Origin of the sequence: Arsukibacterium tuosuense, assembly GCF_900215315.1 — a bacterium.
GTDB classification, from domain to species: Bacteria; Pseudomonadota; Gammaproteobacteria; order Enterobacterales; family Alteromonadaceae; genus Alishewanella; species Alishewanella tuosuense.
This window is the reverse complement of record NZ_OBEB01000005.1, coordinates 115344-172866: the sequence shown is the minus strand read 5'-3', so window position 1 is coordinate 172866 and position 57523 is coordinate 115344. Positions and strand designations below refer to the sequence as shown.

At 49.6% G+C, this 57523-nt stretch carries 56 protein-coding genes and 2 tRNA genes (2 of these 58 only partly in view); 30 read left to right on the top strand and 28 right to left on the bottom strand.

Annotated elements, in window-relative coordinates; translation table 11 throughout:
* On the top strand, positions 1-1183 hold the 3' end of the coding sequence (locus CRO03_RS11685; protein WP_097111809.1) for a DUF2339 domain-containing protein. It extends 1544 nt beyond the left edge of the window; only the last 1183 of its 2727 coding nucleotides appear in the window; its start codon lies off the left edge, out of view; it ends in the stop codon at positions 1181-1183.
* Here the strand turns inward: CRO03_RS11685 and radD are convergent.
* Entirely contained in the window at positions 1172-2935 is a 1764-nt protein-coding gene (gene radD / locus CRO03_RS11680; protein ID WP_097111808.1) for a DNA repair helicase RadD, read from the bottom strand. The genes CRO03_RS11685 and radD overlap by 12 nt on opposite strands.
* A gap of 159 nt (positions 2936-3094) precedes the next feature.
* Between radD and CRO03_RS11675 the strand changes: the two genes are divergently transcribed.
* The gene (locus CRO03_RS11675) at positions 3095-3493 is read left to right on the top strand and encodes a hypothetical protein (protein WP_097111807.1); all 399 of its coding nucleotides are present in this window, start codon (positions 3095-3097) and stop codon (positions 3491-3493) included.
* Here the strand turns inward: CRO03_RS11675 and yhbY are convergent, their stop codons facing one another.
* Complete coding sequence (gene yhbY / locus CRO03_RS11670; RefSeq protein ID WP_019675844.1) at positions 3494-3790, bottom strand: ribosome assembly RNA-binding protein YhbY; 297 nt, start codon at positions 3788-3790, stop codon at positions 3494-3496.
* 82 nt (positions 3791-3872) lie between these two features.
* Between yhbY and rlmE the strand changes: the two genes are divergently transcribed.
* The 17 genes from rlmE to CRO03_RS11585 all read left to right on the top strand — a co-directional run bounded on the left by rlmE (position 3873) and on the right by CRO03_RS11585 (position 21385).
* On the top strand, positions 3873-4502 hold the full coding sequence (rlmE, locus tag CRO03_RS11665) for a 23S rRNA (uridine(2552)-2'-O)-methyltransferase RlmE (protein WP_097111806.1): 630 nt from the start codon (positions 3873-3875) through the stop codon (positions 4500-4502).
* 56 nt (positions 4503-4558) lie between these two features.
* Complete coding sequence (ftsH, locus tag CRO03_RS11660) at positions 4559-6481, top strand: ATP-dependent zinc metalloprotease FtsH (RefSeq protein ID WP_245861629.1); 1923 nt, start codon at positions 4559-4561, stop codon at positions 6479-6481.
* A gap of 131 nt (positions 6482-6612) precedes the next feature.
* Positions 6613-7452: a dihydropteroate synthase gene (gene folP / locus CRO03_RS11655; protein WP_097111804.1), complete on the top strand. Its 840-nt coding sequence runs from the start codon at positions 6613-6615 to the stop codon at positions 7450-7452.
* A complete protein-coding gene (gene glmM, locus CRO03_RS11650) occupies positions 7449-8783 on the top strand; it encodes a phosphoglucosamine mutase (protein WP_097111803.1) in 1335 nt (444 codons plus the stop codon). Before folP ends, glmM begins: the two co-directional genes overlap by 4 nt.
* 120 nt (positions 8784-8903) lie before the next feature.
* On the top strand, positions 8904-9641 hold the full coding sequence (gene tpiA, locus CRO03_RS11645; protein ID WP_097111802.1) for a triose-phosphate isomerase: 738 nt from the start codon (positions 8904-8906) through the stop codon (positions 9639-9641).
* A 2-nt stretch (positions 9642-9643) separates the two neighbouring features.
* Positions 9644-9967 (top strand): preprotein translocase subunit SecG, encoded by a 324-nt coding sequence (gene secG, locus CRO03_RS11640; RefSeq protein WP_097111801.1) that lies wholly within the window; start codon positions 9644-9646, stop codon positions 9965-9967.
* 12 nt (positions 9968-9979) lie between these two features.
* A tRNA-Leu gene (locus tag CRO03_RS11635) sits at positions 9980-10064 on the top strand.
* 75 nt (positions 10065-10139) lie between these two features.
* Positions 10140-10216 (top strand) — tRNA-Met (locus CRO03_RS11630).
* A gap of 237 nt (positions 10217-10453) precedes the next feature.
* Positions 10454-10909, top strand: coding sequence for a ribosome maturation factor RimP (gene rimP / locus CRO03_RS11625; RefSeq protein ID WP_097111979.1), 456 nt, complete (start codon positions 10454-10456; stop codon positions 10907-10909).
* Positions 10910-10943: 34 nt separating this feature from the next.
* A complete protein-coding gene (gene nusA, locus CRO03_RS11620; RefSeq protein WP_097111800.1) occupies positions 10944-12440 on the top strand; it encodes a transcription termination factor NusA in 1497 nt (498 codons plus the stop codon).
* Between the two features lie 25 nt (positions 12441-12465).
* Positions 12466-15150 (top strand): translation initiation factor IF-2, encoded by a 2685-nt coding sequence (gene infB, locus CRO03_RS11615; protein ID WP_097111799.1) that lies wholly within the window; start codon positions 12466-12468, stop codon positions 15148-15150.
* Between the two features lie 86 nt (positions 15151-15236).
* Positions 15237-15653: a 30S ribosome-binding factor RbfA gene (gene rbfA / locus CRO03_RS11610; protein WP_097111798.1), complete on the top strand. Its 417-nt coding sequence runs from the start codon at positions 15237-15239 to the stop codon at positions 15651-15653.
* Positions 15653-16606 (top strand): tRNA pseudouridine(55) synthase TruB, encoded by a 954-nt coding sequence (gene truB, locus CRO03_RS11605; protein WP_097111797.1) that lies wholly within the window; start codon positions 15653-15655, stop codon positions 16604-16606. The genes rbfA and truB overlap by 1 nt, the downstream gene beginning before the upstream one ends.
* 99 nt (positions 16607-16705) lie before the next feature.
* On the top strand, positions 16706-16975 hold the full coding sequence (gene rpsO, locus CRO03_RS11600) for a 30S ribosomal protein S15 (RefSeq protein ID WP_097111796.1): 270 nt from the start codon (positions 16706-16708) through the stop codon (positions 16973-16975).
* 187 nt (positions 16976-17162) lie between these two features.
* A complete protein-coding gene (gene pnp / locus CRO03_RS11595) occupies positions 17163-19292 on the top strand; it encodes a polyribonucleotide nucleotidyltransferase (RefSeq protein WP_097111795.1) in 2130 nt (709 codons plus the stop codon).
* Entirely contained in the window at positions 19273-20190 is a 918-nt protein-coding gene (nlpI, locus tag CRO03_RS11590) for a lipoprotein NlpI (RefSeq protein ID WP_245861627.1), read from the top strand. The genes pnp and nlpI overlap by 20 nt, the downstream gene beginning before the upstream one ends.
* Complete coding sequence (locus CRO03_RS11585) at positions 20177-21385, top strand: hypothetical protein (RefSeq protein WP_097111793.1); 1209 nt, start codon at positions 20177-20179, stop codon at positions 21383-21385. The genes nlpI and CRO03_RS11585 overlap by 14 nt, the downstream gene beginning before the upstream one ends.
* 16 nt (positions 21386-21401) lie before the next feature.
* Here the strand turns inward: CRO03_RS11585 and CRO03_RS11580 are convergent, their stop codons facing one another.
* From CRO03_RS11580 to leuS, 14 genes are all read right to left on the bottom strand, one after another.
* Positions 21402-21767 carry a PilZ domain-containing protein gene (locus CRO03_RS11580; RefSeq protein ID WP_097111792.1) on the bottom strand — a complete coding sequence of 122 codons (366 nt, stop codon included), beginning with the start codon at positions 21765-21767 and terminating at the stop codon, positions 21402-21404.
* A 126-nt stretch (positions 21768-21893) separates the two neighbouring features.
* Complete coding sequence (gene lipA / locus CRO03_RS11575) at positions 21894-22859, bottom strand: lipoyl synthase (protein ID WP_097111791.1); 966 nt, start codon at positions 22857-22859, stop codon at positions 21894-21896.
* Entirely contained in the window at positions 22852-23514 is a 663-nt protein-coding gene (lipB, locus tag CRO03_RS11570; protein ID WP_097111790.1) for a lipoyl(octanoyl) transferase LipB, read from the bottom strand. Before lipB ends, lipA begins: the two co-directional genes overlap by 8 nt.
* Positions 23515-23579: 65 nt before the next feature.
* A complete protein-coding gene (gene ybeD / locus CRO03_RS11565) occupies positions 23580-23861 on the bottom strand; it encodes a DUF493 family protein YbeD (RefSeq protein WP_097111789.1) in 282 nt (93 codons plus the stop codon).
* Between the two features lie 147 nt (positions 23862-24008).
* A complete protein-coding gene (locus CRO03_RS11560; RefSeq protein ID WP_097111978.1) occupies positions 24009-25172 on the bottom strand; it encodes a serine hydrolase in 1164 nt (387 codons plus the stop codon).
* Positions 25173-25248: 76 nt separating this feature from the next.
* Entirely contained in the window at positions 25249-26058 is an 810-nt protein-coding gene (locus tag CRO03_RS11555) for a septal ring lytic transglycosylase RlpA family protein (RefSeq protein WP_097111788.1), read from the bottom strand.
* Complete coding sequence (rodA, locus tag CRO03_RS11550) at positions 26051-27172, bottom strand: rod shape-determining protein RodA (RefSeq protein ID WP_097111787.1); 1122 nt, start codon at positions 27170-27172, stop codon at positions 26051-26053. Before rodA ends, CRO03_RS11555 begins: the two co-directional genes overlap by 8 nt.
* On the bottom strand, positions 27165-29033 hold the full coding sequence (gene mrdA / locus CRO03_RS11545; RefSeq protein WP_170949003.1) for a penicillin-binding protein 2: 1869 nt from the start codon (positions 29031-29033) through the stop codon (positions 27165-27167). Before mrdA ends, rodA begins: the two co-directional genes overlap by 8 nt.
* A gap of 2 nt (positions 29034-29035) precedes the next feature.
* Complete coding sequence (rlmH, locus tag CRO03_RS11540) at positions 29036-29506, bottom strand: 23S rRNA (pseudouridine(1915)-N(3))-methyltransferase RlmH (protein ID WP_097111786.1); 471 nt, start codon at positions 29504-29506, stop codon at positions 29036-29038.
* 6 nt (positions 29507-29512) lie between these two features.
* Positions 29513-29833, bottom strand: coding sequence for a ribosome silencing factor (gene rsfS, locus CRO03_RS11535; RefSeq protein ID WP_097111785.1), 321 nt, complete (start codon positions 29831-29833; stop codon positions 29513-29515).
* Between the two features lie 63 nt (positions 29834-29896).
* Positions 29897-30550: a nicotinate-nucleotide adenylyltransferase gene (gene nadD / locus CRO03_RS11530; RefSeq protein WP_245861625.1), complete on the bottom strand. Its 654-nt coding sequence runs from the start codon at positions 30548-30550 to the stop codon at positions 29897-29899.
* Entirely contained in the window at positions 30540-31583 is a 1044-nt protein-coding gene (gene holA / locus CRO03_RS11525; protein WP_097111784.1) for a DNA polymerase III subunit delta, read from the bottom strand. The genes nadD and holA overlap by 11 nt, the downstream gene beginning before the upstream one ends.
* Positions 31583-32056, bottom strand: a complete 474-nt coding sequence (locus CRO03_RS11520; protein ID WP_170949002.1) for an LPS-assembly lipoprotein LptE — start codon at positions 32054-32056, stop codon at positions 31583-31585. The genes holA and CRO03_RS11520 overlap by 1 nt, the downstream gene beginning before the upstream one ends.
* 1 nt (position 32057) lies before the next feature.
* Positions 32058-34643 carry a leucine--tRNA ligase gene (gene leuS, locus CRO03_RS11515; protein WP_097111782.1) on the bottom strand — a complete coding sequence of 862 codons (2586 nt, stop codon included), beginning with the start codon at positions 34641-34643 and terminating at the stop codon, positions 32058-32060.
* Between the two features lie 132 nt (positions 34644-34775).
* Between leuS and CRO03_RS11510 the strand changes: the two genes are divergently transcribed.
* The 9 genes from CRO03_RS11510 (at position 34776) to CRO03_RS11470 (ending at position 42973) form a co-directional block, all read left to right on the top strand.
* Positions 34776-35270 carry a zinc ribbon-containing protein gene (locus CRO03_RS11510; RefSeq protein ID WP_097111781.1) on the top strand — a complete coding sequence of 165 codons (495 nt, stop codon included), beginning with the start codon at positions 34776-34778 and terminating at the stop codon, positions 35268-35270.
* A 328-nt stretch (positions 35271-35598) separates the two neighbouring features.
* Positions 35599-37083, top strand: coding sequence for a SulP family inorganic anion transporter (locus CRO03_RS11505; protein ID WP_097111780.1), 1485 nt, complete (start codon positions 35599-35601; stop codon positions 37081-37083).
* Between the two features lie 62 nt (positions 37084-37145).
* Positions 37146-38000: a universal stress protein gene (locus CRO03_RS11500; protein WP_097111779.1), complete on the top strand. Its 855-nt coding sequence runs from the start codon at positions 37146-37148 to the stop codon at positions 37998-38000.
* A gap of 166 nt (positions 38001-38166) precedes the next feature.
* The gene (nhaD, locus tag CRO03_RS11495) at positions 38167-39588 is read left to right on the top strand and encodes a sodium:proton antiporter NhaD (protein ID WP_097111975.1); all 1422 of its coding nucleotides are present in this window, start codon (positions 38167-38169) and stop codon (positions 39586-39588) included.
* A gap of 177 nt (positions 39589-39765) precedes the next feature.
* On the top strand, positions 39766-41223 hold the full coding sequence (locus CRO03_RS11490; protein WP_097111778.1) for an NAD-dependent succinate-semialdehyde dehydrogenase: 1458 nt from the start codon (positions 39766-39768) through the stop codon (positions 41221-41223).
* 94 nt (positions 41224-41317) lie between these two features.
* A complete protein-coding gene (pnuC, locus tag CRO03_RS11485; RefSeq protein WP_097111777.1) occupies positions 41318-41926 on the top strand; it encodes a nicotinamide riboside transporter PnuC in 609 nt (202 codons plus the stop codon).
* Complete coding sequence (locus CRO03_RS11480; RefSeq protein WP_097111776.1) at positions 41923-42324, top strand: DCC1-like thiol-disulfide oxidoreductase family protein; 402 nt, start codon at positions 41923-41925, stop codon at positions 42322-42324. The genes pnuC and CRO03_RS11480 overlap by 4 nt, the downstream gene beginning before the upstream one ends.
* Positions 42325-42410: 86 nt before the next feature.
* Positions 42411-42656, top strand: coding sequence for a type II toxin-antitoxin system CcdA family antitoxin (locus CRO03_RS11475; RefSeq protein WP_097111775.1), 246 nt, complete (start codon positions 42411-42413; stop codon positions 42654-42656).
* Positions 42656-42973 carry a CcdB family protein gene (locus tag CRO03_RS11470; RefSeq protein ID WP_097111774.1) on the top strand — a complete coding sequence of 106 codons (318 nt, stop codon included), beginning with the start codon at positions 42656-42658 and terminating at the stop codon, positions 42971-42973. The genes CRO03_RS11475 and CRO03_RS11470 overlap by 1 nt, the downstream gene beginning before the upstream one ends.
* A gap of 117 nt (positions 42974-43090) precedes the next feature.
* Here the strand turns inward: CRO03_RS11470 and CRO03_RS18430 are convergent, their stop codons facing one another.
* The 9 genes from CRO03_RS18430 to CRO03_RS11425 all read right to left on the bottom strand — a co-directional run bounded on the left by CRO03_RS18430 (position 43091) and on the right by CRO03_RS11425 (position 48374).
* On the bottom strand, positions 43091-43249 hold the full coding sequence (locus tag CRO03_RS18430) for a hypothetical protein (RefSeq protein WP_170949001.1): 159 nt from the start codon (positions 43247-43249) through the stop codon (positions 43091-43093).
* A gap of 109 nt (positions 43250-43358) precedes the next feature.
* A complete protein-coding gene (locus CRO03_RS11460; RefSeq protein WP_097111772.1) occupies positions 43359-43760 on the bottom strand; it encodes a hypothetical protein in 402 nt (133 codons plus the stop codon).
* A gap of 27 nt (positions 43761-43787) precedes the next feature.
* Complete coding sequence (locus CRO03_RS11455; protein WP_097111771.1) at positions 43788-44495, bottom strand: DUF3379 family protein; 708 nt, start codon at positions 44493-44495, stop codon at positions 43788-43790.
* A complete protein-coding gene (locus CRO03_RS11450) occupies positions 44495-45127 on the bottom strand; it encodes a sigma-70 family RNA polymerase sigma factor (protein ID WP_212682408.1) in 633 nt (210 codons plus the stop codon). Before CRO03_RS11450 ends, CRO03_RS11455 begins: the two co-directional genes overlap by 1 nt.
* Positions 45128-45175: 48 nt before the next feature.
* A complete protein-coding gene (locus CRO03_RS11445) occupies positions 45176-45808 on the bottom strand; it encodes an HvfX family Cu-binding RiPP maturation protein (protein ID WP_097111770.1) in 633 nt (210 codons plus the stop codon).
* A gap of 140 nt (positions 45809-45948) precedes the next feature.
* Positions 45949-46728, bottom strand: coding sequence for an HvfC family RiPP maturation protein (locus CRO03_RS11440; RefSeq protein ID WP_097111769.1), 780 nt, complete (start codon positions 46726-46728; stop codon positions 45949-45951).
* Complete coding sequence (locus CRO03_RS11435) at positions 46725-47579, bottom strand: HvfB family MNIO-type RiPP peptide maturase (protein ID WP_097111768.1); 855 nt, start codon at positions 47577-47579, stop codon at positions 46725-46727. The genes CRO03_RS11440 and CRO03_RS11435 overlap by 4 nt, the downstream gene beginning before the upstream one ends.
* Before the next feature lie 3 nt (positions 47580-47582).
* Entirely contained in the window at positions 47583-48020 is a 438-nt protein-coding gene (locus tag CRO03_RS11430; RefSeq protein WP_097111767.1) for an HvfA family oxazolone/thioamide-modified RiPP metallophore, read from the bottom strand.
* 78 nt (positions 48021-48098) lie between these two features.
* Positions 48099-48374: a hypothetical protein gene (locus tag CRO03_RS11425; RefSeq protein ID WP_097111766.1), complete on the bottom strand. Its 276-nt coding sequence runs from the start codon at positions 48372-48374 to the stop codon at positions 48099-48101.
* A gap of 182 nt (positions 48375-48556) precedes the next feature.
* Between CRO03_RS11425 and CRO03_RS11415 the strand changes: the two genes are divergently transcribed.
* Both CRO03_RS11415 and CRO03_RS11410 read left to right on the top strand, forming a co-directional pair.
* Positions 48557-50947 carry a Lon protease family protein gene (locus CRO03_RS11415; RefSeq protein WP_097111764.1) on the top strand — a complete coding sequence of 797 codons (2391 nt, stop codon included), beginning with the start codon at positions 48557-48559 and terminating at the stop codon, positions 50945-50947.
* Entirely contained in the window at positions 50940-52853 is a 1914-nt protein-coding gene (locus tag CRO03_RS11410; RefSeq protein ID WP_097111763.1) for a TIGR00341 family protein, read from the top strand. The genes CRO03_RS11415 and CRO03_RS11410 overlap by 8 nt, the downstream gene beginning before the upstream one ends.
* A 7-nt stretch (positions 52854-52860) precedes the next feature.
* Here the strand turns inward: CRO03_RS11410 and CRO03_RS11405 are convergent, their stop codons facing one another.
* From CRO03_RS11405 to lnt, 3 genes are all read right to left on the bottom strand, one after another.
* Complete coding sequence (locus CRO03_RS11405; protein ID WP_097111762.1) at positions 52861-54477, bottom strand: GGDEF domain-containing protein; 1617 nt, start codon at positions 54475-54477, stop codon at positions 52861-52863.
* On the bottom strand, positions 54474-55964 hold the full coding sequence (locus CRO03_RS11400; protein WP_097111761.1) for a bifunctional metallophosphatase/5'-nucleotidase: 1491 nt from the start codon (positions 55962-55964) through the stop codon (positions 54474-54476). Before CRO03_RS11400 ends, CRO03_RS11405 begins: the two co-directional genes overlap by 4 nt.
* Before the next feature lie 77 nt (positions 55965-56041).
* Positions 56042-57523, bottom strand: partial view of an apolipoprotein N-acyltransferase gene (lnt, locus tag CRO03_RS11395; RefSeq protein ID WP_245861646.1) — the 3' portion only. The gene runs 24 nt beyond the window's last position; 1482 of the gene's 1506 nt are visible here — the last part of the coding sequence; the start codon falls outside the window, past its right edge; it ends in the stop codon at positions 56042-56044.

The window sequence follows — 57523 nt, the reverse complement described above, 5'->3', positions numbered from 1 at the left end:
GGCGTTACTGGCCAGGGCGCTGACTAGCAGCGGCCGGCTGCCTGCGCTGGCGTTTATTCATAGCGCCGGGGCGAACTTTGCGCTGACTTTTTGCTTTACCCTTTATTTACAGGCCGCCGCACTGACCGTGGCGATTGCCGCCCAGTTAGTGCTGATGTCGCTGCTCAGTTTTAAGGCGAAGTTGCCGCTACCTACCTGGCTGGTAAAAGGCTTAGTTGCCATTGTTTTACTGCGTTTGACGTTAGCACCGCTGCTTGGCAGCTATGAAGGCATTACTATGCTGGGCCTGCATTGGTCGTTGCTGGTGTACCCCATAACCCTGGGCTGTCTGGCAGCAGGCTGGTGGTTATGGCGCGGCAGTGCTTTGCAGGCAGTGTTGGAAGGCGCATGTTTACATGTGCTGGCTGTATTTATTACCGTGCAGACGCAGTACTGGCTTAATGCTGAGCAGCTTAATTTCAGCCAGCTTAATTTTACGACGATGGCAGTTCATAGCTTTAACTGGCTATTGCTGGCAGTGGTGTACCAGTGGCGTAGTTATCGGGCGGCTGGTTTGCAGCGCTTATACCGCCTGGCCTGTGGCGCATTGTTGTTATTAGCAGGGCTATTTCAGTTGCAATTGAATACCAGTCTGAACCCGTTTTTCAGTCAGCAGCCGCTTGGCAGCCTGCCAGTGTTTAATGTAATGCTGCTGCTTTGGGGCTTGCCGGCGTTGCTGTGTATGTTATTAGCCCGTCTGGGTGGGGCGCAGCAGCGCGCAAATATTTACCGGCCTGCCGGCTACTATCTGGCAACTGCACTGCTGCTGCTTTATCTGCTTGGCAGTGTCCGGCATTTCTGGCAGGGACAAAGCATCAACTTGTCGTTAGCGACCAGCAATGCCGAACATTACAGTTATTCCGTGATATTTCTGCTGCTGGCCCTACTGACCGTGGTTATTGCAGAATTAAAGCAGTGGCCGCTTCTTCGCAAAGCTGGTTTTGCATTGTTGCTGCTTGTCGTATGTAAAGTCTTTATTTTTGATTTAAATGAGCTGAGTGGCTTGTTGCGGGCTGCGTCTTTTATTGGTCTGGGCTTAAGCCTGGTGCTGTTAAGTGCCTTGTTTCAACGCTTGCAGCAACGGACAAAAGGTAACCCGCCCCCGGCAAAAGAACAAACCACCGATCCGGGGTTAGTCAGCTGAACCTGAAAAAGTGGCAGGATTGTGATAGCGGCCACTGTAATCAAAAAAGCTGTCCAGCTGCTGCCAGCCTTTGGCTTGCTTTTTTAGCAGAATAAGCTGTGGCATCCGGAATTTATCCTGATCGGCTACCAGCTCGCCGGCTGTTTGGTAGTTTTTAGGTTTAAGCCCCGGCGTGCGGTTGTGGGGGTGGACAAACAGCGCATATAGCGCCCGGCGCTGGGCGGCGGTATCCAGTTTAAAATGACGGTAAAACGGGTTGCCATCGATGTCCAGATACTGCACCTGCAGCACGCCTTGTTGATCACTGAGTAACATTTGCTGACAACGAAATAAATGATGATGTTGCTTGCTTAACACTTCTTTTAAGCGTTTATCCGGGTCGATAAGTTGCGACTGACAGTGCTGGCAAACCCGGGCAGCTATGTCATTTTCACCACCGCAGTCCGGACAAATCCGGGCTCTGAACCGGTAGTTGCATTGTTTGGGAATAGCGTTGACACTGTGTTCCACTAAGCCCTGACAACGCCGGCCATAATGCTCAATAATATCGCCATCGTTATCAACCAGCCCCCAGAAAACATTGGCAAACCGGCAATCCGGGCAGGGTACCTGTACCGGCACAGCTTTGCTGGCTGGCCGCGGGCTGCCCACTTCGGGGTAAAACAAATCATAGCCATTGGCAGCGTAATCAATAATCAGGCACTGCGTTTTATCCGGTGCGCTGCGCAAACCACGGCCGACCATTTGCTGAAATAAACTGACTGACGCCGTGGGTCGCAAAATGGCAATAAGATCAACATGCGGCGCATCAAAACCGGTCGTTAATACCGCGACATTCACCAGAAACTTTAGTTGTTTTGCTTTAAAAGCCGTAATCAGCTGGTCGCGCTCGGCATTGGCAGTTGTGGCGGTAAGCAGGCCAGCTTGCTGGCCGTTGTCCTGCAGCAGGCCCAGCACTTCGTTGGCATGACGTACCGTTGCGGCAAAGATAATCACACCTTGTTTGTTGACCGCCAGCTGGCATAACTGGCCGACAATAAGCCTGGTTGCCCGGCCCATTTTGCCAAGTACAGATTCAATTTGTTGGTCGCTGTAATCCATGCCGCTCAGTGGCTGCAAACTGCTAAAGTCGTATTGAGCTGACAATCCATCCAACAATACTGGCTTGGCTAAATAGCCTTTGTTAATTAAGGGCCGCAGCGGCAAGTCAAAAATACAGCGCTCGAAACTTGCTTGTTCAGTTGATCCTATGCGGCCATGATAATGGCTCTGATAAATCCAGCCCGTACCCAACCGGTAGGGGGTCGCTGTCAGGCCAAGCACTTTAAGAGCCGGGTTCTGCAGGCGCAAATGGCTGAACAGCAGCTGATACTGACTGTCTTCACTAAGGCTAACCCGATGACACTCATCAATAATCAGCAGTGAAAATGTCTGATTAAACTGATCCAGATTGCGTCCTGCTGATTGCACACTGGCAATAACCGTTTTAGCTGAGCTGTCTTTCTGATTGAGGCCGGCTGCAAAAATACTGCCCGTAGCAGTAAGTAAGCTTACTTTTTCGGCATTTTGCGCTACCAGTTCTTTAACATGGGTAAGGATCAGTACCCGGCCTTTTGCTACTCTGGCCAGCTCGGCTAATACCAGGCTCTTGCCGGCACCGGTAGGTAGCACCATCACCGCGGACTGATTACTTTGCTTAAAATGCGCGACGGCGGCGTCAACCGCTTGCTGCTGGTAGTCTCTTAGTTGCATGATATTTTCAAGGGCTTGTTAAGTATATTAATTTGACAAGTTACTAAGGGTTGATAACCAAGTGCTATCTATACATAAATTCTTACAATTTTAGAACAGGTCAGAGTTTTGATTTGTGCCGTTTAGGATAGAGTAACCGGTAGTTGACTGGAGTTACTAATGAAAAATAAAAAAGCATTCAGTCTGAGCCTGGAGCAGCGTGTGCTGTGGGTGAGGGCAGATGGCATCTGGAATGACCGTACGGCAAATGACTATGTGCAGGAATTTCGGCAATTGGTGCAGCCGATAGTGGCTGAGCCATGGGCTGTAGTGCTTGATATACGCCACTGGCAATTAAGCCCTGCCGGGGTATTTAGTGTGTTAAATGACAATACACGTTGGTGTTTCGAGCATAACTTACGCCACGTGGAAACGATCTATGCTGATAATGCAGTTGTAATGTGGCAGTTTGTTAAAGCAACAGATACCGCTAAACCCGACGACCTGGTAAGTCAGGTTGCGGCCGATGAAGAGGCTGCCCGCAAAGCATTACAGGCAGCAGGTTTTTTAACTGAATAATCAGCCGCGCGGTAACTGAATTTTCTTTGCTTCACTTTGCCGATATAACACCAGGGTTTTACCAATAACCTGTACCTTGTCGGCTTTGGTTTCACGGATGATTGCATCCATAATCAGCACTTTTTGCTCGCGATCTTCAGTTGGCACTTTTATTTTAATCAGTTCATGAAAGCTCAGCGCGACTTCAATTTCAGCAACAACGCCTTCAGTAAGGCCATTTCCACCCAATAAAATAACGGGTTTAAGCTCGTGAGCTTTGGCTTTTAAAAATTGTTTTTGTTTATTGGTTAAACTCATAAAGGTAGAATATCCGGATTCAAGCTTGATTTTCGTCTATTGTAGCGCCATCTCAGGCATAACACTATTTAAGAGTGGTAACATGACCAAGAAAAAGCGCTCCGCCAGCTCAACTCGCTGGTTGAAAGAGCATTTTGATGATCACTTTGTCCAAAAAGCACAGAAGTTAGGGCTACGTTCCCGCGCTTCGTTTAAATTGGAAGAAATTCAGCAGCAGGATAAGCTGATGAGACCGGGCATGACCGTTGTCGATTTGGGCTCGGCGCCTGGCAGTTGGTCGCAGTATGTGGTGGGAGTGGTAGGCGCATCGGGCACGGTGATTGCGTGCGATATTTTACCGATGGACCCGCTGGCTGGTGTGGCTTTTTTACAGGGTGACTTTCGGGAAGAGGCGGTATTGGATGCCTTACTGAGCCGGATCGGCGGCAAGACCGTAGATGTGGTATTATCTGACATGGCACCGAATATGAGCGGTAATGATACGACCGATCAGGCCCGCTCCATGTACCTGATCGAACTGGCACTGGATATGTGTCAAAAAGTTTTGAAGCAAAATGGCAGTTTTGTGGTCAAAGTGTTTCAGGGTGACGGTTTTGAAGCCTTTTTGAAGGATGTCAGAGCCATGTTCACCACCGTAAAAATACGTAAGCCCGATTCATCCCGTGCCCGGTCACGGGAGACATATATCGTGGCGACCGGCTTCAAAGTTTAGTACAGTAGCCGGTAACTTTTTATTAAGCGAAGAATGAGGTTATAACCTTGAGCGACATGGCAAAAAATCTGATTGTCTGGTTGGTTATCGCAGTAGTACTAATGTCGGTGTTTAATAGCTTCGGCCCCAGTGAAAATGCAGACAGGCAAACCAGTTATACTCAGTTTATCAAAGACATAAATCAGGGCCAGATCCGCGAGGTCAAGATTGAGCGCAGTGGTGTCATTACCGGTTTGCGCAGCAGTGGTGAGCGTTTTGAAACGGTGTTACCGGTAAACGATCCGCAACTTATGGCTGATTTACTTAATAATGACGTTCGGGTTATCGGTGCTAAACCAGAAGAGAGCAGCTGGTTGGCGACTATTTTTATCTCCTGGTTCCCGATGTTGTTGCTAATCGGCGTCTGGATTTTCTTTATGCGCCAGATGCAGGGCGGCGGTGGCAAAGGTGCCATGTCGTTTGGTAAAAGTAAAGCGCGACTGATGGGCGAAGACCAGATTAAAACTACCTTTGCTGACGTTGCCGGCTGTGACGAAGCGAAAGAAGAAGTGTCTGAGCTGGTTGATTACCTGCGTGAGCCGTCGCGGTTTCAGAAGCTAGGCGGCAAAATTCCCAAAGGCGTATTAATGGTAGGTCCGCCGGGTACCGGTAAAACCTTGCTGGCTAAAGCTATCGCCGGTGAAGCGAAAGTACCATTCTTTACTATTTCCGGTTCTGATTTCGTTGAAATGTTTGTTGGTGTTGGTGCTTCACGTGTTCGGGATATGTTTGAGCAAGCCAAGAAAGCTGCCCCATGTATTATCTTTATCGACGAGATTGACGCAGTGGGCCGTCAGCGCGGTGCCGGTTTAGGCGGCGGTCATGATGAGCGTGAGCAAACCTTAAACCAGATGTTGGTAGAGATGGATGGTTTTGACGGTAATGAAGGTATTATTGTTATCGCTGCCACCAACCGGCCAGACGTGCTTGACCCGGCGTTATTGCGCCCGGGCCGTTTTGACCGCCAGGTAGTGGTAGGTTTACCAGACGTCAAAGGTCGTGAGCAGATTTTAAAAGTGCACATGCGCAAAGTGCCATTGGCAGATGGCGTGGATCCTTCGGTTATTGCTCGTGGTACCCCTGGTTTTTCGGGCGCTGACCTGGCCAACCTGGTTAACGAAGCCGCCTTATTTGCTGCCCGCAGCAGTTGCCGGGTAGTGTCGATGGACGAGTTTGAAAAAGCCAAAGACAAGATCATGATGGGTGCTGAGCGCCGCTCTATGGTGATGACCGAAAAGGAAAAGGAGGCTACGGCCTACCACGAAGCCGGTCATGCCATTGTTGGCCGGTTAGTACCAGATCATGATCCGGTTTATAAAGTGAGTATTATTCCACGCGGCCGGGCATTGGGCGTTACCATGTATTTACCCGAGCGTGACCGGGTAAGCCATAGCAAGCGTCATTTAGAAAGTATGATTAGCTCGCTGTTTGGTGGCCGGATTGCCGAAGAAGTGATTTATGGCTTCGAATCTGTCACTACTGGTGCATCCAACGATATTGAACGTGCCACCGAGTTAGCCCGGAAAATGGTTACCCAATGGGGCTTCTCAGAAAAGCTGGGGCCGTTATTGTATGCGGATGAAGATGGCGAAGTATTTTTAGGCCGTTCGGTCAGCAAGAATAAACATATGTCAGAAGATACGGTGAAGGCAATTGACGCTGAAATTCGGGTCTTTATTGATCGCAATTACGTTCGGGCTAAAAAGTTGATTGAAGAGAATATGGATATTCTGCATTCGATGAAAGATGCGCTGATGAAATATGAAACTATTGATGCTAAACAAATAGACGATTTGATGGAGCGTCGTGAAGTGCGCCAGCCTGAAAACTGGGAGCCCCGTGACAGCGGAAACAGTGACGATGATAGCGCGGGTAAGGCTAAGACAGAGAGTGAAGGTCCGGTAGCTACCGATAAACCCTCTGAAGGTAACTTGCACTAATTGAGACATTAATTGCTGCATTAAGAGCATGCACAGAAAGCATACTCTGGTTATACTTTAAACCCCGGTCCTCCGGGGTTTGTTTTTTTCAGAAACGCATTTTTCCAAAGTAACTTTTTAAAGGTAATAATATGCTGCTGCAACTCCCCGGTCAGCGCCAGTTAGATTTATCCCAACCGGCTGTGATGGGAATTTTAAATATCACACCGGATTCTTTTTCTGACGGTGGCCAGCATTTATCGCCAGCGGCTGCATTGCGCCAGGCTGAGCAGATGCTGGCTGATGGTGCAATGATTCTGGATATTGGTGGAGAATCGACCCGACCCGGCGCGGCAGCGGTGTCGTTGCAACAGGAGTTGGACAGGGTAGTTCCCGTAATAGAAGCTATCAGGCAGCGCTTTGACTGTGTGATATCGGTAGATACCAGCAAAGCCGGGGTGATGTCAGCGGCCGTTAAGGCAGGCGCCGATATGATTAATGATGTCCAGGCGCTGCAGGGCGATGGGGCGCTGGCATGCGCCGCAGAATTAAATGTACCGGTTTGTCTGATGCATATGCAGGGACAGCCCCGCACTATGCAGCAACAGCCGCAGTATGACGATGTGGTTGTCGAGGTAATAAAGTTTTTACAACGACGAGCATTAGATTGCCAGTTTTCAGGTATAAGTAAAGACCAGCTGATACTCGACCCCGGATTTGGCTTTGGTAAAACACTGAGCCATAACTATCAGTTATTGGCAGGCTTGGAACAATTAGTAAAATTGGGTTATCCGGTATTGGCTGGTATGTCGCGTAAGTCGATGATTGGGCAATTACTGGATATACCGCTCGACCAGCGTTTGGCAGGTAGTCTGGCATGTGCCACAATTGCCGCACTACAGGGTGCCCGGATAATTCGGGTGCATGATGTAAAAGAAACGGTACAGGCAGTACAGGTAGCTACTGCAGTGCGCTACGGAGTGAAAGCATGAGCAGAAAATATTTTGGGACTGACGGTGTGCGGGGCCGGGTAGGTGAGTTTCCGATCACGCCGGAATTTGCGATGAAGCTGGGCTGGGCTGCTGGTCGGGTGTTGTCGGCCCGTGGTACCCGCAAAGTATTAATTGGCAAGGATACCCGGATTTCAGGCTACCTGCTGGAAACAGCGCTGGAGGCCGGCCTGGTCGCTGCAGGAGTAGATGTTCGCTTGTTAGGACCGATGCCAACGCCGGCGGTTGCCTATTTAACCCGAACGTTCAGGGCTGAGGCTGGCATTGTCATCAGTGCTTCACACAACCCATATTATGACAATGGTATTAAGTTTTTCTCGGCTGATGGTACCAAATTGCCCGATGACGTTGAGCTGGCAATTGAATACGAGCTGGAACAGCCGATGGTTTGTGAGCCGTCAGAGAAGCTTGGCCGGGCAATGCGGATAGATGATGCCGCAGGACGTTATATTGAGTTTTGTAAAAGTCATTTAAAAAACCACTTATCGCTCAAGGGCCTGAAAATTGTCGTCGATTGTGCTCATGGCGCGACGTATCATATTGCACCTGCTGTGTTTAAAGAGCTTGGCGCTGAAGTCATTGCTATTGGGTGTAAACCTGATGGTTTCAATATTAATGATAAGTGTGGTGCGACTCATACCGACTTATTGCAACAGACAGTTTTGGAGCAGCAGGCCGATCTGGGCATTGCCTATGATGGCGATGGTGACCGGGTAATGATGGTCAATCAGCAAGGACGAGTGCTGGACGGTGATGAGATTGTTTATATTATTGCCCGCTATGCCCAGCGTGAAAATATTCTGCAAGGCGGCGTTGTCGGTACGTTGATGAGTAACCTGGGTCTGGAGCTAGCCCTGCAGGCATTGGATATTCCTTTCGCCCGCAGCGCTGTAGGTGATCGTTATGTTATGGAGCTACTGCGTGAGAAAAACTGGCGAATTGGCGGTGAGAATTCGGGGCATGTTCTGAACTTAGATCACGCCTGCACCGGTGATGGCATTATAGCTTCGTTGCAGGTATTAAATGCTATGCTGGTTACAGGCGAGAATCTGACCCAGTTAACAGAAGGCATGCATAAACTGCCACAGGTACTGGTAAATGTTAAATTTGAAAAAGGTACTGCGCCGCTGGAGAAACAGCACGTAAAACAAAAAATAACTGAAGTGGAAACGTTACTGGCCGGCAAAGGCCGGGTACTAATTCGTAAATCAGGCACCGAACCGCTTATCCGGGTAATGGTTGAGGGTGAAGATGCCACTCTGGTTCGTGACTATGCCGAGCAAATTGCGGCGGCGGTTAAGCTGGCAAGTTAACCTGAAGCGACTGCGGTTGCACATTATAACCGCAGTTGGCCGCTGACAATGCTGGTAAAGCTTGTTCTCAGCGGATGGCTTGGTTAGTATTCCGATGATTTTAAATCAGGAAATAATGTTATGTCTGCAAAAAAACTGATCGCTGCCAACTGGAAGATGAATGGATCCAGGGCACTGGTAGAGGCTGTTGTGCAGCAGTTAACAAATTTGAATTCCGCGGTGGATGTGTTGATCTGTCCGCCTGCTACCTTACTGTCAGCATTTCCCGTCAGCAGGCATTATAAGTTGGGGGCTCAGAATGTAAGCGAACATGACGAGGGCGCTTACACTGGTGAGTTGAGTGGCAAACTCATTATTGAAGCGGGTGCAACTTATGTATTGGTTGGTCATTCTGAACGCCGGCAATATTATGCCGAATCAGATGTAATGGTATGCGCAAAAATTCAGCAGGCAGTGAGCGCCGGTTTAACGCCAGTACTTTGTATTGGCGAAACTTTAATCGAGCGACAGCAAGAAAATACCGAGCAGGTTATTGCGAAACAATTAGCGGCGGTGTATGCTTCGCACCCCGAATTACTGGTGAAATCAGTAATTGCTTATGAGCCTGTCTGGGCTATCGGCACGGGTGAATCGGCAACACCGGAGCAGGCGCAGGCAACCCATGCGTTTATCCGCGGGCAGCTTGCTCAATATGATGCCATAGCAGCAGCGAAAGTAAGAATTTTATATGGTGGCAGTGTTAACGCGGCAAATTGTCAGGCGTTATTCGCGCAAGCCGATATTGATGGTGCGTTAGTTGGCGGTGCCAGCTTAAAACCTTCAGAATTTATGCAAATTTGCCAAAGTGCAAAGGACTAAGCATGTACGAGATTATTATTGTAGTTTATTTATTGGTGGCTATGGCCTTAATTGGTCTGGTCTTGATTCAGCATGGTAAAGGTGCTGACATGGGTGCAGCCTTTGGTGCGGGTGCGTCTTCTACTGTATTTGGATCATCGGGTACCGGTAACTTTTTAACTAAAACCACCACTATTCTGGCAACATTATTTTTTGTGCTGAGTATCGTACTGGGTAATTACACAGCTAAGCAAAGTGTGCCGGTCGATGAATGGGATTTATCTGCTCCGGTTGTGGAAGAAGCGCCTGTTAAGAAAGATGATAACAGCGACATTCCGGTAAACTGACCTCTCTTTTCTGCCGAGGTGGTGAAATTGGTAGACACGCTATCTTGAGGGGGTAGTGTCTTCGGACGTGCGGGTTCAAGTCCCGCTCTCGGCACCAACTATATTCGTAGCTTTGCTATGCAAGGCTTGCGATAACAGGCAAGGCGCTATATAATACGCGCCATTACACGGACGCGGGATGGAGCAGTCTGGTAGCTCGTCGGGCTCATAACCCGAAGGTCGTCGGTTCAAATCCGGCTCCCGCAACCAAGTTTTAGGTTATACAGTTATAAAGACAGCGCCCTCTGGCTCCTCTTTATAACCGTAGGGCGAAGGTCTGAAATCAGGCTCCCGCAACCAAATTTTCAACAATATTCATTGGCGATATGAGTGTTGTTCGGATGTTATTTCGCCCCGCTTGTTCGGGGCGTTTTCGTATCTGGCGTGTCAGTTTTAAGCAGTAATGGGCGCTATGCCCATTTTTTATTGGTGTATTCGGAGGTCTTTTTGACTAAACAAGAACAACAACTGGTAGAGTTGTTGAGCCCGACAGTTACCGCTGCCGGTTTTGATTTATGGGGTATTGAGCTGCTCAGAGCTGGCAGGCATACCACGCTACGATTGTATATTGATCACAATGACGGTATTACCGTTGAAAATTGTGCTTTAGTAAGTCGTGAAGTCAGTGCTGTGCTGGATGTTGAAGATCCTATCCCAACCGAATATACCCTTGAGGTGTCATCACCGGGCTTAGCCCGGCCGCTGTTTACTGACGCACATTTTACTCAGGCAATAGGTCAGCAGATCGAAGTTAAGCTGACGATAGCACAAGAAAACAGAAGAAAATTCAAAGGCATGTTGCAGGCGATAGACGCTGACATGTTGGTTATGGAAGTCGATGGCAAACCCTATCGTTTGCTGATGGATAATATAGACAAAGCAAACGTAGTACCGGTTTTTTAAGGTATTCGGGTCGCGTCAGAACGAGGCAGATACAATGGCAAAAGAGATATTATTAGTTGTCGATGCAGTATCGAATGAAAAATCAGTACCACGGGAAAAAATTTTCCAGGCACTGGAGTTTGCATTAGCTGCAGCCACTAAAAAGAAAAACGAAGGCGATATTGAAGTGCGGGTTAATATTGACCGCAAAACCGGCTCTTACGAGACGTTCCGGCGTTGGGAAGTGGTTGCTGATGATGCGGTGCAGGAACATCCTACCCGTGAAATCACCCTGTCGGCGGCACAATATGATGCGCCGGAAGTACAAATTGGCGATTTTTACGAAGAGCAAATAGATTCTATCGAATTTGACCGGATCACCACTCAGATGGCTAAACAGGTTATTGTGCAGAAAGTGCGTGAAGCCGAGCGGTCTCAGGTGGTGGAAGCTTATATTGATCAGGTTGGTGAACTGGTAACCGGTATTGTTAAAAAAGTAAACCGCGATAGCATTATTGTCGATTTAGGTAACAATGCTGAAGCCATTTTACCGCGCGAAGAAATGTTGCCACGGGAAACGTATCGTCCAGGTGATCGCATTCGCACCTTATTATTTGATGTAAAACCAGAAGCACGTGGTGCTCAGTTGTTCTTAAGTCGTGCCCGGCCAGAAATGTTGCTGGAGTTGTTCCGGATTGAAGTGCCGGAAATTGGCGAAGAAATGATTGAACTGCGCGGTGCTGCACGTGACCCGGGTTCACGGGCGAAAATTGCCGTTAAAAGTAATGACCGCCGGATAGATCCGGTTGGTGCCTGCGTCGGTATGCGCGGTTCACGGGTGCAGGGCGTATCAAACGAACTGGCCGGTGAGCGGGTTGATATCGTGTTGTACGATGACAACGATGCGCAATTTGTGATCAATGCCATGGCGCCGGCTGAAGTCGCTTCCATTATTGTTGATGAAGATGCCCACTCAATGGATATCGCGGTTGAAGATTCTAACCTGGCAATGGCGATTGGCCGCAATGGTCAAAACGTACGCTTAGCCAGTCAGTTAACCGGTTGGGAACTGAATGTAATGTCAGTATCCGATATGAAGAAAAAGCATCAGGAAGAAACTGAGAAAGTACGCCAGGCCTTTATGGATGCACTGGAAATTGACGAAGACTTTGCCGATGTGTTGGTTGATGAAGGTTTCTCAACGCTGGAAGAAGTTGCCTACGTGCCAGTGAGTGAGTTGTTGTCTATTGACGGTTTTGATGAAGAAATTGTTGAAGAGTTACGTGGCAGGGCAAAAGCGGTACTGACCACCCGCGCGCTGGCCAGTGAAGAATCACTGGAAGATGCCAAACCAACCGAAGCGCTGCTGGCGCTGGAAGGGTTAGATACCCATACTGCTTATGTTATTGCCAGCAAAGGTGTAACGACCCTGGATGACTTAGCTGAGTTAGGTGTCGACGATTTATTAGATATAGCAGATATAACTGAACAGAAAGCGGCAGAGCTGATTATGGCGGCGCGTAATATTGTTTGGTTTAGTGAAAGTAACTGAGTAGTCAACGGAGGTAACAACACAAATGGCAGAAGTCACCATAGAGAAGCTGGCCAGTGATGTCGGTACAACTGTTGATCGGTTAGTACAACAATTTGCTGATGCAGGTATTACCAAGGCTGCAGGGCAGCAAGTATCTGAAGATGAGAAAAAAACGCTGCTTTTGCATTTAAGTAAGCAGCACGGCGGTAAATCGTCAGAGCCTTCAAAACTGACCTTAAAGCGCAAAGAAAAAACCACGTTAAGTGTGGCCGGTGGCGCCGGGCGCAACCGTGAGATTCAGGTTGAAGTGCGCAAGCAAAAAACCTATATCAAAAAGCCAGTAGTCGATGAAGCGACATTAAAAGCGCAGGAAGAAGCGCGTTTAGCAGAAGAAAAAGCTAACACCGAAGCAAACCGTGCCCGCCAGGAAGCTGAGCAGAAAGCGCGTGAAATTGCTGCTGCTAAAGCGAAAGAAGAAGCTGAACGTAAAGCCGCTGAAGCGAAAAAACGTGAAGAAGCTAAGCAGGCGCAGCTGTTAAAAGACGACCCTGAAGAAGCCGCGCGCCGTGCAGCCAAAGAAGAAGCGAAGCGTGAAGCTGAGCATATTCGGCAGCAGCAGGAAGCTGAAGCATTACGTAAGCTGGAAGAAGAAGCCAAAAAACAAGCTGAAGCAGCCCGAAAACTGGCTGAAGAAAACAGTGAGCGTTGGGCGCAGGAAGAAAAAGCGAAGTCGACTGAAAAAGACGACTATCACCTGACCAGCAATGAGTTCGCTAAGCAAGCTGAAGACGAAGTTGATGCCAAAGAAGAGCGTGCAGGTCGTCGTGGTGTAGGTAAAAAAGCGCCTCCAGCCAAGGGTAAAAAGAAAGACGACGGTAACGATAAAGAAGCCTTTAATCGTGCAAACCGTCATACCAAGAAGAAGAAGACGCCAACCAGCATGCAACATGGCTTCAATAAGCCTGCGCAGCCGGTAGAGCGGGAAGTGAAAATTGGTGAAACCATTACCGTAGCCGAACTGGCAGCGAAAATGGCGGTAAAAGCGTCTGAGGTTATCAAAACCATGATGAAAATGGGCGCAATGGCGACCATTAATCAGGTAATTGATCAGGAAACTGCGGCCATTGTTTGTGAAGAAATGGGCCACAAGTTTACCCTGACCAAGGAAAACGAGTTGGAAGAAGCGGTCATGTCAGACCGTGCCGGCGAGGGTGAACTTGAGCCGCGGGCACCGGTAGTTACCGTAATGGGTCACGTTGACCATGGTAAAACCTCACTGCTGGATTACATTCGTAAAGCGAAAGTAGCTGACGGTGAAGCCGGTGGTATTACTCAGCACATTGGTGCCTATCACGTTGAAACAGACCGCGGCATGGTTACCTTCCTCGATACGCCAGGTCACGCTGCCTTCACTTCAATGCGGGCACGTGGTGCTAAAGCAACTGATATTGTAATCCTGGTTGTAGCCGCTGATGATGGCGTGATGCCGCAAACTAAAGAAGCCATTCAGCATGCGAAAGCAGCAGGTGTGCCATTAGTTGTTGCGGTCAACAAAATTGATAAACCAGAAGCTGATCCGGATCGGGTGCGTAACGAGTTATCTCAGTTTGATGTTATTTCTGAAGAGTGGGGCGGTGATACCCAGTTTGTCCAGGTATCGGCGAAATCTGGTCAGGGTATTGATGACCTGCTGGAAGCTATTCTTAACCAGGCAGAACTGCTGGAATTAAAAGCGGTGAAGAACGGCCTGGCCCGCGGTGCGGTTATCGAGTCTCGACTTGATAAAGGTCGTGGCCCGGTTGCGTCTATCCTGGTACAGGAAGGTACGCTTAACCAGGGTGATATCGTGTTGTGTGGCTTTGAATATGGCCGGGTACGGGCAATGCGTGACGAAAATGGTCGCGAGATTAAAGTTGCCGGTCCGTCTATTCCGGTAGAAATACTGGGCCTGTCTGGTGTGCCGCAAGCGGGTGATGAAGTTACCGTGGTTAAGGATGAGCGTAAAGCGCGGGAAGTGGCGTTGTATCGTCAGGGTAAATTCCGTGATGTTAAACTGGCCCGTCAGCAAAAAGCCAAGCTGGAAAACATGTTTGCTAACATGGAAGAAGGCGATGTGTCAGAACTTAATCTGGTACTGAAAGGTGACGTGCAGGGTTCAGTACAGGCAATTTCTGAATCACTGGCTAAACTGTCTACTGAAGAAGTTAAAATCAAAATCATCGGTAGTGGTGTTGGTGGGATTACTGAAACTGACGTTACCCTGGCTGCAGCATCACAAGCCATTATCATTGGTTTTAACGTTCGGGCTGATGCCTCTGCCCGTAAGATGATTGAAGATGAAGGCCTTGACCTGCGTTACTACAGCATTATTTATGAGCTGTTAGACGAAGTCAGAGCCGCAATGACCGGTATGTTGGCGCCAGAGTTTAAACAGCAAATCATTGGTTTAGCTCAGGTTCGTGACGTGTTCCGTTCACCGAAGTTTGGTGCCATTGCTGGTTGTATGGTTACTGAAGGTATGATTAAACGTCATGCACCAATTCGGGTACTACGTGACAACGTGGTTATTTTCGAGGGTGAACTGGAATCGCTGCGTCGCTTTAAAGACGATGTTAACGAAGTCAGAAACGGCTTCGAGTGCGGTATCGGCGTGAAAAACTACAATGATGTTCGCGAAGGTGATCAGATAGAAGTATTTGAAACCATTCAGGTTGAACGTACGTTATAAAGTAGCGCTGGCCAACAAAACATAGTACAGGGGCCTTTAGTGCCCCTGTTGTGTTCTTCCCGGCACCAAATTTGGATTAGACAATTATGGCAAAAGAATTCTCCCGCGTTGACCGGTTGTCACAACACATTAAAAAAGAGATGGCGGTTATTCTGCAGCGCGAAATTAAAGATCCTCGCCTGCATTCAATGATCACCGTGTCTGATGTCGAAGTATCACGTGACCTGTCCCATGCTAAGGTGTTTGTAACTTTTTTAGGTATGGATGACAGCAAGGTTGAAGATAACCTTAAAATCCTCAATGACGCCGCGGGCTATGTGCGTAGTTTAATTGGCAAGCGTATTCAGACCAGGATAGTGCCGCATATCCGCTTTGCCTTTGATCAGTCGTTGAACGAAGGTATCCGGATGGCGAGTTTAGTGGCTTCAGTGCGCCAGGAAGATGAACGCAAGCGTAAAGACGCGGGCCTTGAACCTACTGACAGCGACGGAGCCGATGAGTAATGGCGCGAAAAAATGCCAGAGCAGTAAATGGCATTCTGTTACTGGATAAACCGCTTGAAGTAAGCAGCAATGGTATTTTACAGCGGGTCCGCTGGTTGTATCAGGCACAGAAAGCCGGTCATACCGGTGCACTGGATCCTCTGGCCTCAGGTTTACTGCCTGTTTGCTTTGGTGAAGCGACCAAATTCAGTCAGTTTTTACTCGATACTGATAAAACCTATCTGGTAACGGCTTGTTTTGGTATTCGTACCAGCACCAGCGACTCAGAAGGCGAGGTGATCAGTCAGCGGCCAGTTAGCTTTACTGATGCCGGGTTAGAGCAAGCATTAAAGTCGTTACGTGGTGATATTTTGCAAGTGCCGACCATGTTCTCGGCGTTAAAACACCAGGGCCAGCCACTGTATAAATATGCGCGACAGGGCATCACTATTGAACGTGAGGCGCGGCCAATCAGTATTTTCCGCTTTGAGCTGTTAAATCGTGCTGGCAACTTTGCTGATTTTATCGTGCATTGCTCGAAAGGGACTTATATCCGTACTTTGATTGATGACTTAGGTGAGTTGCTGGGTTGTGGCGGCCATGTCAGTAAGTTACACCGCACTCAAGTCGGGCCTTTTACTGCTGAGCAGATGGTATCACCAACGCAATTAGATGCATTGGCTGAGCAGTGCCATGGCTCAGCAGACTTTAGTGCGCTGGATGCACTGTTGCTGCCTTTGGATGCGGGTATTGTTACTATGCCCGCGTTGCAGCTAAGCACTGAGCAGCAGCATCAGCTGCAACATGGCCAGAACTGCAGTGTCGTTATGACAGATACTGATGCTATCAGGTTATTGGGGCCTGGCGATGTGTTTATCGGTATTGGCCGGGTGCAGCAGGGCGTGCTGAGCTCGCGCCGCTTACTCAACACCAGTGCCCTACAAAAGCCTGCTGCAGAGATAAACGCCTTGTAAAAAGGCGGCAAAGTGCTATTATACGCCGGATTTTCTGGGGTCTGCTGGATGAGTGATCGGCGATTTCCTTATTTTAGTTCACTCACATTGGAGTTAAATATGTCATTAAGTGCTGCTGATAAAGCAAAAATTGTTGCTGACTACGCTGTTAAAGAAGGCGATACCGGTTCACCAGAAGTACAGGTTGCCCTGTTAACTGCGTCAATCACTCACCTGCAAGGCCACTTTGCCGAGCACAAGCACGATTTCCACTCTCGTCGTGGTTTGTTACGGATGGTTAGCCAGCGTCGTAAGCTGTTAGATTACTTAAAAGGCAAAGATCAGAGCCGTTATACTACTCTGATTGGTCGTTTAGGTTTGCGTCGTTAATCGCTAAGCGATAACGCAGTAGAAAAGAGGCTTTCGGGCCTCTTTTTTTATGTTTTTTTTCAGGAATTATTTTCAGCGCTATTTTTACTGAACTATCTTTTGTAACAGGTTACAGAGTATACTGTGCAGGTAGAAAACACAGAGAAAAACATCGCAATTCGGCGATTAAGATAAAGGAAATACACACGTGACTCCCATCGTAAAATCATTTCAGTTTGGCCAACATACTTTTACTTTAGAAACCGGCGTAATTGCCCGTCAGGCGGATGCCGCAGTGCTGGCCAGCCTGGGAGATACCTCCGTTTTAGTAACAGTAGTTGGTAAAAAAGAACCTAAACCTGGTCAGGATTTCTTTCCGTTAACTGTTAACTACCAGGAAAAAATGTATGCAGCTGGCCGGATCCCGGGTGGCTTTTTTAAACGTGAAGGCCGGCCAAGTGAAGGTGAGACCTTAATTTGTCGTTTAATCGACCGTCCTATCCGTCCGTTATTCCCGGAAGGCTTTACCAATGAAGTTCAGGTTATTGCTACTGTCGTTTCAGTACAGCCAGAAATTCAACCAGACATTGTTGCCTTAATTGGTACTTCAGCGGCGTTAGCTTTATCAGGTATTCCGTTCGCTGGCCCTATCGGCGCAGCACGTGTGGGTTATGTTAATAACCAGTATGTATTAAACCCATCAGAAGAAGAGCTGAAAAGCTCGAAACTGGACTTAGTGGTTGCTGGTACCCATAACGCGGTATTAATGGTCGAATCTGAAGCCAACATTTTATCAGAAGATGTAATGTTAGGCGCAGTAATGTATGGCCATGAGCAAATGCAAACCGCCATCAATGCTATTAATGAGTTAGCGGCTGAAGGTGCTAAGCCATCGTGGAACTGGCAGGCACCTGCTAAGAACCTGCCGTTAATAGCTAAAGTAGCTGAACTGGCTACTGCTGATATCGGTGCAGCTTATCAGATCACTGAAAAAGCTAAACGTTATGAGCGGATCGCGGAAATCAAAACCGCCCTGCACGCCAAGTTGACGGCAGAGCTGGCTGAAGGCGAAGAGCTGGATAAAAACGAGTTTGGTGATATTTTCCATGACCTGGAAAGTAAAGTGGTGCGAAGCCGTATTACCAAAGGCGAGCCGCGTATCGATGGCCGTGACCCGGAAATGATCCGTGGTTTAAGCGTAATGACAGGCGTATTACCCCGTACTCACGGTTCATCACTGTTTACCCGTGGTGAGACTCAGGCGCTTGTTACCTGTACTTTAGGTACCGCCCGTGATGCACAAAATATCGATGACTTATTAAGTCAGAAAACCGATACCTTTATGCTGCACTATAACTTCCCTCCGTACTGTGTGGGTGAAACCGGTATGGTTGGCTCGCCGAAGCGCCGCGAAATTGGCCATGGCCGTTTAGCTAAGCGTGGCGTGTTAGCGGTGATGCCAGATTTTGAAGACTTCCCGTATACCGTGCGCATTGTTTCTGAAATTACTGAATCAAATGGTTCAAGCTCAATGGCCTCTGTCTGTGGCTCTTCACTGGCGCTGATGGATGCTGGCGTACCGATTAAAGCCTCAGTGGCTGGTATTGCTATGGGTCTGGTAAAAGAGGGCGACGATTTTGTGGTGTTGTCAGATATTTTAGGTGATGAAGACCACTTAGGCGATATGGACTTTAAAGTAGCCGGTACTACGGAAGGTATTACTGCGCTGCAAATGGACATTAAAATCGACGGCATTACCCAGGAAATTATGCAAACTGCGTTAAAACAGGCAAAAGCTGCCCGTTTGCATATTCTGAACGTGATGGATCAGGCAATTAGCGGTCACCGTGAAGAAATGTCTGAATACGCACCACGTATTTACACCATGAAAATTAACCCGGAAAAAATCCGCGAGGTTATCGGTAAAGGTGGCGCGGTTATTCGCCAGATCACTGAAGAGTCCGGTACCACTATTGAACTGGAAGATGATGGCAGCATTAAAATTGCTGCGACCACCGCGAAAGCGGCGCAAATTGCCATTGATAAAATCAATGCCATTACTGCTGATATTGAAGTGGGTGCTATCTATCAGGGCGAAGTGGTGCGGATTGTTGACTTCGGTGCTTTTGTTAACGTATTGCCAGGTAAAGACGGCTTAGTGCATATCTCGCAAATCTCTGATGAGCGGGTAAGCAATGTCTCTGAACACTTACAGTTAGGCCAGAAAGTGGCTGTTAAGGTACTGGAAGTGGACAAGCAGGGTCGGGTACGGTTAAGTATTAAGGAAGCAAATACTAAACCAGCCGAAGCCGCTGCCAATGCAGAGCAAGACGCGTAATATGTTCAGCGTTAAATCTGGTGTGGTGGCGCTGATCCTGGCGCTGCTTACCTTAAGCGGTTGTGCTACAACGCAACCGTCATCGTCTGCGGCCTGGCTTACGCCAGAGCCGTTGGCGGTACCTTATCGTACCGAGCTGGCTATTGCCCGCTTAACCGAAATTTTGCAACGTGCTGAGTTGACTGAAGAGCAGTCGGCACGTTTATATTATGACCGCGGCGTTATGTACGACAGTGCAGGCTTGCGCTCGTTAGCGAGACTCGACTTTATGCGGGCCTTGCGGCTGAAGCCGGATATGGCCGACGCTTACAATTTTGTCGGTATTCATTACACCCTTAGCGGTAATTTTGATCAGGCCTATGAAGCCTTTGACTCAGCGCTGGAACTGGCACCTGATTACGAATATGCATACTTAAATCGTGGTATTGCTTTATATTACGCAGGCCGCGCCGACTTAGCTGTGCCAGATTTTGAGCGGTTTTTGCAATTACGACCTGCCGATCCTTACCGGGTTGTCTGGTTGTATCTGGCCGAATCTGATTTATCTGCAGCCGCTGCAAATGAACGGTTAGCGGAAAATCTTACCCAATTAGCTGCTGATGACTGGGCCACCAATATTCCTCAGTTTTACCATGGTGATATCTCAGAGCAACAACTGTTGAATTCTATTCTCAACGATTTAAGTGGACCGCGGGTACTGGCCGAGCGTTTATGCGAAGTGTATTTTTATCTGGCTAAATGGCACGAAGCCAAGCGACGGCCTGAGCAGGCTATTGAATACTATAAAAAAGTGCTGGCGACGAATGTTTATGAGTTTGTTGAGCACCGGTATGCACGGCTGGAAATGGCCAGACTAAGGGGAGAAGCGCTCTCAGGTGAAACTGATGAGTTCCACTAAGTCTCAGTACCGCATGTTATTAAAAAGCCAGCTTGCTGGCTTTTTTGCATTATTACTGGTGGGCTGTTCGCCACAAAAAGAGCCCGTCAGCCAGCAGCAGTTAATGGAGCAAGCAGCGACCAAACCGCAAGCGGCAATGAAATTGGCTAAGCAGCGTCTGGCCGATAGCGAGCTTAATGAAGCGTTAAACTGGTTCCGGCAGGCGGCACGGCTTGGAGACAGCGAGGGTTTAAATCATGCGCTTGAGCTACAGCAGCGGTTGGAAGGACGATTAGCCACGGCGAAGTGGCTGCAGCAAGTGTTCGAAAGTGATCAGTTACCTGCTTCTGCCATTAGTCGCTCGCAACGGGCGACACTGGGCTTGTGGCAATCAGCACCCGCAACGGTACCTGATAGTGGCTATCAGGCTGCTGCCGGCTGCAATCTCACAGTACAACCTATAGTCAGCCAGCAAGCAGGCATTGTACGTTGGCAACATTTAAAGTCTGCCTGGGCAACAGATCCGCTTCTTAGCAGTCTGCCAGTGTGTTTTAATGAGCTGCTTAAAGTAAATGCGACTGAACTGAGTTGCTCTGAACACGCGGCAGAGCGGATCAGCTGCAATTATGGCTCGTTAACCGAGCAGGTATTAGCGGGGGAGTTTAGCCAGCTACTGATTATTGCCGGCCAGGGCCTGGCCAGCTACAACAATGGCATAGTGCAACTACCTGATACGGCCAGCCTCGCTTTATTGCAGCATGAATTTATGCATGTACTCGGCTTTATTGATGAGTACCCGCTAAGCCACATAGCCGCAGAAAAACTGTGCCATCCCGGCAGCTTTGCCACCAATTTGTTATTTGACAGTACCCCCGCAACCGTTGCCGCCTGGCGCCAGCAATGGCTGCCAGAGACCGAAGCAGCCAGCGACAAAGTAAAACTTGCAGCGGTTGAGACCTGTCAGGCAGCCGGGCAGCAAGCTTACCGGGTGGTGGCAACGATTAATCCGATGGAGTCATATCAGACCGCAATGCCGGAATTATATCAGCAGCTGATGGTCAGGGCGTTAAACAGCCCAGAGAACATAATGCCGGTGCAGTACTATTTCGCCTACTTAGCCCGGCAGCAGCAAGCCTGGCAGCAATGGCATGCTCTGATGCAACTCGCTGCAGGCCATGGCTATGGTGACGCAGTTAACGCGCTGCAGCACCTTTAAAGCCATTTCAGCGCGCTCAGGCCTGGTCGTCGACCGATAATTCAGAAAGCTCACGACTTAGTAATTGGCTGTCACCTAAATTAAGCTCAATTAAGCGTTTTAAATGGCCGGCGCTTTCCAGATCAATTTTATCGCAGTGCAAACCAACTACGTCATTGTGCTGATGGGCAACACTAACCTGCATACTGAAGTCGAGCGGGTAATCACTTAAATGCACCCGCAACACCAAAGGCCCCGGCACATCTGGTTTCCAACCCACAGGTACGCTAATTAACGCGCCCTTTAATGATATATCGAGTACCTCAGTGGGGTAACTCTGCGCTGCAGTCTCAAGATGAGCTTTCCCCTGAAAATTGACCCGGCTAAAACGTCGCTGCTCCATAGATCCCCCCAATTATCACTGCAGCAAGTGTAGCTGTTTTGCTGATAAATAGCATAACAAGGCTATGGCCTGTAACCAATAAAAAAGGCTGCAAAAGCAGCCTCAAAAGTAAGTTGGCATTACCTGTTAACTGACTTCTTCGCCGGCAGCCTGACGATCGGCATGATAGGACGAGCGGACGAAGGGGCCGCATGCAGCGTGTTTAAAGCCGATGTTGTTGGCAAAATGTTTAATTTCATCAAACTCGCTCGGTGGCATATAGCGCTTCACCGGTAAGTGGTGCTTGCTGGGTTGCAGATACTGGCCTACCGTCAGCATATCCACATCGTGCTCGCGCAAGTCTTGCAGAACCTGCAGCAGCTCTTCGGTAGTTTCACCCAGGCCGACCATCAAACCTGATTTGGTAGATACTTCAGGGTGAGCTTGTTTAAAGCGTTTCAGCAGTTGCAATGACCATTTATAATCAGCGCCAGGCCGGGCCAGTTTATACAAACGGGGCGCGGTTTCCAGGTTGTGGTTAAACACATCTGGCGGGCTTTTGCTTAAAATTTCCAGCGCTACATCCATCCGGCCGCGGAAATCAGGCACCAGCACTTCAATTTTAATATCCGGGCTGTACTTACGAATGGCTGTGATGCAATCGGCAAAGTGCTGGGCACCACCGTCCCGTAAGTCGTCACGGTCAACTGAGGTAATAACAACATACTTCAATTTCATATCGCGAATGGTTAACGCCAGATTCTCCGGCTCTTCTGCGCTCGGTGGCAACGGCCGGCCATGGGCTACGTCACAGAACGGGCAACGCCGGGTACAAATAGCGCCCAGGATCATAAAGGTTGCAGTACCGTGATTAAAACACTCCGGCAGGTTAGGGCAGGCCGCCTCTTCACAAACCGAGTGCAGACCGTGCTTGCGCATTGCGCCTTTAATCTGATCAATCCGCTCTGTGGTTTTTGGTAGTTTAATCTTCAACCAGGACGGTTTTCGCAGCATTTCTTCAGGTTCAGTGGGCAATACCTTTACCGGAATTAACGCCATTTTATCAGCGTCACGTAATTTAACACCTGGTTCCATACGCGCTGTCTTAGTCATTTTGCCACTCTAACCCTGTTTTAAAACTCAGTTCTGATACGGCCAGAAGCCGCTTAAAGATGTTGCTGATCTCGGTTTTGGCCTGACTTATTGTCAGCGGGCCACCGTAATCTTTACTTTGAATCATTTGCATGCCTGCATAGCCGCAGGGATTAATCCGCTCAAACGGACTGAGATCCATATCGACGTTCAGTGCCAGACCATGAAAAGTACAGCCTTTACGCACCCTTAAGCCCAGCGATGCTATTTTTTTACCGTCAATATATACACCTGGCGCATCTGGCCGGGCGTTGGCAGTAGTGCCATGTTGGGCCAGTAGTTCAATTAGTACCTGCTCAAGTAAAGTAACCAGCTGGCGTACGCCCAACTTACGCCGCTTAATATCCAGCAGCACATAAACCACCAGTTGGCCGGGACCATGGTAGGTAACCTGGCCACCGCGATCTACCTTTACCACCGGGATATCACCGGGCAATAATACATGTTCGGCTTTGCCGGCCTGGCCCTGAGTAAATACCGCCGGATGCTCCAGCAGCCATAATTCGTCGGCTGTGTGCTCATTACGTTGGTCGGTGAAACGCTGCATAGCATGCCAGACCTCGGTATAGTCCTGGCTGCCTAAATCACGGATCACAAGTTGCTGGCTGAGACTCACGGCTTACTCCGCTGAAAAACTGGCTGCATTATAGCGATTTGTGCTGCTAATGCGAGTTCAGCTCATTAAAGTACGTAGCGTACCAATTCAATTTTGCCAAGCTCTGTATACAGTAATTCAATATGGTCTTTACTGGTCACTGTCACTTTGACCGAAACTGAATGGTAATTGCCTTTCGCACTTGGCTTCACACTGGGGCTATAGTCTGTGGCGTCGGTGTGGCGGCAAATTACGCTCATTACTTCATCTACCAGCTTGGGCTCGGCCAGGCCCAGCACTTTAAAATTAAACTGACAGGGAAACTCCAGGTACTGGTCAAATTTGGTGTCTTTTACTTCATTAGCCATTTGCTTACTCTCATTGAGGCTATTGCCGCTTTTAACGGGCGCCTACTTCAACAGGCGCTTATTTTACATGGTGCTCTTTTAAAAGGTGCATAGTGTAACAAAAAATCCCGGCAGTTGCCGGGACTTGTCAGTTTGACGGTAACCGGTTTAGTTAAACTGCATTTTAACGTAATCAATCATCCGGCTGAAAAAACCGCCACGCCCTACATCCTCTAACGCAACCAATGGATACTCAGCAATATCTTCGCCTTCCAGCTTTAAGTAGATAGTGCCAACAACCTGCCCCTGGTTAATGGGGGCAATCAGTTGCTGATCCAAGCTGACATCTGCTTTCAAATTACGGCGCTGACCGCGGGCAATGGTTATCGGTGTGCTTTGCAGCAAGCCCAGTTTAATTTGCTCTTTGTCACCTTGCCATACTCTCTGCTCGGCGAATTGCTCACCGCTTTGATACGGTGAAAAGGTTTCAAAAAACCGAAAGCCATAACTCAGTAATTTTTTGTTTTCATTCGCACGGCTGCGTTCACTATCCGTGCCCATGACAACTGACACCAGACGCATGCCATCACGGGTGGCAGAGGTAATTAAACTGTATCCTGCTTCACTGGTATGGCCGGTCTTGATGCCGTCAACTTCCAGACTGCGATCCCACAACAAAGAATTACGGTTGTACTGACGGATGTTGTTATAAGTAAACTCTTTTTCAGCATAAAGTGCGTATTCTTCCGGGACGTCTTTAATCAGTGCTACTGCCAGCTTCGCCATATCGCGGGGGGTGGTATATTGCTCTGCAGCGGGTAAACCATGGCTGGTGCTAAAACGAGTGCTGTGCATTCCCAGACGTTCAGCGTGGGCATTCATCAAGTCGACAAAGGCGCTCTCACTGCCGGCAATATGCTCGGCCATTGCCACACAGGCATCGTTGCCTGACTGGATAATAATACCTTTGTTTAAATCGGCAACGGTTACCTGAGTGCCAACTTCAATAAACATCAGGGACGAACCGGGGAAGTTTTTGGCCCAGGCTTTTTCGCTGATTGTGACCTTATCATCCAGGCTGATATTGCCGTTTTTCAGCTCGGTACCGATAACGTAGCTGGTCATCATTTTAGTCAGGCTGGCGGGTGCCAGTGACATATCGGCGTTTTCTTCAGACAAAACTTTGCCTGTATCATAATCAATTAAAATATGGCCTTTGGCGCTGACAGCTGGTGCCTGAGGAATGACAACCTGTGCCTGGGCGAAATTGGCGAAACAAAAACTACTGATGGCAACAATGCCGGAAGTGACGATACGTCGATAACTATTCATGAGACCCGTTCTTTTATTATTGAAAATAGCGAAAGTAAAATTTAACTGCATTCTTTGTTTTAACTGCACTCATTATTTAAGTGCACCTGGCGCTGTCAAAAAAATAGGCGCCAGGGAACTGATTCGCTTTTAACTTAGCTAACCAATTCCGGGCTTGCCACTTATCTTTAGTCGGACCTACAAGCAGCCGGAAAATTCCATCCGCCGCCTGAATTTGAGTTGGCACAGCTAATTTTTGTGCAACCTCAGCGCTTAACTGGTTTAGTTTACCATTATCCGTACTGGCAAAGATCTGAATATAACATTGTTGCTCGGTACTGGCTAAATCCTGAGCCAGCATGGCTGGAGATTTTATAAGTTCGAGCTGAACTCTGGCTGTACCTCGTTGCAACATGCCTATTTTACTGGCCGCAGAGTAAGATAGGTCTATAATCCGGTCGCGGTGAAACGGGCCGCGATCATTTACCCGCACAATTGCACTCTGGCCATTTTCCAGATTAGTGACTTTAACGTAGGAAGGCAATGGCAAGGTTTTATGGGCTGCAGTCATGGCAAACATATTGTAAGTTTCGCCATTTGAGGTGAGATGACCGTGAAACTTATTGCCATACCAGGACGCAATTCCGCTTTCTTTAAAGACTGTAATATTGGCTACGGGTGAATAGTGCTGACCAAACACCTGATAGGGCCGGTTGCCACCACGACTAAGTGGTTCAGCCTTGGGCGCAGGGTCTGTCATTTCCAGCAGAGTTGGTAAACGCGCTGGTTTACTGTCCTGTTGTTGCTGATAACGGCCGGCATTAGGTGAAACGGGTTGCGATGGTGAGCTGCACCCTGCCAACAACAAGGTAGCTGACACTATGACACCACAGTAATGTCTAAACATTTGCTAACATCCGTTTATGGGTACTAACCGACATTAACACACCAAAGGCAGCCATCAGGGTAACCATAGAAGTACCGCCATAACTGACCAGTGGTAGTGGCACGCCAACCACCGGCAATAATCCGGAAACCATACCAATATTGATAAAAACATAGACAAAAAACGTCAGGGTGAAGCTTGCTGCCACCAGTTTACTGAAATTGTCCTGCGCCCTGCTGGCAATGATCAAACCCCGGCCAATGATAAACAAATAAATCGCCAACAAAAAAATTACCCCAATCAGGCCAAACTCTTCACTTAGCACTGAAAAAATAAAGTCAGTGTGTCGTTCGGGTAAAAACTCCAGTTGTGACTGAGTTCCCTGTAACCAGCCTTTGCCATCAACGCCACCAGAGCCGATGGCAATTTTGGATTGAATGATATGATAACCCGATCCCAATGGATCTGTCTCCGGGTTAACAAAGGTCAGCACCCGTTGCCGTTGATAATCGTGCATTAAAAAAAACCACATTACCGGCGCAAAAGCCGATACCAGCACCACGATAAAGCTTATCAGCCGCCAACTCATGCCCGCCATAAACAACACAAATAAACCCGACATCGCTATCAGCAAAGACGTGCCTAAATCAGGCTGCTTGGCAATTAACAACGTTGGAATGGCACACATTAGAAAGCCGATAAATAAGTGCCACAAGCGAGGGGGCAGATTATGCGAAGCAATAAACCAGGCAACTGCCATTGGTACCGCCAATTTCATAATTTCTGACGGTTGAAACTTCATAAAGCCTAAATCAAGCCAGCGCTGGGCGCCTTTGCCGACATAACCAAATAACAGGACCGCAATCAGCATCAACAAACCAATACTGAACAGGGCAATCGCCCAGCGCCGGATAGTTTGCGGACTGAGCTGGGCCACGCCTACCATTACCGCTAATGCTACGCCCAGCCGGATAACCTGGGCTTTCATCATTGCGTCACTTTGACCGGTAGCACTGTATAAAATCACCAACCCAAATGCCAGCAGCGTCAGCAGGCCAAGCAGCAATGGCAGGTCAATATGAAAAGCGGCAAATCTGCCACTGCGCTGTGCCGGGTCGACCATACTGCTATTCATTGCTATTTACTCCGGCTGAAAAATAGTAATCCAGCAGCTGACGCCCAATAGGCGCGCCAACGCTGCTGCCACCACCGGTATTTTCAACGGCCACTGCAAATACCACAGTCGGGTTGTCTGCCGGTGCATAGCCAATGTACATAGCATTATCACGATGTTGCTCTGCCAGGGCATCGGCATCGTATTTCGCATCCTGTGCAATAGCGACAACCTGAGCGGTGCCGGTTTTGCCGGCGGAACTGTACGGGGTATTTTTAAAAGCATTGTGGGCTGTGCCTTTCAGGGTTGCGACGGTGCGCACCATGGTGTCGGCGACAACCTTCCAGTTCTGCTCGTCTATGACGTTGACAGAGGGGCGGAGCCCCGGGTCTATTAACTCGCTGCTGTCAGCAGAACTAAGCTCTGCTGCCATATGTGGCGTCGGCATCATGCCTTTATTGACGATAACAGCCGTTGATAAAGCCAGCTGAATCGGGGTGGCGGTCCAGAAGCTCTGACCGATACTCAGTGGTACCGTATCACCCGGGTACCAGGGTTGATTAAAGCGGGCGCGCTTCCAGCCGCGGGACGGCATATTGGCGCTGGCTTCTTCATGAATGTCGATGCCGGTACGCTCACCAAAACCAAACTGGCGCATATAATCAGAAATTTTATCGATACCCAGCTTGATGCCCAAGTCGTAAAAGTAAATATCACAGCTTTCAGCTACGGCACTGTATACATCAACCCAGCCATGGCCACCACGTTTCCAGTCACGAAAACGATGGTCACTGTTAGGCAGGGTAAAGTAGCCAGGGTCCCAGACTTTGGTATCCGGTTGCACGGTATCAGTCTCAAGGCCCAATAGTGCCAGATGGGGCTTGATGGTTGAGGCAGGTGGATAGATACCCTGGGTCGCCCGATTGATCAGTGGGCGGTCCGGAGAGTGAAGTAATGCATTGTAATTGCTGCTGCTTATGCCATGGACAAACAGATTCGGGTCGTAACTCGGGTTGGAATAAAATGCCAGCACAGCACCATCGCGTGGGTCCATTGCGACAATCGCCCCACGGTTTTGATTAAGCGTTTGCTGTGCAGTAAGTTGCAGGCCAACATCCAGGCTTAACCGGATATTCTTGCCGGAGCGGGCCGGAACTGAGCGTAACACCCGGATCACCCGGCCGCGGTTATTAACTTCCACTTCCTGAAAACCCATGGTGCCATGCAGCTGTTCTTCATAGTAGCGTTCCAGACCCAGCTTACCAATTTCGCGGCTTGCAGCATAATTGGCCAGCCGGCCTTGTTCGTCCAGCCGGCGCAAGTCATCGGTGTTGATTTTACCAATGTAACCCAGTGCATGGGTAAATAAATCGCCAAAAGGATAGTGCCGGCTTAAGCGGGCTTCCACTGTTACGCCGGGAAAGCGGTGTAAACTTACTGAGATAATTGCGACTTCCCGTTCATCTAACCGCTCTTTTAAGGCGATAGAGTTAAAGCGTCGTTGCTGTCTGACCTGTTGCAGAAAATCCTGTTGTTGCTCTGGAGAAATTTCAATTAACTCAGCCAGTCTGCGCAGCGTAGCGTCGATATCGTCAATTTGTTCGGGTACCAGTTCCAGCGAAAATACCGGCCGGTTTTCTGCCAGTAAAATACCATTTCGATCGCTGATCAAACCGCGGTTGGGGGCCAATGGTAAGACTTTTATCCGGTTACCTTCAGAGCGGATTTGATAATCCTGATGCGAGCGTACCTGCAGGTTATACATGTTAAGCAAAATAACGCTGAACAAGCTGCAGACTACCAGCATTGCAACCACTGCTCTGCTGTTAAACAGACGGGTTTCGGCAGCAATGTCCTGCATGGCAACGCGTTTTTTCAGCATAACTACTCGCGATGATAAGGATGATTAGTACTGATGCTCCAGGCCCGGTACAGTGCTTCTGCCAGCACCACCCGTACCATGGGATGGGGCAGGGTAAGCGCGGACAAAGACCACTTCGCTTCACTGGCAGCAATGCACGCTGGTGACAACCCTTCCGGTCCGCCGATGAGTAAGGCAACATCGCGGCCATCTTGTTGCCATTGCTCCAGCCGCTGCGCCAGTTGCGGGCTGCTCCAGTTGTCGCCGGTTACCTCCAGCGTAACAATCCGGCTGCCTTTACTCACTGCAGCCAGCATTTTTTCACCCTCGAGCTCAAGGATCCGTTTGATATCAGCGTTTTTACCGCGTTTCCCAGCCGGAATTTCTATTAACTCCAGCGGCATGTCGCGGCCGAAGCGTCTGGCATACTCGTTAAAGCCGGCTTGCACCCAATCAGGCATCCTGGTACCCACAGCGATCAGACTAAGCTTCATACCGGATCAGGCACTCCAGAGTTTTTCCAATTGATAAAAGTTGCGGGTTTCATCCAGCATAACGTGGACGACGACCGAATCTAAATCGAGCAGCACCCACTCACCACTGCTTTCACCTTCGATGCCCAGCGGCTGGACACCGGCTTTTTTGCATTCTGCCGCTAAGTAACCCGCGACAGACTTAGCATGGCGGGTAGACGTACCCGAGCAGACCACCATAAATTCAGTTACGCTTGATTTGCCACGGACATCTAAGGTTACGATATCGCGGCCTTTCATATCATCTATTTTGTCTGTGACAAAGGCGACCAGTTCGTTCGTTTGCACCTATTTTCCTCAATACTGACTAAAAGCGGCTATTTTACCACAGTTTTTCCACGGTTATAGCGCTTAGCTCTGATAGAGTCGATGTTGCTGAATATAGTTCAGTACTTGCGGTGCAAGAGCACTGATATTTTGCTGTTTTTCGGCTAGTGCTGCGCGGATAGCCGTTGCGTTGGGCGAAAAATCGGGGTTATTAAGCTCAACAATGCTGCCACAGTCCCGCTGATGCAATACCGAAATAGCTGCACCAAACTCAGCCAGCAGTGCCGGTGCATCTCCATCCTGGCGACTGTAGCCCGGGCGCTGACATACAATCAGGTGGCTGAGACTGAGGATTTGTTGCCAGTTATGCCATTTTTTAAAATAGGCCAATGAATCCATGCCGAGCACAAAGGCCAGGGTACTTGCCGGCATGTTTTTCTTCAGCAACGCCAGACTGTCAGCGGTATAAGAAGGACTGTTGCGGTTCAGTTCCAGAGGCTGTAGCTGCATTTTCGGTTCATCCGCTATCGCCAGTTCGACCATGGTTGCCCGTTGCCGGGCACTGACTCCGGGGCTGGCCCGGTGTGGCGGTATATGACAGGGCATCAGTTGCAACTTATCCAGCGCACATTTCTCCAGCACAAAGCGGCCGCAGGCCAGATGTCCCTGATGGACAGGATCGAAGGTGCCACCTAGAATGCCGATTAAAGGGCCAGGCGAGGGAGAGTTAGTCATCATTGTGTTGTTGCAAACTATAAGTTCGTGGCACCGGCTGGAGAAACAAACAAACCAGGTGGCTGAGTGCAGTGGTGATGTCGGCTAATTTTCCCGCTTTGTACAAACGGTCGAATGCAGCCAATTCCTGCAACAAATAATTCAGATAGCTTAACGATAAACGCTGTAATGCTTGCTGATACAACGGCTGGCGCTTTGGCCAGATAGCCAGTTGTTTATAGGTCTGGCTAAGGGCAATGCCTTGTTGCTGGTCGTGTTGCAGCTGGTGTAATTGCTGAATGTCTCGTTGTAGTTGCCAGACTATGATCGCCGGTTCTAAATCCTGCTGTAACAGCCGCTGTAACCGATGCATAGCCTGCGGGCCCTCGCCGGCCAGAATAGCATCACCCAGCTGGAATACGGTAAAGCTGGAATGATCGGCCAGAAAGTCTGCCAGCACATCAGCATCAATCAGTTGGTCCGGGTGAGTCAATGCCAGCTTTTCCAGCTCCTGGCGGGCAGCCAGCAAATTGCCGGCGCTATGATGTTGCAGCAAGTTAAAGGCGTCAGCCGTCAGCTGCAATTGTAGCTGACGGGCACGCTGTTGCAGCCATTGCCTGCTTTGCCGATCATCCAGCGGATAAATAGCAACCTGCACAGCAAACTGTTGTAGCTGTTTAAACCAGGCCAGTTTACTGACTTCAGCAAAGCCGCGCTGACCATGTAACACCAGCACGATGTCGGGTGACAGCGAACTGGCCAGTTGTTTTAACTGGTCGCTGGCTGTCGGGGGCAGTTTCTGATTGAGCTCCAGCTCGATCAACCGTTTCTCAGCAAACAGTGACATCGCGCCCAGCTCGTTGTGCAGCTGACTCCAGTCAAACTGGTTATCCAGAGTAAAGCTGAGCCGTTCATCATAGCCCTGGCCCTTGGCAGCCAGCCGAATGGCATCAATGGCTTCCAGCTTTTGTAACGGCTCTTCGCCAAAAATCAGGTAACATGCAGCTAACCCCTGCTGAAGCTGGGTAGCCAGCTGGTTAGCATACAGTTTTTGCATCAGTTCAACCGGGCCATTTGCCGGATAATCCGGTTAGCAGCCTGTTGCCGTAACTCACTAAGTAATAAGTCCAGCTCGCGGGCTTTTGCCAGCGCCTGATTCGGATCATCCTGATAATCACGGTACAGCTCAAACTGATTAAAAGCAGGCTCAGCGCCAGGCATAATTAAATAATAGCTGACTTTGTAAATCAGTTCGTACTCGGCGACCTGGCCGCTGGGAAATAACGATAACGTTCGACGCTCCAGCGTGTCGCTGACCAGCTGAATGGTCGGCGCGTCAGCCTGCTTACTGTCCAGTAAGCGCACACTATTCTGACTCAGGCGCTCATTCAGCAGCTCCGCCAGTTCAGAGTGCGCATCACTTTGCACGTAGACTGCCGGAAACTGGCTAAGTGGCAAGTTGCCGCGCAGATGAAAACCACAGCTGCTCAGCGCCAGTGTCAGCACGACTGCTATCGCCATCTTTAACATATCAGCCAACCACCAGGTTCAATAGCTTACCCGGGACGAAAATCACTTTACGCACGGTTACACCGTCCAGATGGCGCTGTACGTTATCGTCCTGTTTAGCCATTTCCAGTACCTGCTGTTCTGTAGCATCGGCACTGACCGTTACTTTCGCCCGTACTTTGCCATTAATTTGCACCACCACCAGTTTTTCGTCTTCTACCATCGCCTGTTCGTCAACGGCCGGCCATGGTGTTTGTTCAATACCCTGGCTCTGGCCCATTTGTTGCCATAAGAACTGGGCTACATGCGGGGTTATCGGATTCAGCAGCTGTAATAATGCCAATACGGCTTCATGCATCACCGCTTTATCCTGAGCGGTTGCCAGGCTGGCACGTTGTAGTTTATTGCTTAGCTCCATAATGGCAGCAATGGCAGTATTAAAGGTGTAACGGCGGCCAATATCATCACTGACTTTGAAAATAGTTTTGTGCAGTTCGCGCCGCAACGTTTTTTGCTCGTTATTTAATGTGTTTATCTGCAGCGGCTCTGCTGCGCCCGCCGCTTTTACGTCTTGTACCAGGGTATAAACCCGTTTAATAAAGCGATGGGCTCCTTCCACGGCAGAGTCTGACCACTCCAGCGTTTGCTCTGGCGGGGCGGTAAACATCATAAACAGCCGCACGGTATCGGCGCCATACTGGTTAATAACCTGCTGCGGGTCGATACCATTGTTTTTCGACTTGGACATTTTGCTCATGCCGGCTGACAGCACAGGCAACCCATCACTTTGCAAAATAGCCTGGGTGATCCGTCCTTTATCATCGCGTTCTACGCTAACATCTTGCGGCGATAACCACTGTTTGCCACCGTTATCGGTTTCGCGGTAAAAAGTTTCAGCCAGCACCATGCCCTGACACAACAGCCGTTTAAAAGGCTCATCGCACTGCACCAGGCCAACATCACGCAGCAATTTATGGAAGAAGCGGGCATACAGCAAATGCAGAATGGCGTGTTCAATTCCGCCGATATACTGATCAACCGGCAGCCAGTAATTGGCTTTGGCCGGGTCCAGCATGGCTTTGTCATAATCCGGGCTGCAATAGCGGGCATAATACCAACTCGACTCCATAAAGGTGTCAAAGGTATCGGTCTCATGAAATGCCGGTGCGCCGTTGTATTCGGTTTTCGCCCAGTTGAGGTCGGCTTTAATCGGCGATGTTACCCCATCCATTACCACATCTTCCGGTAACCGCACCGGTAGTTGATCTTCCGGTACCGGCACGACAGAACCATCTGCCAGGTTCAGCATTGGAATGGGCGTACCCCAATAGCGCTGGCGTGACACACCCCAGTCGCGTAAGCGGTAATTTACCTTTACGTCACCTTTGCCCAGGCTGGCCAGTTTGGCAGCAATAGCGTTAAAGGCTTCCGTAAACGCAAGACCATCAAATTCTGCTGAATTAATCAGGGTGCCCTTTTCGGTGTAGGCGGCCTGGCTTAAGTCGGCCGCATCGCCACTGCTGGCGGCAACAACTTGTTTAATTGTTAAACCGTACTTGCTGGCAAATTCATAGTCGCGCTGGTCATGCCCTGGAACGGCCATCACGGCGCCTGAGCCATAGTCCATCAGGACAAAGTTGGCGACCCAAACCGGCAGTTGCTCTTTGGTTAACGGGTGAACGGCGAAAATGCCGGTGGCGCAACCTTTTTTCTCCATGGTGGCCAGCTCAGCTTCAGCCAGCTTGCCGCCCTTGCAGTCTTCAATAAAAGCCGCCAGCTGCGGATTAGATGCTGCTGCCTGACGTGCCAGCGGATGCTGTGCCGCCACCGCCAGATAGGTAACGCCATACAGGGTATCAGGCCGGGTAGTATAAACTTCAACTTCAGTTTGCTGTCCGGCAATATCAAAACGGATATTGACGCCCTCTGAGCGGCCTATCCAGTTTTTCTGCATAGTACGCACTTGCTCAGGCCATTCAGTCAGCTGCTCTAAATCGGCCAGCAGTTCTTCAGCATAGGCGGTAATTTTAATAAACCACTGCGCCAGCTCGCGCTGCTCGACTACCGCGCCGGAGCGCCAGCCACGGCCATCAATTACCTGCTCGTTAGCCAACACGCATTGGTCTACCGGATCCCAGTTGACGGTGGCCATTTTTTTGTAAACCAGGCCTTTTTCATACAACTTGGTGAAAAACCATTGCTCCCAACGATAATAGTCGGGTTTGCAGGTCGCCACTTCCCGGCTCCAGTCATAGCCAAACCCCAACCGTTTCAGCTGGTTTTTCATATAATCAATATTTTCGTAAGTCCATTTGGCCGGGGCCGTTTTGTGGTTTATAGCGGCATTTTCCGCTGGTAAACCAAAAGCATCCCAGCCCATTGGCTGCATGACATTTTTGCCCTGCATTCGTTGAAAACGGCTGACTACATCGCCAATGGTGTAGTTGCGAACATGACCCATGTGCAAGCGCCCGCTGGGGTAGGGGAACATCGACAGGCAATAAAACTTTTCTTTGCTGGGATCTTCCGTCACCTGAAAGGCGTTAGTTTGCTCCCATTGTTGTTGCAAAGCGGTTTCAATTTGCTGCGGGTCATATTGTTGTTGCATTTACATCATCCACGATAAAGTTCTGGCAGGGCCGGCATGGCCGGAAAAAGTGGCTATAGCATACCGCAGCGCGGTTTTGACAACAATAAGCAAGCGCATTGTCTATACTGGAAAACCTAACAAGGAGACGATATGAGCGATTTTTATAAAAAGTATCAACGTTGGTTGGCCGAATTCAACCGTAATTTGCAGCAAAACCCGGATAACTACGATAACCAGCTAGTTAAGTTTGCAGATACGCTGAAAGCCTATCTTAAAGCGGGGAAAGAGCTGAGCGCCTATGAGACACGCTTATTTGTTGAAACCTTAAAACGCCAGTGGCACGAGCAGGAGCAGCAGGAGACTGAACAGGATATTCCGCCGTCCGAGCAGGCTGCGCCGTCGCTGTGGCCTGAAGCGTTGTGGCAGGAGCTTAGTAACATTACCGATAAAACCCAGCTGGAGTGGCAGGAGCTGACTCAGGATTTTAAACATCAGGGAGTTTATTATCAGGGCGAAATGGTCGGTATGGGTCGCTATCGCTGCAGCAATTGTTATCAGCATATTGATTACACCCATCCGGCTGAGTTACTGCCCTGCAGTAATTGCGACGGCGTGCAGTTTTACCGGGAGGGGTTGCCGGTTTAATTGTCCATCACCACAAAAAATTGCTATCAGGCAAAAGAATGCTAATTTTGATGTTTTATTAGGCTGCAAGCCAGTTTAACGCTGTTTTTACTGGTTTTGCCGCCTTTAAACCCCTATAATACGCGCTTATTTTTTTTACAGTGTACGAATGTTAACCAGCAAGTGTTAACCAACGAGGATGGGCCGGTGTAACTCGCAGAACCCCTGATAAATTGCAAATAAAGTTCAAGGCTCAAAACGAACAATGCAGCCTGGTTAAGGCACTTTAAACGCAGTTTATGCTACGTGTCTGTGCTAAATGTCGGAAAATAACTTGTTGGACATATAAATGATTAATACTCTGAAACAGAACTGGTTCTCCAATATCAGAGGAGATGTTCTGTCCGCTATCGTGGTAGCGCTAGCCCTTATTCCTGAAGCTATTGCTTTCTCTATTATTGCCGGGGTTGACCCTAAAGTTGGCTTGTATGCCTCTTTTGCTATTTGTTTCATTATTGCTTTTGTCGGTGCCCGCCCGGCGATGATCTCTGCCGCTACCGGTGCCATGGCGCTGCTAATGATTACCCTGGTTAAAAACCACGGCTTAGAATATCTGCTGGCAGCGACCTTGTTATGCGGCCTGATCCAGATTGTTTTTGGTATTTTTAAACTCGGTGACTTAATGCGCTTTGTGTCGCGCTCAGTAGTCACCGGCTTTGTTAATGCACTGGCCATCCTGATTTTTATGGCGCAGTTGCCTGAGCTTAGCGGTACTTACGGTACGGTCACCGTATACGGCATGACAGTCCTGGGCCTGGCTATTATTTACCTGTTTCCTTATGTCACCAAAGCCGTGCCATCACCGTTAGTGTGTATCATCGTGCTGACCGGTCTGGCGCTGTATTTCGGGCTGGACATTCGCACCGTGGCCGACATGGGTGAATTGCCGGATAGTTTGCCCATTTTCCTGTGGCCGGACGTGCCGCTGAATTTTGCAACGCTGCAAATTATTTTCCCGTACTCTCTGGCGCTGGCGGTAGTGGGTATTCTTGAATCGTTAATGACGGCAACTATTGTCGATGATTTAACCGATACCAGCAGCAATAAAAACCGTGAATGTGTTGGTCAGGGTGTAGCCAACTTAGGCTCGGGCTTAATTGGTGGTATGGCAGGTTGTGCGATGATTGGTCAGTCAATTATTAATGTCAAATCCGGTGGCCGCACCCGCTTATCTACCTTGTTAGCCGGCATTTTGCTGCTGATTATGGTGGTGTTTTTAGATAAATGGGTAGGGCTGATCCCGATGGCAGCGCTGGTCGCCATTATGATTATGGTGTCCATTGGTACCTTTAGCTGGTCGTCGGTAAAAGACTTACGCAAAAACCCGAAAAGCTCGTCAGTTGTTATGATAATGACGGTTATCGTGGTGGTCGCGACCCATAATCTGGCCTACGGTGTGTTGGTTGGGGTGTTATTAAGTGCACTGTTTTTTGCTAATAAAGTCGGTCAGATTTTGTATATCGGCTCTAAGCTTGTTGCCGATGGCCATCAGCGTGATTATCAAGTGGTGGGGCAGGTATTTTTTACCTCTGCCGAACAATTTATCGGCGCCTTTGATTTTAAAGAAGCGGTCGAGAACGTGACCATCGATTTAAGCCGGGCTCATTTCTGGGATATAACCGCTGTCAGCTCGCTGGATAAAGTGGTGCTGAAATTCCGCCGCGAAGGGACTAAAGTAGAGCTGATTGGTTTAAATGAAGCCAGTGCCACCCTGGTCGATAAGTTTGCTGTACATAATCAGCCTGATGCCGTAGAAAAGTTGATGGGGCATTGATCCTGAATAAGCTAAGTGGCGTGGATCCGGGTTAAATTAAATCAGGCAACAGGAGCATAACGATGACAAAAAAAGTAATGGCGTGTATTGACGCCTCACCCTATGCCGAAGCTGTATGTGATTATGCCGTCTGGGCAGCAAAACGTTTAACTGTGCCAATGGCGGTTATTCACGTACTGGACAAAGCCCAGCATACTCATACGCCGGATTTAAGCGGCAGTATTGGCCTGGGCTCGCAGGAAGTATTGTTACAGCAGTTAGCCGAGCTGGACGAGAAACACGGTAAGCTGGCGATGGAGCGTGGCCGGTTGATGCTGGATGCGGCGAAAAGCCGGGCGGAACAAGCTGGTATTGATGGTGTGGACGAGCGCTTGCGCCACGGCACCCTGGTAGAAACTCTGGTTGAGCTGGAAGAAGAGACCCGCTTACTGGTGCTGGGCAAGCGCGGTTTTAGCAGTGCTGATGCGCATGGCCATATGGGGTTGCATGTAGAGCAGGTGATCCGCAGTCTGCATAAGCCCATTTTATTAACCCAGCAGAGCTATAAAGAGCCACAACGTATTATGCTGGCCTATGATGGCAGTGCAACCGCACTTAAAGGCCTGGAGATGCTGGCAGCCAGCCCGCTGGGCAGAGGATTGCCAGTACATCTGGTGATGGCGGGCGCCAATATTGAGGCGGCTCAGCAGCAAATGGAAACCGCGGCGCAAATTTTACGCAATGCCGGGTTTGAGACCAAAGTGGCTATTGTTGGCGGTGAGCCTGACGAGGTTCTGAATCAGTACCAGCAGGAGCACCATATTGACCTGATGGTGATGGGGGCTTATGGCCATTCCCGGATCCGGCAGTTTATTGTTGGTAGTACTACTACTGCCATGATTAGCAAGGCGAAATGCTCCTTGCTGATACTGCGTTAAACCCGACCCGGCTTTTTGCCGGGTTTTTGTTAACTGCAAACCGCGGTATAGACCATGCGCTAATAGCGCAAAACCAGAACAAATTTATAATAACGTGCGGTGCCTGCCGGACTAATTTCATTAAGAAACTGAGGATAACAGTGTGAGACAGTGGCTGCTGTGGCTAATGGTATGTGTAGTGTTTTCTCCGGCGGCGCATGCCGCTTCGGGCATTCTGAACTTGACGATGTCTCCGGTTGGCATAATCTCGTTGGTGCTTTTTTGTTTTGCCTATTTACTGGTAATGGCAGAGGAGAAAATTCATCTGCGAAAGTCCAAACCGGTTTTGGTTGCAGCGGGTCTTATCTGGGCGTTGGTCGCCTGGCGTTATATGCAGGATGGTATTCCAGGCGTAACAGCAGATGCGTTCAGGCATACGTTGCTCGAGTTTGCCGAGTTAATGCTTTTTCTGCTGGTAGCGATGACTTACATTAACGCGCTGGAAGAGCGGCGATTATTTGATGCGTTGCGGGCCTGGATGATTCGCAAAGGATTTAGCTACCGTAGCTTATTCTGGATAAGTGGTGTACTGGCGTTTTTCATTTCATCCTTTGCCAACAATATGACGACAGCCATGCTGATGTGTGCTGTGGTGATGAAAGTTGCAGAAGGCGACAAGCGTTTTATAAATCTAACCTGTGTCAATATTGTTATTGCCGCCAATGCAGGTGGTGCTTTTATTCCATTTGGTGACATTACTACTTTGATGGTATGGCAAGCAGGGATCATTAATTTCAATGAGTTTTTTACTCTGTTTTTGCCAGCGGTAGTTAACTACCTGGTGCCGGCAATAATAATGAGCTTTTTTGTAGAGCGACGTTACCCCGCCGCGCTACAGGAAGATGTTGAACTTAAGCGCGGTGCACTGCGGATTTTAACTTTGTTTTTAGCGACGATTGCTCTTGCCGTGCTATACCACTCGTGGCTGGATTTGCCACCCGTGCTGGGTATGATGACGGGGCTCGGTTTGCTACAATTTTTTGGCTTTTTCCTGCGTAAAACATTACCTGGCTCATTAGCACGCAAGCGTGCTATGGCTGAGCGAGAGGGCGATATAGAGCGCGTGCGCTCGTTGGGGCAAGTTGTGCCATTTGATGTATTTAACCGTATTGCCCGGGCGGAATGGGATACTCTGCTGTTTTTCTACGGTGTGGTGATGTGTGTTGGTGGTTTGGGCTATATCGGTTATCTGGAATTACTCTCAACCACTTTATATGCCAATGGCGACCCAACCGTTGCCAACGTAGTATTAGGTCTTATGTCATCAGTTGTGGACAATATTCCGGTAATGTTTGCGGTCTTAACCATGCATCCCGATATGTCGCACGGACAATGGTTACTTATTACCTTAACTGCCGGAGTGGGAGGCAGTTTGTTGTCGATAGGATCAGCTGCTGGGGTGGCACTAATGGGACAGGCCCGGGGCTATTACACCTTCGTCGGTCACTTGAAATGGGCACCGGTCATTCTGTTGGGCTACTTTGCCAGCGTGGCAATGCACCTATGGTTGAATGCAGCGAGTTTTAGTGATGTAAGCCCGGTACTCTAGTAATGTTGTTTTAAAGTAATGTTGTCTTAAAGGAGTGTTGTCTTAATTGGTACAATCCTGACTCTGAGCTGGCTTATGCAGCTGCGAATCATTTCACAGCTGCTAAGCTTAGCGGCATACCATTTCACGCCGGTTAGTCATTACTTTAGCTGGCGGCGATTCGATTAAGGAGGTGTTATGACCAAACTAACCGATCAGGGGTTATTAAAAGACTCATCATACTGGCAGGGCCAATGGCACAAAGCGGACAATTATTTTGAGGTAACCAATCCGGCCAATGGCAAGCTTGTTGCTAAGGTAGCCGATGCCAGCGCGGCCGATGCAGAAAAGGCGGTAGCTGCCGCGCATGCCGCTTTTGCTGACTGGGCGACCCGGCCTGCGGCAGAGCGCTCGAAACTGTTAATGCGCTGGCAGCAATTGCTGCTGGAACACCAGGATGATTTAGGCCTGCTGCTTACCCTGGAGCAGGGCAAGCCTTTAGCTGAAGCCAAAGGGGAAATTGGCTATGGCGCGTCTTACCTGGAATGGTTTGCTGAGGAAGCAAAGCGGGTATATGGCGATACTATTCCAGCGAAGACAAGCGATCAGCGGATTATTGTGCTAAAACAACCCGTCGGGGTCGTGGCAGCGATAACACCGTGGAATTTCCCCAATGCGATGATAGCCCGTAAGGCGGCAGCGGCCCTGGCAGCAGGTTGTACTTTTGTGGTTAAACCGGCCCAGCTAACGCCGTTATCGGCGCTGGCAATGGCTGAACTGGCCGAACGCGCCGGCATTCCGGCCGGGGTTTTTAATGTGATTACCAGTACCGATGCTAAAGCTATTGGTGATGTGCTGACCCGGGATAAGCGGGTGGCCAAGTTCAGCTTTACCGGTTCAACCAGTATTGGTAAACAGCTGGCGAAACAGTGTGCCGGCACGGTAAAAAGAGTGTCGCTGGAACTGGGCGGCAATGCCCCTTTTATTGTGTTTGAAGATGCTGATCTGGATGCGGCAGTTGAGGGCCTGATGGCCTCAAAATTTCGCAACGCCGGCCAAACCTGTGTTTGTACTAACCGGATTTTGGTGCAGCAAAGTATCGTAGAACCTTTTACCGAAAAACTGCAGCAGGCTATCGGTAAGCTGCAGCTTGGTAACGGTACTGATGATAACGTTGATATTGGTCCGCTGATAAGTAGCGACGCTTGTGACAAAGTTGATAAACTGCTTAATGCAGCAGTTGCTCAGGGCGCGACGTTACAGTGTGGCGGCAAACGCCAGGCGACTGACAGCCTGTTTTACTTACCTACGCTGCTAACCGGCGTCAACAATGATATGGCGGTGGCTCAGGATGAAATATTTGGCCCGGTAGCTGCGGTGCAAAGCTTCGATGATGAGGCCGAGGCCATTGCGCTGGCCAACGCGACCGAGTCCGGCCTGGCAGCCTATTTTTACAGCCGGGATATCGGCCGGATCTGGCGGGTTGCCGAGGCTTTGCAGTACGGTATGGTAGGCGTAAATGAGGGCATGGTTTCTAACCCGACCGCCCCGTTTGGCGGGGTTAAGCAGTCTGGTTATGGCCGGGAAGGCTCAAAATATGGCCTGGCCGATTATCTGGATCTTAAATACTTATGTCTGGGTGGCTTAGATAAGTAATCGATAAGCCAACTCAGGCTTCAATATTTATCAGGCTGCGGTATTAGTTTGGGGTACGGCGCTAATAAAGCAGGGGGATAAAGCTGGAAATAAAATGGCAATAACGGAGTTAGTCGCGCCGCTGTTAACATTAACTGCGCTGGAATACGCCGCTAATGGCTTTTACTTGCTGGCGGTGTTTCTGGCGGCCCGCAACAGTATTCACACCTGGTGGCTGGGTATTATTGGCTGCAGTTTATTTGCAGTGCTGTTTTTTCAGGTGCAGTTGTACGCTGAAAGTATGCTAATGCTGTTTTTTATTGCCACCAATTTTATTGGCTGGTATCAGTGGGGCCGGCAAAGTGGCATTAAGCAGGTAAGTAGCAGCCGCATTAGCCGCTTGTTGCTTTATACCGGTGTTGCCCTGCTGGTAACAGCGGCCCATGGCTTTTTGCTGCACAACCTGACTAACGCCTATGCGCCTTATGTCGACTCATCAATTCTAATGTTCAGCCTGATTGCCCAGTTTTTACTGATGAACCGCAAACTGGAAACCTGGTGGTTCTGGTTGCTGGTCAATACCATCGCCATCCCGCTGTATATTTCCCGCGAGTTATATGTCACTGCTATTGTCTATTGCGGCTTCTGGTTTAATGCCTGGTATGGCTTATATCTGTGGCGCAAGCTTAGCAGCCAGGCCGATGAGTTGGTTATCAGCCGATGAACAGTGAGCCAGCCAGCAATGATGACATTATGCTGATTTACGATGGTGACTGCCCGCTGTGCCGTAACTTTAGCCAGGCGGTACGTATTCGCCAGAGCCTGGGGAAATTACAATTACTGAACGCCAGAGACCGGCCGGATATCCGGCGGGAACTGCAACAACGTGAGTTAGATATAGACCAGGGCATTGTATTAAAACTGGGCGACAGCTGGTATCACGGTGCGGCGGCTATGCAGATGCTGGCAATAATCAGCAGCCGCAGCGGGCTGTTTAATCGTCTTAACTACTGGTTATTTAAATCGCCCGCGCGGGCCAGGTTGTTATATCCGCCGATGAGGGCAGTCCGCAATACTTTGCTAAAGCTGCTGGGCATAGCCAAAATTAATCAGGGTGCTTAGCCGTCCGGTTACTTGACTTGTTAAATGCGCCCAACTACCATGATGCGTATTAACAATGCGCATAGGCTATGATTGGAGCAAATGTGATGCAACCTTTATCTGGCAACGCTGCCTCTAAAAAAGCCGCAAACCTCTCCATAAACAGAGATTTATTGGCAGAGGCTCGCAGTCTGAACATAAACCTCTCAGCAACTCTTGAATGGGCGCTGACTGAGAAAATCCGCCAGGAGAAACGCAATCAGTGGCGGAAAGATAACCGTGAAGCTATTGATAACTGTAATACACTTGCTGAAGAAAACGGTCTTTTCTCTGATAAACATCGGGTACTCTGATGGAGCAGTTTGACCTTTACGTAAATACAGATCAAGATACCAATCAGACTTATCCCTACTTTGTTGATATTCAAAACGGCCTTCTCGATACCCTTAACAGCAGAGTAGTAATTCCACTAACTCCCGTTCGGAAATCTGACCAAACCTACCCTAAGCACCTTTGTCCTGTCATTGAATTCAAAAACAAAAAGTTTGTTCTTCTTACTCATCAATTAACCAGCGTCTCCGTCAGCTTTTTGAAAGAGAAGGAAGCTTCACTTACTGACAGTCGAGATGACATTGTCGCTGCGATAGACTTTCTGGTTACCGGCATTTAACGCAATTAATGCCAGCTAGGTAACCGCGACAGTGGGTTTGGCTGCCTGGCGGGCGTAACTCTTTAAGCTACTTGGGTCGCGGAATCTTGAAATATCACAATGATCAGGCTGTATTACTTATTTAACCGCTGCTGCACATTTTTTGGTCAATTCTTCCAGCTCGTTAAACACCAGCGTATCTTCTGCTGTGAAGTTAAAGCATGACTTGCCGTGCATTTTTTTGCGTAAGCTGTCACTGATATCACTTAGCAGAGCTGGATCCTCATACACAGGCATCAGGTGATAGCTGACGTATGATTTTTTTACCTGCACGGCACCAAAGAACTTAGGCTTGGCCTTGGGTGTTGTAGTATCCTTGTTAACCTGGCCAGCGGCGTTGATATTGTTACAACCAAAGCCGCAGCACACTTGCCGCTATTAATGCCAGGTAAGTAACTGCAACGGTGGGCTTGGCAGCCTGCTTTACATACCCCAGCAGCAGTTGCAGTGGACTCTGGCGCTGATATTGCCATTGGCTATGCCACTGACAGCCGATGTCCTGCGCCTGTAAAATGGCTTGCTCCAGCTGCAGCAGGCGGTCGGCGGCGCGTTGCTGCCAGGTTTTAAGGATGGCTTCGTGCAACCAGAATAAACCGATAATACCTAACTGCAGTTCCAGCGCAGCAGCGTTTTCTAACAGCCAAAGCCATACCAGAATGGTAATAACTTTCAGCCACAGTGCCTGCTGCTCTTGTTTATCGTAACTTTGCTGAACTAACAGCCATTCGGCCTGATTTTTGTCGGTCATTGGGCATCCCTGCTGCTTGGCGATAGCTTATATAAACTTAAGTTGTTGCTTTAGTTTAGCGGGTAATTGCTGAAGATCAGCATCATTTTCACTTACTACCACCAGATCGGCATTTTTTAATGCCAGGCTGCGGCCTCGATAGGTGTTATCTGAGAAATGATGCTCAAATTTCAGCTTATTGCTGTCTGGTACCACAAACACCGTGGCCAGGCCGTGTTCAGTTTGCATGACCAGGTGCAAGGAGCGGGTGCCACGGAAATCGCAAAAGTTGGCGTACACTATGGCCTGTTGCCAATCCTCTAATTCAGCACCGAAACTGGCCAGTTTGGCATTAACCTGGCTCAGTGGTTGTGGCATCAGCATTTGATCCATATAAGGGGCTTCGTGATAGACATGGGCCAGGGCATGCTGGCCCAGGGTCATTTGCGGGTAACCGTAGTTAAACCAGTTCAGGGTAAGGCCGGCCACAAAAGCCACCGATGCTGCCAGGGCAATCGCTGCGCCGAAACGCTTTTTCTGACTTTGCTGAGTCAGTTGCATTTGCTGGCGTAATAGTTTCAGCTGCAGCGAGTCTGGTACGTTAAATGTGAATGCCTGTTTGATCCTGGCCTGATCGAGCAATAACTGGCGTTGCAGTTGTTGCAGGGCAGGATCGGCGGCAACGGCAGTTGCCAGTTCAGCACTTCGGGCCTCGGGATCCGCCATCAGGGCTTGCTTTGCAGTTAAATCAGCCATCACCTTACCCCCTTTTGCTGCGTATTTTGTTGCGGTTTATGTTGCGTGACCAGGCGCTGCTTCAGTAATTGCCGGGCCCGGAATAAACGGGTGTTGACCGTATTGACATTTAAACTTAACAGCTGGCCAATTTCGTCACTGTTAAACCCGGCCAGTGCCTGTAGTAACAGCGGTTCGCCATACTCGGGTGGCAGTAACAGTAACTGCTGTTGCAGTAAGGCATTGTCGTACTGTTGCTCCAGAGCCGGGTTTATCTCATCGGTTAAGCTGTCTTGCTCCACATCGCTGTAATCGAGTTGCTTACGCTCAAACCGCCGGGCATTTTCCCGGCGTAAAATGGTAATAAGCCAGCTTTTCGCTGCGTTGTCATCCAGCAATGAATCGAGCGCTTTCCAGGCGCGTAAAAACGTATCCTGCACGATGTCCTCCGCAATGTGCTGATCCCGGCAGAGCCAGAAAGCATAACGGTATAAATCTGCATGGTATAACCGCACCAGCTGTTCATAGCGCTGGCTGTTGCTTTGCGCTTTGCGCTTAAATAAAGAGACCGGCAAACTGAACAGGCTATTTCGTGACTGCGACATGGCTGAAGGCTTTTGTTCAGTGGGAAGTATGGTAAGCCTAATAGACATAGGTTGAGCCTGTAAAGTATTCATTTTGCTTAAGTCTGCTGCTCATCGTCAGGCTGCCTGAGTCAGGTTGCGGCCAACATAGTGTTTGAGCCAGTAATCAACGCTGACAAAACGGCCACCGCCGCTAAACAGCAGACTGAGCAGCATAGCAAAGTATATTGCCGCAAATTCAATACCGTTGTTCAGGATCACCAGTTTGCCGCTGGACGTCAGCCAGTCGTAATTACCGTGTTGTTGCAGCAAACTGCGCGCGGCTTCAATTTTATCGCTGCTATCCATCACCCGCTCGTTCAATAACAGGGTGCCATCGGCCAGCCAGCTGCTGGTATCGGCTATCGCAGGCCAGCCATAGGGCAGGTGAACGGCAAAAATGGCAACCAGCATGGTGACAAGCAGGGGTATCGTTACTAGTCTGGTCAGTAGTCCGAGCAACAGCATAACGCCACCAACCAGTTCCGCGGCTATCGCCAGACTGGCTAGCAGCCAGGGCAAAGGTAAACCCAGTCCCCAGTCACTGTTGCCAAACCAGGCTACCGTATCGGCAAAGTGACTGAATTTATTCCAGCCAGCCTGAATAAGCACCGGCGCCAGAATAAGCCGCAACAACAGCGGCGCCAGGCCGCTGCATATGGCCAGCCGGCCGATAAAACGCTGATAATTTGCATAGAGCTGAGTAACCATAAAATAGCCTGTCAGGTTGTCAGAGATAACTATGATGTTTAACAAGACCGTCAGAATGACAAAGCTATTTCAGTTATTTTCCAACAAATTGGGAGTTAAGGTGGGAGTTGAGGTGAAAGGGTGGAAGGTTAGGTGAAAGCTCAGGCCGGATATCCACAAATAGCGCCTTTGGCCGTTAATTGCTGCACTAAGGGCAGGGCGCCCTGTTGCAGTTGTGGCAAGGTTAAACCGGGCAATTGCGCTGATATTGCCTGAATTAACTGGTTAAACGTCAGGCCGGGTTGCTCAGAGAGGGTGTTTAGCAGCAACAGGGTGGCCTGGTTCAGCTGGACAAACTTTACCTCGTGCTCAGAGTTACGATACAGCAGAAAAAACACCGGCTGGGCAGGTTCAGTGGGCTGAAAATCAACACAAATCTGCTGCACTGGATACTGATACGCACACAGCATAGCCAGTTCAGATAACTGCAAGCGGCTGGTACTGAGTGCTTCGCCGGTAAGCTCTGCCCAGCTAAGCGCCGGCAGTGGTGCTTTGCTTGTTAAGGTAGCGATATACAGCTCAGCCCACTCGTAATGCGCCAGTTCGGCTAAAAATGGCGGGTCGGCTGCTGTTGGCTGATAATCCTGTAAAAAGGTGACAAACTGCTCTGCTATCTGCAAAAAATAAGGGCTTTGGCAGGCGTAGCTGCTGAAAAACTGCCTGGCCAGCGCAGTCCAGTCGGGCTCGCTATACAGGGTTTTTAATACCGGAAAGGCGGTATCGAGAAAGCCTCTTACATTATTAAAAAACAGATCGCTGTATACCTTTAACCGGCGCTGCTCTATACCTGCCGGCGGCGCAGTATGTTCCGGGTTACGAATATACGCGGCGAACTGCTGTTGCAGTTGTCTGAAGTCAGCCTCGTCCTGTTTTATGTTCATAGCGCAACCTGTTGCCGGGCAATGGCTGCAAGCGCCTGATGTTGCAGTGTTCTGATGTAGGCCAGTTCACTTTGCAGGCTGCTAAGATCGGGAATATTAAAATCCCGCTCGTACAAGGTGGGTTTGACCCCATGCTGTTGGTAAGCCAGTTGCAGTAGTTGCCAGACCGGGTCGGGTATATCGGCACCATGAGTGTCTATCAGTAAGTCGGGGGCTTCTTGATAATGGCCAGCGACATGATAGTAGGCAACGCGCTCAGTGGGTAGTGCCTGTAAAAATGCCTTGGCATCATAACCATGGTTTACTGAGTTAACATAAATATTGTTAACGTCCAGCAATAGCTGGCAATCGGCCTGTTTCAGGACTTCGCAGATAAACTCCAGTTCGCTCATTTGCTGGCCGGGCGCCGCATAATACGACACGTTTTCCAGAATAAGGGGCTGTTCCAGAATATCCTGCACGGTCCGCACCCGCTCTGCCACGTAGTTTACTGCTTCTTCGGTAAACGGGATCGGCATTAAATCATATAAATGACCTCCGGCCGAACAATAGCTTAAATGCTCGCTGTACAGGCGGATGTTATGTTCTTTAAAAAATGTTTTTAACTGCTTAACAAAGCTGATATCCAGCGGATCCGGGCTGCCAATGGACAGCGATAAACCGTGGCAGGCAAAGGCATAGCGCTCGGTTAGTGCTTTAAACTGGCTGGCCAACTTGCCGCCATAGGGCAGCCAGTTTTCCGGCGCAACTTCAAAAAAGTCGATCGCCTGATTGCTGCTGGCCAGCACTTGTTGCAGCATTTCCCGGCGCAGGCCCAGGCCCGCGCCGGTTAACGGGGTTTGCGTTGTCACAGCTTAGGCTGCTCCACACTTACCTTCGCCACACTTCATTTCTTTTGCTTTATCTTCAGCTTTGGCTTTGGCATCGTCTTTCATTTTGGCGGCTTTATCGGCACCACACTTACCTTCACCGCATTTGCCTTCGCCACATTTCATTTCTTTGGCTTTATCTTCAGCTTTGGCTTTTGCTTTGTCGGCACCACACTTACCTTCACCGCATTTGCCTTCACCGCACTTCATTTCTTTTGCTTTGTCTTTGGCTTTATCTTTAGCTTTATCGGCACCGCATTTTCCTTCACCGCATTTACCTTCAGTGGCAGCCAGTTGATAGGCCATACTAAGTTCTGCAGCAGCAAAAGGGTTACTATCGGCATGAGCAGCGCCAGCGGCTACTGAGCCTAATGCCATAGCGCCAAGAGCAAAGGAGAGTTGGGTTTTGTTCAGTGTTTTCATCAGTTGTTACCTTTATGGTTGTCAGGGTCTGTAATAAGACCTGCTCAGCTGCAAAGGTATTTCAAAAAATTGCTTATTTCAATGTACCCGGTAAAAACGGCAGAAAAAGTCGATGACGCTGTCCGGGTCAAGCGTGCTGAACCGTACCTTACGATTTGCTACTATCGCTTCACCTAAGGCCCGCAATGTATGGTCAAGTGGCACACCCGCCGGACGCTGTGCGCCATGGTCGGCAAACAAAAAATTTAACGCTGTGGCGGCGTAAGATTTACCCGGTTCCAGTTGCACTAATTCGAGTTCCTGTAAACGAACACCAAGATTGCGAATTTTTTGCAGACAATTTTGTTCGTTCATGTTGACCTCGACGTAGATTGATTTCTGTTGCTAAGCTTGTATCGGCGCCAGTGGCAGGATCTTTAACCGGCTTATTGAAAAAATAAAATAGCCCGCACAGTGCTGCGGGTTTTTGGTAGTATGTCGGCACATGCGTTTGCGTAACTTTTGCTTTAATACTCTTGCTTTAATTAAGGGATAATATGACCCACAGCCGTTTACCCGCAGCACTGCAGCCTGCTGACCTTGGTCCGGTATTAGATAGCGCTCAAATTGAACAGGCGCTGGCCACCGCCGAGCTTATTCCCGGCTTTATCGGCCAGGACCGGGCGAAGTCGGCGTTGGCCTTTGCCATTGGTATGGATATGCCGGGTTACAACCTGTATGTAATGGGCGAGCCGGCACTGGGTCGGTTTACTCTGGTACAGGATATTCTGCAACATGCCGCAGCCGAGAAAGCCACGCCAAATGAGTGGTGCTACCTGAATAACTTTGACGATGAACGGGTGCCGAATACGTTGCGGCTGCTGCCGGGCGACGGCCGCATTCTGGTTAAAAAATTGGAAGCCTTAATAGATGAGTTACTGGATACTTTTCCGGCAGCGTTCGATAACCCGGGCTATCAGCGCAAGAAAAAAACCATTGCCCGTCAGTTTGACGACCGCTATGAGCAGGCGATAGAGCGGGTCGAGAAAACCGCGCTTGAAAAACAGGTTGTGCTGTATGAAGACAACGGTGCCGTCAGTTTTTCGCCAATCATTGATGGTAAACCGCTGGACGACAGCGAGTTCAGTAAAATGACTGACGAGCAGCGGCAATATTTCTATTCGCTGGTGTCAGAGTTGGAAACGGTGTTAAACGATGCGCTGCTTGAGTTGCCGCGCTGGAAACGTGAACTATCGGAAAACCTGCGAGCGCTGCGCAAAGAAACGATAGAGCAGGCCATTAAGCCGATGCTTAAAGAAATGGAGCATGATTACAGCACCGAGCTTGGTGTGCTGAAATACCTGAAAGAAATGCGGCCCCATCTGGTAAAAGCAGTGTTGGAGCTACTGCCGGATGAGTCTGATGGCGAAAAGCAGGAGGAGATCGACAGCCGGGAAATTTTTGTCGAAGAATTTGTGCCTAATGTGCTGGTCCATCATGAAACGATGTCGGGCGCGCCGATTATTTTTGAGCCCAATCCCAGTTATGGCAACTTGTTTGGCCGGGTAGAATATAACTCGTCCAGTGGCGCGCTTTATACCAATTACCGGATGATTCGCCCCGGTGCATTACATAAAGCTAACGGCGGCTACTTAATTCTGGATGCTGACCGCTTATTGTCGCAGGCATCAGTATGGGATGCGCTGAAACTGGCGCTGAAAAGTGGTGAGGTGGTCATTGATACCTTAAGCGAACATGCCGTTACTAACTCAACCATTATTACCCCGCGGGCTATTCCGCTTAATGTAAAAGTGGTGCTGCTGGGCTCACGCGACTTGTACTATCTGGTACAGGAAGTGGATGAAGAGTTTAATGAATTGTTCCGGGTGCTGGCCGATTTTGAACATTATCTGCCCTATAACGAGCAAACCCTGAGTTTTATGTCGCGCCAGATCCAGTTGCAAATGCAGCAGCTGAATATTAACCAGCTGACAAAGTGCGGCCTGCGTCAATTATTACAGTTCAGCTTTCGCCAGGCGGAGCATCAGCGCAAATTATCGGCCCGCTTTGCCGATGTGCTGGAGCTGGTGCGCGAAGCCTGCTACTACGCAGCGCAAGGCGACAGCGATATTCTGAATGAGCTGCACGTGCAGCAGGCATTGCAGGGCAAGCAGCACCGTACCGGGCGGATCAGTGAAGGCTTTCTGGAGGATATCCAGGAAGGTCAGATTTTAATAGATACCGAAGGCCTGGCCGTGGGTAAAATTAATGGCCTGACGGTACTGGAAATTGGCGATACCGCTTTTGGTACGCCAGCCCGGGTCAGTGCTACGGTATTTGCCGGCTCGAGCGGGGTTATTGATATTGAACGCGAAGTGGAGCTGGGCAAAGCTATTCACTCCAAGGGCGTTTTGTTACTGACCGGTTATCTGGGGGCAAAATATGCCCGCCAGTTCCCGCTGACCTTAAGTGCCAATATTGCGATGGAACAATCTTACGGCCATATTGACGGCGACAGTGCCTCACTGGCCGAAGTGTGCGCGCTGATTTCTGCAATTACTGATATCCCCATCAAGCAAAGCCTGGCGGTCACCGGCTCAATCAACCAGCACGGTCAGGTGCAGGCTATTGGCGGTGTTAACGAGAAAATTGAAGGGTTCTTCCGGCTGTGTCAGTCACGGGGCCTGACCGGCGAGCAGGGGGTGATTATACCGGCCAGCAATCAGCTTAATCTGGTGCTACGGGATGAAGTAATTGCCGCAGTTGCGCAACAAAAGTTTCATATCTATGTGGTAAAAACCGTTGATGAAGCGCTTGGCTTGTTAACTACAGAAGAAGCCGGTGAGCGCAACCGGCGCGGTCAGTATCCGAAAAAGTCGGTGAATGGCCGGGCTATGCAACGTTTGGCAGAAATTGCCGAACTGGTTAACGGAAGTCTGGATGAATAGCAGTTCAGTTAGCAATGAACCCTTAGTATTACTGTACGCCGATTTAGACGCACAGCGGGTGCAGCAGCAGTTAATTCCGCTGCTGAACACCCGCCTGGGCGAGGCATTTGCGACGCTAACAGTGCAGGTATTTAATCCGGAGCAGCCGACAGGTTTCGCCCCCGGCAGCAGATTGGTGTGTTATTTAAGTGACGAGCACCTGCGTGAGCTGGTATTGCAAATTCAGAATCAGCCACTGACCCTGGCCTTACTGCCGCACCCTGAAATGAAACATGCCCGCTATGGCTTTGGCATCGCTGGTAAAATGGAAGAAGCGCTGACTGATGCCCTGAACAACGCTGCGGTAGAGGCAGATTTACTGCTGTGTAATGACGTGCCGGTGTTTAACTCGGTGGTAATAGGTGATGCCCTGACGTTAACGCCTGGTGAAGCCCTGGCTGAGCCACTGGCCCAGCGGGTTAAACGCTTTATCCGGCTGGTAAAAGGCATTGGCGATGTCACCTTTAATGCGTTTAAGATCACCACCCATAAAGAAAAAATAGTCGACACCGCCGCACTGGGTATCGTGGTAGTAGAGCATGGTCGTAGCTCCGTGCTGTCGCGCCGACTGGTGGCCGATTCCAGTGTTAATGATGGTATGTTACATGCTTTGGTGCTGGCACCGCGCAGCGTATTTGAAATGCTGCGGTTTTTATTCGCCTCATTGTTTTTACGCGATTACTGGAATAATAACAGTCCTTCTTTTGTCGGCCATATAAAAAGCCGTAGCCTCAGTATCAGCAGCCCAAAGCTGATTAGCTATACCCACGATGGGTTGATTGAAAAAAGTAATAGTCTGCAATTAAAAGTAGAACCGCAGGTTCTGCAGCTGGCGCCGGGCCGGCATCTGGCGCTGGAAGAAGCAGAAGCAGAAAGTAAAGAAGCAGTAAGAACCCGGGCGTTACCTGCCGGCAAAGCAAAAACCGAACTGGTTACCTATCCGCTGCCCTGGATCCATCACGCGGCTACCGACGAGTTTAAAGAGTTATTTATGGCGATGCGCGAAAGCGCTAAAGCCTCGCCGTCTTATTTAACCCTGATGGTGCTGGCGACCTTGCTGGCGGTGTTTGGTTTGTTTGCCAATTCCACGCCGGTAATTATTGGTGCGATGATTTTAGCGCCGTTAATGGGGCCAATTATTGCAATGGCCCTGGGAACTCTGCGCCAGGATGAGAGCTTAATGCTGGTCAGTAGCCGCAGTATTGCGGTCGGAACCGGCCTGGCAATGGGCTGTGCCATGGTGGCGACCTGGTTTATTCCGCTTACCACAGTTAACAGTGAAATCGCCGCCCGGATCAGCCCGACGTTACTCGACTTAGGGGTAGCGGTAATTTCTGGTATTGCCGGTGCTTACGCCCATGCCCGGGCAGAAGTAGCAAAAAGCCTGGCAGGGGTAGCAATTGCCGTGGCGTTGGTTCCGCCTTTAGCGGTCGCCGGAATAGGGCTGGGCTGGCTTGATTTAACGGTATTTTGGGGCGCTTTTTTACTGTTTTTAACTAACCTGGTGGGGATTGTTCTGGCCGCAGTTATCACTTTTATGATTCTGGGTTACAGTCCGTTCCACCGGGCTAAACGTGGCCTGGCCCTTACCGTTACCCTGGCCGCAATTTTATGTATTCCGTTAGCGATAGGCTTTGGTCATATGGTGGCAGAGCATAGGATAGTCCAGCAGCTTGATGGCATAGTACTGGATGAAGTAAAACTGCGTGATGTCGCCGTGCGACCGGGCACGCCGCTCAGGATAAGCCTGACCCTGGTATCAGGCAGTGCAGTGGACAACGCCACCATGGACCGGGTTAAACAAAGAATAGAGCAAAAGCTGCAACAGCCGGTAGAACTGGAAATTGGCGTAAAGGTAATCCGCTAACAATTTTCTAAAGCATTACACAGCAGTTTCTGCCTTGACTTTTGGCTTGATAGAGCGCTTTGTCGGCCTGATTTAATAGTACCTTGTCGCTGATATCCTGGCCCGGTTGCAGGCAGGAAATGCCCAGACTAATGGTTATAAAGCCGGCGGTTGGGCTGGCATGGTGTGGTAGCATCAGCGCTAACACGTCCAGCCGTAATTGCTCTGCCATTATCATTGCCTGCTCTGGGCTGGTATTGGGCAGAACACAGGCAAACTCTTCGCCGCCGTAGCGTGCGACTAAATCTATCTGGCGTTGCAGTGTGTCAGCTAACGTATTGGCAATAGCTTTTAACGTATCATCACCGGCCAGGTGACCATAACTGTCGTTGTACGCTTTAAAGTGGTCAACATCCAGCAAAATGACCGCCAACGGCTGCTGCATCCGTTTTGCCATGGCGACGGCGCTGTGCAACTGGCTGTCGAAATGACGTCGGTTGGCAATACCGGTCAGGCCATCGGTTAATGACTGGCGCTCCAATGCTGTTTGCTGCGCCGCAACAGTATTGCTGTATTCAGTAAAAGAGCGGGCAATATCAGCAATTTCATCATTGCTGGCGAATAACCGGTCATCACCATCAAAACCACTGCCTGCCAGCACTTTTTCGTTCAATAACTTTAAGCGTTTAATGACCCGTTTCTGGGTGTAGAACATGATGGCAAGCAGTAACAGGATAGCGGCTAATGCCAGGGCAAAACTGAACTGGTTTTGCCGATCAAGTGCAGTTGAAGATTGCTGGCTCAGTTGCATCAAAGATGCTGCAGACTGATAGGCGTTCAGTTCGGTTTCACTGGCGTAATCAGTAACCAGACTGCGCAGAAAGTTTGCTTTGCCGGTCGCTTTGGCAATATTGCTGAGCTCGGCCTCACGCAGCGCAAGAATACCGTGTTCCGATAACAAGGCCGTCGTTAATTGCTCAGATAATGCTAAGGCGGCACGGCGCTCGGTTGCGCCTAACTGACTAAGCATCTGCTGATTCATTGTCAGTAAGTTATTCAGCTCTGTCCGGCTTTGGCGCAGGTTATACAGCCGGTCAATGCTGTACAAGGCAGTAACATCCCGTAATAACCCGGAGTAATGCAATAACCACGGCTGGCTGGTGATGGTGTCTGTTAATTGCTGGCTTTCTTGCTGCAGCTGGCTAAGCTTATCCAACCACTGGCGGTTATGTTGTTGCAAAACCAAGCGTTCAGCAATCAGCATATCCAGGCTGCGGGCTTCATCAGCAATCAGTTGCATTCGTTGTTGCTGATACTGATGTTGTACATATTGCTGATGATCCAGGCTGCTGATCTCGACAATGATCTGGCTTATTTGTTGAGAGGCTCTGGCTCTGGCTGCCTGACTGATGGCATCCCGCAACAGCTCAGACTGCAGGTTCAGTTCTTTGACTTTGTCATGAACCAGGCTGGCTTCCAACACGGCAGGAACCGCTTGTTCCGCCACGTTGCTGACAATTTGTTGTGCTTGTTGTAATCGATGATAAAACAGCAAGCTTAGTAAAATAAATAACAGTAAAATCAGCAATAATGACGCAAATAATAGTCGGGCGCTGGAGTAGTAGCGTTTGCTGAACAAACTCATGGTTGCTCCTGCTGACTGACGTCCTGCAACCGGCCATCTTTAACCAACGCAATGCTTTGCTGTTTTTTTATCGCTGCAGCAATAATATCGGCAATATTGCGATCACTCGGGTTAAAGAAGTTTAGTTTGCTGCGTTTGTTTAAAATTTCAAAACCATCGCCACCTTCAGCCAGATATTGCAAGGTGGCAACTTTATACATCTTATCGTCAACAACGGGGTCGCCATTTATCAGCAATTCCTTGACCCGGCCACCAGAGGGTGCAGTGCTGTCAAAGCGCAGAGTTACCCCAGAGCTGTGCAGAAAAAAGCCACGCTGGTTATCCAAACCGCTTAAACCATGCTCAAAAATACTGCGCAGGTCCTGGCCGCTGAGCTCCAGTAACACCGGAGTATTGCGAAAAGGCAGCTCTGCCAGAATATCACCGCGGGTCAGTATTGTATCTGCCGGGTAGTCTCTTACACCACGAATAGTGCCACTGTTGACAAAAGCCAGCTCGGCGCCAGTATAGTTTTTCAGCGTGTCGGCGACAAAGTTAGCGAATGCATTTTCCCGGTTACGTACTTCATCACGCCGGGTCGTAAAGGCAACCGTGCTGAGGCCAAGCGGCTCTTGCAGCAATAATTGCAGCCGCTGACTATGATCCTGAATTTGCCTGGCTACCTCTGGTCTGGCTGGCAAGGTTGCCAGATCGATAGCGTGGGTTCGCAGGTTATTCAGCTGGTGCGCTGTAACCAGTTCAGCATCAACCACCAGGGCCTGATTAAGTTTTTGCTGCAGAATGATATCGGGTTGATCGGGCAATAGTTGCTGGCCATCATAGTTGTTGCGAAATGCCAGCTGAATGGTGCCATCTGCCAGCAGCTCTGGTAGAAAATCCAGTTCGGTTGTATGCATCAATACCAGCAAGTTCGCGCCCTGGGCTTTCAGTTTGGCAGCCTGTACTAAAATAGCCTGCTTGGCAGGGGTGATCTTCAATCGCTCTAAGGCATACTGTTGAATAACATAGGGAGCGACCAGGGCAATGACGCCGAGTTTAATTTCGCCCTGCTGCACCAGAATGCTGTCTACCAGGCCGTCCAGGTTGCCTTCTGTCATCGGGTCATACAGGTTGCTCAGCACCAGGGGGAAAGCCGCCTCATAGGCCCGTTGCGATAACTCTTCAGAAAAATAGGCAAAATCGCGGTGCGATACAGCCATGGCATCGGGCTCTAAGGTATTCAGGATATCAATAATATGGGCGCCACGGTCAAAAAAGCCCAGCGGGCTTGGGCCAATACTACCGCCGCCAAACAGGAAGAAAACCGGGGTATCGTTGTTGCGGTGTTGCGCCAGTAAACTGGCAAGGTGAGCATAGTTTGCCTGTGGATGGTTGGCCTCTGCCATTTCGGCTGCATAAATAATGGTGAAGTCTGACTCAGCGCGACTGGATAGCAGCGGATTGCTTAACAGCAATGCGAATATCGCTAACCTGAGGAATACTACCATAATTTACATTTATGCCCGAAAACTAACCAGAAGTGACCAGTTTAGTGGATCTGACGTCAATGCGTAAAGCAAAGATTTCAGCGTCGCAGCCTGAAACCGGCCAGCGCCAGCAAGAACAGACAACAGACAGCCAGCGGCCAGTCGCCAAAACGGCTATACCAGGTGCGGCCGGAGCTCAGAGGAACAGTATCAAGCAGTACCGCTTCTGCAAATTGCGGTAACCGCTGGCGGATTGAGCCATCGGCATTAATAGTGGCGGTAATGCCATTATTTGTGGCACGTAACACCGGTTTACCAAACTCCTTGGCGCGCATCCTGGCAATTTGTAAATGTTGATGCGGCCCGATGCTGTCACCAAACCAGGCGTCATTGCTGACTGTCAGAATAAAGTCGGTATCGGCAGTAAAATTTGCCCGAATTTGGCGGGGAAAGGCAATTTCAAAACAAATGGCGCTTAACAGCTGATAGTCGTTGGCCAGCAAATTGGGCTGAACGTAACTGCCCCGGGTGAAAGAGCTCATCGGCAAATCAAAAATCGGCGCCAGGGCCCGCAACCAGTTTTCAAATGGCACAAATTCGCCAATAGGTAATAAATGATGTTTACTGAAACGATTAGCGTGGCCATAGAAATAATGGCCTGCGCTGGCCTGGGCGGTGTCTTTACCCAGCACAATCAGGTTGTTCCAGGCTTGTTCAGTTTTAAGGTTGTAATCAAGAATGCCAGTAATTAACGCAGCATCGTTGTAAAAAGCCGCTTTATTCAGGTTATCCAGAAAAGCTTCTGCCAGGGGTTCCAGTTGCGGAATCGCCGCTTCAGGCCAGATCACAATATCAGCACTGCTGAAATGCGGCCGGGTAAGGTCCAGATATTTCAGCATGGTTGGCCACTCCTGCTCCGGCTGCCAGCGCAGTTCCTGCTTGATATTGCCCTGAACCATCACCAGCCTGGCGTTGCGATCGCTGTATTGCCAGCCTTTGACCGTCTGCAGCAAAGGAGAACTTGCTATCACTAAGGCAGCTAACACGGCGGGGGCCACCCTTAACATGGTAGGGCCGGGCTGATACAGGCGGGCCAGCGCTGCCGCGCTGGCGGCCAGAATAAAGGTAATACCGGTTTCGCCGATAAGTGGCGCGTAGTCCGCTAAACCTGCTGCGCTCTGGCTGTATCCCAGCGATAACCAGGGAAAACCGGTCAGCAAAAAACTGCGCAGCCATTCTGCGCCAACCCAGCTGGCTGCGAATAGTAGCGGACTAACATAGCCAGCAAGTCGCCGTCTGTTGTCAAGCCGGTAGCTTAGCGCTGCAGCCAGTGCCGGGAATAATGCCAGATAAGCCACCAGCAACGCCATCAGACCAAGGCTGGCAATCAGCGGTAAGCCGCCAAACTGGTCAATGCTGACATGGACCCAGCTAATACCGACACCAAACCAACCCAGGCCATAACAAAAACCAGCCAGCGCCGCCTGGCGCCAATGACTGACATGGCCCAGCATCACGACTAGCAGCGCCAGGGTGAAAAATGGCAGCCACCAAAGGGTAAAGGGAGCAAAAGCCAGCGT

Bases quoted from the DNA above. Each gene is read 5' to 3' on its own strand.
- rlmH (WP_097111786.1), bottom strand. From the start codon at position 29,506: ATGAAGCTTAGTCTGATCGCTGTGGGTACCAGGATGCCTGATTGGGTG.
- rpsO (WP_097111796.1), top strand. From the start codon at position 16,706: ATGTCATTAAGTGCTGCTGATAAAGCAAAAATTGTTGCTGACTACGCT.
- CRO03_RS11675 (WP_097111807.1), top strand. From the start codon at position 3,095: ATGAAAAATAAAAAAGCATTCAGTCTGAGCCTGGAGCAGCGTGTGCTG.
- CRO03_RS11505 (WP_097111780.1), top strand. From the start codon at position 35,599: ATGATTAATACTCTGAAACAGAACTGGTTCTCCAATATCAGAGGAGAT.
- CRO03_RS11480 (WP_097111776.1), top strand. From the start codon at position 41,923: ATGAACAGTGAGCCAGCCAGCAATGATGACATTATGCTGATTTACGAT.
- ftsH (WP_245861629.1), top strand. From the start codon at position 4,559: ATGGCAAAAAATCTGATTGTCTGGTTGGTTATCGCAGTAGTACTAATG.
- yhbY (WP_019675844.1), bottom strand. From the start codon at position 3,790: ATGAGTTTAACCAATAAACAAAAACAATTTTTAAAAGCCAAAGCTCAC.
- folP (WP_097111804.1), top strand. From the start codon at position 6,613: ATGCTGCTGCAACTCCCCGGTCAGCGCCAGTTAGATTTATCCCAACCG.
- lipA (WP_097111791.1), bottom strand. From the start codon at position 22,859: ATGACTAAGACAGCGCGTATGGAACCAGGTGTTAAATTACGTGACGCT.
- CRO03_RS11400 (WP_097111761.1), bottom strand. From the start codon at position 55,964: ATGGTAGTATTCCTCAGGTTAGCGATATTCGCATTGCTGTTAAGCAAT.
- CRO03_RS11585 (WP_097111793.1), top strand. From the start codon at position 20,177: ATGAGTTCCACTAAGTCTCAGTACCGCATGTTATTAAAAAGCCAGCTT.
- rodA (WP_097111787.1), bottom strand. From the start codon at position 27,172: ATGAATAGCAGTATGGTCGACCCGGCACAGCGCAGTGGCAGATTTGCC.
- CRO03_RS11555 (WP_097111788.1), bottom strand. From the start codon at position 26,058: ATGTTTAGACATTACTGTGGTGTCATAGTGTCAGCTACCTTGTTGTTG.
- tpiA (WP_097111802.1), top strand. From the start codon at position 8,904: ATGTCTGCAAAAAAACTGATCGCTGCCAACTGGAAGATGAATGGATCC.
- mrdA (WP_170949003.1), bottom strand. From the start codon at position 29,033: ATGCTGAAAAAACGCGTTGCCATGCAGGACATTGCTGCCGAAACCCGT.
- CRO03_RS11405 (WP_097111762.1), bottom strand. From the start codon at position 54,477: ATGAGTTTGTTCAGCAAACGCTACTACTCCAGCGCCCGACTATTATTT.
- CRO03_RS11475 (WP_097111775.1), top strand. From the start codon at position 42,411: ATGCAACCTTTATCTGGCAACGCTGCCTCTAAAAAAGCCGCAAACCTC.
- CRO03_RS11440 (WP_097111769.1), bottom strand. From the start codon at position 46,728: ATGAACATAAAACAGGACGAGGCTGACTTCAGACAACTGCAACAGCAG.
- CRO03_RS11410 (WP_097111763.1), top strand. From the start codon at position 50,940: ATGAATAGCAGTTCAGTTAGCAATGAACCCTTAGTATTACTGTACGCC.
- CRO03_RS11425 (WP_097111766.1), bottom strand. From the start codon at position 48,374: ATGAACGAACAAAATTGTCTGCAAAAAATTCGCAATCTTGGTGTTCGT.
- rlmE (WP_097111806.1), top strand. From the start codon at position 3,873: ATGACCAAGAAAAAGCGCTCCGCCAGCTCAACTCGCTGGTTGAAAGAG.
- infB (WP_097111799.1), top strand. From the start codon at position 12,466: ATGGCAGAAGTCACCATAGAGAAGCTGGCCAGTGATGTCGGTACAACT.
- CRO03_RS11580 (WP_097111792.1), bottom strand. From the start codon at position 21,767: ATGGAGCAGCGACGTTTTAGCCGGGTCAATTTTCAGGGGAAAGCTCAT.
- holA (WP_097111784.1), bottom strand. From the start codon at position 31,583: ATGCAAAAACTGTATGCTAACCAGCTGGCTACCCAGCTTCAGCAGGGG.
- CRO03_RS11415 (WP_097111764.1), top strand. From the start codon at position 48,557: ATGACCCACAGCCGTTTACCCGCAGCACTGCAGCCTGCTGACCTTGGT.
- CRO03_RS11430 (WP_097111767.1), bottom strand. From the start codon at position 48,020: ATGAAAACACTGAACAAAACCCAACTCTCCTTTGCTCTTGGCGCTATG.
- leuS (WP_097111782.1), bottom strand. From the start codon at position 34,643: ATGCAACAACAATATGACCCGCAGCAAATTGAAACCGCTTTGCAACAA.
- CRO03_RS11455 (WP_097111771.1), bottom strand. From the start codon at position 44,495: ATGGCTGATTTAACTGCAAAGCAAGCCCTGATGGCGGATCCCGAGGCC.
- radD (WP_097111808.1), bottom strand. From the start codon at position 2,935: ATGCAACTAAGAGACTACCAGCAGCAAGCGGTTGACGCCGCCGTCGCG.
- nhaD (WP_097111975.1), top strand. From the start codon at position 38,167: ATGGTATGTGTAGTGTTTTCTCCGGCGGCGCATGCCGCTTCGGGCATT.
- CRO03_RS11510 (WP_097111781.1), top strand. From the start codon at position 34,776: ATGAGCGATTTTTATAAAAAGTATCAACGTTGGTTGGCCGAATTCAAC.
- nlpI (WP_245861627.1), top strand. From the start codon at position 19,273: ATGCAGAGCAAGACGCGTAATATGTTCAGCGTTAAATCTGGTGTGGTG.
- nadD (WP_245861625.1), bottom strand. From the start codon at position 30,550: ATGATGACTAACTCTCCCTCGCCTGGCCCTTTAATCGGCATTCTAGGT.
- CRO03_RS11445 (WP_097111770.1), bottom strand. From the start codon at position 45,808: ATGGTTACTCAGCTCTATGCAAATTATCAGCGTTTTATCGGCCGGCTG.
- CRO03_RS11500 (WP_097111779.1), top strand. From the start codon at position 37,146: ATGACAAAAAAAGTAATGGCGTGTATTGACGCCTCACCCTATGCCGAA.
- secG (WP_097111801.1), top strand. From the start codon at position 9,644: ATGTACGAGATTATTATTGTAGTTTATTTATTGGTGGCTATGGCCTTA.
- nusA (WP_097111800.1), top strand. From the start codon at position 10,944: ATGGCAAAAGAGATATTATTAGTTGTCGATGCAGTATCGAATGAAAAA.
- pnuC (WP_097111777.1), top strand. From the start codon at position 41,318: ATGGCAATAACGGAGTTAGTCGCGCCGCTGTTAACATTAACTGCGCTG.
- CRO03_RS11520 (WP_170949002.1), bottom strand. From the start codon at position 32,056: ATGTTAAAGATGGCGATAGCAGTCGTGCTGACACTGGCGCTGAGCAGC.
- CRO03_RS11450 (WP_212682408.1), bottom strand. From the start codon at position 45,127: ATGTCTATTAGGCTTACCATACTTCCCACTGAACAAAAGCCTTCAGCC.
- CRO03_RS11460 (WP_097111772.1), bottom strand. From the start codon at position 43,760: ATGACCGACAAAAATCAGGCCGAATGGCTGTTAGTTCAGCAAAGTTAC.
- CRO03_RS11470 (WP_097111774.1), top strand. From the start codon at position 42,656: ATGGAGCAGTTTGACCTTTACGTAAATACAGATCAAGATACCAATCAG.
- CRO03_RS11560 (WP_097111978.1), bottom strand. From the start codon at position 25,172: ATGAATAGTTATCGACGTATCGTCACTTCCGGCATTGTTGCCATCAGT.
- truB (WP_097111797.1), top strand. From the start codon at position 15,653: ATGGCGCGAAAAAATGCCAGAGCAGTAAATGGCATTCTGTTACTGGAT.
- ybeD (WP_097111789.1), bottom strand. From the start codon at position 23,861: ATGGCTAATGAAGTAAAAGACACCAAATTTGACCAGTACCTGGAGTTT.
- CRO03_RS18430 (WP_170949001.1), bottom strand. From the start codon at position 43,249: ATGCCTGTGTATGAGGATCCAGCTCTGCTAAGTGATATCAGTGACAGC.
- CRO03_RS11490 (WP_097111778.1), top strand. From the start codon at position 39,766: ATGACCAAACTAACCGATCAGGGGTTATTAAAAGACTCATCATACTGG.
- rbfA (WP_097111798.1), top strand. From the start codon at position 15,237: ATGGCAAAAGAATTCTCCCGCGTTGACCGGTTGTCACAACACATTAAA.
- glmM (WP_097111803.1), top strand. From the start codon at position 7,449: ATGAGCAGAAAATATTTTGGGACTGACGGTGTGCGGGGCCGGGTAGGT.